The sequence below is a fragment of the Stenotrophomonas maltophilia genome (assembly GCF_013464915.1).
GTDB lineage: Bacteria > Pseudomonadota > Gammaproteobacteria > Xanthomonadales > Xanthomonadaceae > Stenotrophomonas > Stenotrophomonas maltophilia_AT.
In genome coordinates this window covers 1-56,039 of the sequence record NZ_RAVT01000043.1, presented here as the reverse complement: position 1 = coordinate 56,039, position 56,039 = coordinate 1, and the positions used below count along the sequence as shown (strand labels likewise).

Sequence of the window (56,039 nt, the reverse complement as noted above, 5' to 3'; positions counted from 1 at the left end):
GTGGAAGGCATCGGCGAGGACTTCCTGCCGTCGATCTCCGACTTCAGCCGCGTCAAGAAGGCCTATGCCATCAGCGACGCCGAGAGCTTCCATACCGCGCGCGAACTGCTGGGCAAGGAAGGCATCCTCGGTGGCTCGTCCACCGGCACCCTGCTGGCCGCCGGCCTGAAGTACTGCAAGGAGCAGACCACCCCGAAGAAAGTGCTGGTGCTGGTGCCGGATACCGGCAACAAGTACCTGTCGAAGATGTACAACGACTACTGGATGCTGGACAACGGCTTCCTGCAGCGCCCGCAGCACGGCGACCTGCGCGACCTGATCCTGCGTCCGTACGGCCAGCGCGACACTGTCGTGATCGGACCGAACGACCTGCTGACCACCGCCTACCAGCGCATGAAGCTGTACGACGTGTCGCAGCTGCCGGTGATGGACGGTGACCAGCTGGTCGGCATCGTCGACGAAAGCGACGTGCTGCTGCATGTCTATGGCGATGAAGCGCGCTTCCGCGACACCGTCGCCACCGCGATGGTCAGCAAGCTGGACCGGCTGGACGTGAAGTCGCCGATCGAGGCGCTGCTACCGGTGTTCGACCGTGGCCAGGTGGCGATCGTGATGGACGGCAATGCCTTCCTTGGCCTGATCACCCGTATCGACCTGCTGAACTACCTGCGCCGTCGCGTGCAGTAAGCCGCCGATCACAGACGTTCGCTGCTGAATCCTGGTTTATCCGCGTCAAAGGTCGTTAAGGCCGCGCTGATAGACTTCCGCACCTTCGACGGCGCCGAGCTTCGGCGCCCCTCAGGAAAGAACATGTCCAACGCTACTTCCCAGGATCGCGCCCTGGCCCTGGCCACGCTGGCCATCCACGGCGGCCAGTCGCCCGACCCGAGCACCGGTGCGGTGATGCCGCCGATCTACGCCACCTCGACCTATGCACAGTCCAGCCCGGGCGAGCACCAGGGCTTCGAGTACTCGCGTACCCACAACCCGACCCGCTTCGCCTACGAGCGCTGCGTGGCGTCGCTGGAAGGCGGTACCCGCGGCTTTGCCTTCGCCTCGGGCATGGCGGCCAGCTCGACCGTGATCGAGCTGCTGGACGCCGGCAGCCACGTGGTGGCGATGGATGACATCTACGGCGGCAGCTTCCGCCTGTTCGAGCGCGTGCGTCGCCGCACCGCCGGGCTGGACTTCAGCTTCGTCGACCTGACCGATCTGGCCGCCTTCGAAGCGGCCATCACGCCGAAGACGAAGATGGTGTGGATCGAGACCCCGACCAACCCGATGCTGAAGATCGTGGATATCGCCGCGGTCACCGCCATCGCCAAGCGCCATGGCCTGATCGTGGTGGTCGACAACACCTTCGCCTCGCCGATGCTGCAGCGCCCGCTGGAACTGGGCGCCGACCTGGTCCTGCATTCGGCCACCAAGTACCTCAATGGCCACTCGGACATGGTCGGTGGCATGGTGGTGGTTGGCGACAACGCCGAACTGGCCGAGCAGATGGCTTTCCTGCAGAACTCGGTGGGTGGCGTGCAGGGCCCGTTCGACAGCTTCCTGGCCTTGCGTGGCCTGAAGACCCTGCCGCTGCGCATGAAGGCCCACTGCGCCAACGCGCTGGCCCTGGCCCAGTGGCTGGAAAAGCACCCGGCGGTGGAGAAGGTGATCTACCCGGGCCTGCCGTCGCACCCGCAGCACGAACTGGCCGGCAGGCAGATGGCCGGGTACGGCGGCATCGTCTCGATCGTGCTCAAGGGCGGGTTCGAGGCGGCCAAGCGCTTCTGCGAGAAGACCGAGCTGTTCACCTTGGCCGAGTCGCTGGGCGGCGTGGAAAGCCTGGTCAACCACCCGGCAGTGATGACCCATGCCTCGATTCCGGTCGCGCGCCGCGAGCAGCTGGGCATCAGCGATGCGCTGGTACGCCTGAGCGTGGGCGTCGAGGATCTGGGTGACCTGCAGGTGGACCTGGAAAAGGCGCTGGGTTGATGCACGATATCTCTTTGACTATGCAGATCGGGTGCCGCTGATGAGTGGGCGTATTGGAAAGCTGCTGCATACGCTTGTGCTGGGTCCGTGGGCCCAGCTGTGGCGGAACAAGACGTTCACCCTTTCGCTGGTAAGGCGCGAAATTGAAGGGCGTTACCGCGGGGCCTATGGTGGCCTGCTGTGGTACATCATCAATAACCTGATGTTGCTGACCATCTACAGCTTCGTGTTCGGGACGATCTTCAAGGCACGCTGGAACATTCCCGGTGCGGAGGGCAATTTCTCGGTGCCGCTGTTCCTGGGCATGATCATGTTCAACGTATTTGCCGAGTGCATTTCGCGGGCGCCGATCTCGATCACCGGCAATGCGAACTATGTAAAGCGGGTGGTGTTCCCGCTGGAAGTGCTGCCGGTCGTCAACATGGGGGCCGCGCTGTTCAACTTCATGGTGGGTGTGGTGGTACTGGCGTGCCTTGCGTTCGTGCTCGGCGCACACATCCATTGGCAGATCGTCTGGCTTCCCGTCCTGCTGATTCCGGTAGTGCTGCTGGTACTGGGGCTGTCCTGGTTCCTGGCGGCCATTGGCGTGTATGTGCGTGACGTAACCCATATCGTCGGCTTCGTGGTCATCAGCACGATGTTCATGTCGCCGATCTTCTTCCCGGGCAGCGCTTTCCCGGAGAAGTTCAAGTCGTGGATGCTGGCCAATCCGATGACCTTCCCGATCGAGGCGGGCCGGGCAGCCGCGCTGCAAGGGCAGACTCCCGACCTGTTGATCCTGGGCATCATGAGCCTGGTCGGGCTGGTCGTGGCGCATCTGGGATACACCTTGTTCCAGGCCACCAGAAAGGGGTTTGCCGATGTCCTTTGACAGCGTCTTCGAGCACGATCCCGCGCACGAGATCAAGCGCATCATCCCGCCGGAAGAGGTGGTCATTGCCGCGCACGATCTGGGCAAGGCCTACGCGATGTACGCCAAGCCCTCGGATCGCCTGAAGGAAATGTTCATGCCGCCGCTCAGGCGCGTGCTGGGCATGAATGAGGTGGCTTATCACCGCGAGTTCTGGGCGCTGCGTGGCCTTTCCTTCGAGGTCGGCAAGGGCGAGACCGTCGGCATCATCGGCCGTAATGGTTCGGGCAAGTCGACCCTGCTCCAGCTCATCTGCGGCACTCTGCAGCCCACCGAGGGCTCGGTGCGGACCAAGGGGCGGGTTGCCGCGCTGCTGGAGCTGGGCGCGGGTTTCAATCCCGAGTTCACCGGGCGCGAGAATCTGTTGCTGAATGGGCAGGTGCTGGGTTTGACCCGGAGTGAGATCGACCAGCGATTCGACGAGATCGTCGGCTTCGCCGACATCGGGGAGTTCCTTGACCAGCCGGTCAAGACGTACTCCAGCGGCATGTACGTCCGCCTGGGCTTCTCGGTTGCCATCCATACCAGCCCTGAGCTGTTGATCATCGACGAAGCACTTGCCGTGGGTGATGCGAAGTTCAATGCCAAGTGCATGGCACGCATCAAGAAACTCCGCGAGTCCGGTCTTTCGATCCTGTTCGTCTCCCACGATGTTGGCGCGGTGCGCTCGCTGTGTGATCGCAGCATCTGGCTGGACAAGGGGCGCCCGCGCATGTCCGGTTCGGTGTTCGCGGTCACCGCGCAGTACATGCAGAACCTGTTCGAGGAGGATTCGGCACGCCTGGAACACGAGCGCGAAGAGGCGGTGGCCAACGCGACCCAGGAAATCGCTGATGACAAGGCGCAGGAACAGCTGCGCGCGCGCAAGCCGGTCAACCACTGGGGCAGCCATGTCGGCTCCATCCTTGCGGTGGAAACCGAAGCGGCCGATGGCCAGCGTCGCAACATGTTCTTCACCGGTGAGAAGCTGTGCATCCGCATCAAGGCCAGGATTCCGCCATCGGCGAATCGGGAGTGCCTCAGCATGGCGTTCTCGCTGAAGGACATGGCCGGCAGCGACCTGGTGGTGGGTACCACATGGGATTCGCCGCGGCTGCGTCTCGATGCGCAGGGCGATACCGTGGAAGTTGCATTCACGCTTGACTGCAACCTGCGCGAAGGTGACTACGTGCTGGTTGCAGCGCTGGAAGACCGTTCCTCCGACAGCATCCAGTACTTCGAGTACATCGAAGGTGCGCAGTATTTGAAGATATTCATGAAGGAGTTCCGCTACGGTACCTTCATTGTGCCCATCGAGAAGAAGGTGCTTTGATTTCATGAAGATCACGGGAAATCCGCTATGACGAGCATCGACATCAACGGGCAGGACTACTGGGAGTCGCGTTTCCAGCAGGACTGGATCCAGAACGAAGGCCAGAAGCAGAGCCAGTTCTTCGGGATGGTTGCTTGCCGCCTGTTGCCGGCCTGGTTCGTGAATGACGTGAAGCGCAATGGCCTGGGTCTGTGCGACTGGGGCTGTGCGATGGGTGACGGCACGCAGGTGATCAAGTCCGAGTTGGGACTTGATCAGGTGGCCGGCCTGGATTTCTCAGCGTCCGCCATCGAGCAGGCACGCCGCAACTATCCGCAGATCGCGTTCGCCACTGACGATCTCCTGGCGGACGGGGTGGACCTCGACTACGACGTGATCTTTTCCTCCAATACGCTCGAGCATTTCCACGAACCGTGGGACGCGGCAGCCAAGCTGACCGCTCATGCCCGCGAGTATTTCGTCATGCTGGTTCCGTTCCAGGAGTCGCTTGAAGAGCGCCACGAGGAACACTTCTACAGTTTCCACTGGCACAACCTGCAGCGCGATCTTCCCAATGGCTTCCGCCTGGTCCACGTGGGCGTCATCGATGTCGGGCTGCTGCCGGATCCGCAGTACAGTGGCAAACAGCTGCTGGCGATCTATGCATCCGAATCGGCGGCGCAGCGTGTCATGCCTGGGCTGGTGGAGCAGGGGCTGGATCTGCTGGGGCGCTATGGCCATGTGCATGATCGTCTTGCGTCTGTTGCGATGGAGCTGGAGGCCACCATCCGGCAGCGCAACGAGTTGGGCGCGAAGCTGGATGATGCGCTGCGGCAAGGTGACGCGATCCGGGCGGATGTGGAGCGCCTCGCGGCCGAGCAGGCGCGCCAGCTGAACCTCATCGCGGGCCTGGAGCAGGGGCGCAGTGAACTGCGCGATCGGGTGCTGGAGGTGGAGACGCAGCTGAGCAACGCACAGACCGCGGAGCATCAGGCCACATTGCGCGCGGAGGCGGGTGAACGCCGGCATTCCGAGGCTGAGCGCCGGCATTCCGAGGCTGAGCGCCGGCACACCGAGGCAGAGAAGGCACTGCAGAACCTGCAGAAGGAGAACGAGGAGATTGCTCGTCGCCTGGAGCAGGTGTATGCCTCACACTCCTGGCGCCTTACCGCACCCTTCCGTTCAATCCGTCGCCTTTTCTGACGTCGATAAGCAGTAAATCAAAGGAATTTCAGTAGATGGCCAAGAAGCGCCAATTGACCATAGTCTCGCCGTATCCCGCGAATGATCGTTACATGGACGGCTGGATGAGCCGTATCAAGACCATTGACGGCGTGTTCGAAGACTATCCGCGCACCTACATTGACTTCCAGGAATGGTACCCGGCTGCGCAGGAGCCGGAAGTGGTGTACGCGGACGAGCTGATCAAGGCGTATCGCGTCAATCCCCATTCCAAGGCCCATTCCGATTTCGTGGCACGCATCTTCGATGCGGCGGATTTCGTCTACATCCACACGATGCATCAGTGCGAGTACATGCTTCCGCACTTTGACGCGTCCAAGATGTACGTGGACATCCACGGCGTGGTTCCGGAGGAAGAACTGATGCTCGGTTCACCCGAGCGCTCGCGGATCTTCGCCGAGGTCGAACGGCAGATCATCTCCAAGCTCAAGCATGCTTCGGTTGTGACGCTGGCCATGAAGGAGCACTTCCTGGCCAAGTACCCGGACGCTGCAAACGTCGATTTCATCCACGTTCCGGTCTTCGACTTCGGCTCGCTTGGCCAGTCGGTGCAGCGCGTGGCTGCGTCGCGCATCGCGCGGCGGCAGAACGCGCGGCCGACCGCTGTCTATGCCGGTGGTGCCCAGGTCTGGCAGCGGGTGGACGAGATGGCCGACATCATGGCCGCCGCACCGTTCTGCAATTACGAGATCTACTCCCACGATGTGGAAGCATTTGCCCCGAAGCTCTCCAGTCGCGGCATCCCGGTGGAGGTCTTCAAGGGCTACGCGAGCAAGGAAAAGCTGGAGCAGGTCTATCGGTATTCGAACTTTGGATTCGCCCTGCGTGAAGCCTGTACGGTGAATCGGGTGGCGTCGCCGACAAAGCTGTGTGACTACTTCGCACATGGCGTGCTTCCGGTGGTTGATTTCCACCTGATCGGCGATTTCGACGCCTATGGTTACGCCTATGTCGATCATGCCGATTTCCGGGAGGGCTACATTCCCGACCTGCAGACGCAGGACTGGATGATCGACAGGAACCTTGGATGCCTGGAGACGATGTATTCAGATTTCAAGAAGGGAATCACGGCAGTCAAGGATCTGGTGGAAACGGTATGAATCCAATCATCGGCAACAATCAGGCAGCGCATCTGATCGACATTTCTGCAATGCTCGATGCCGTGTTCGGCTGGGCGTCCGACAAGCTGGGCGGCCCGGTTGAGGGCTACAGCACGGAACTGCTTGGCAGTGACCTGACCCGCCTGGCTGCGCATTCGGCGCGCCGTATCGGTTGGGCCCCTTCCCGTGAGCCGGGTCGCCTGGATATCGCGCTGATCGACGGTACCGAGCCGGGGGCCTCGCAGGACAACGGTGCAACGCCTGCTGCCGAAAACCGCCTGCATGTGTTCTTTGCCTTCCCGGGCATGTCCGGCCACAAGTCGGACGAGCTGCTGGCTGGCTACTCGCAGTTGTTCAAGGCCGAGATGGTTGCGGCGACCTGCCTGGAGGCACCTGAAAGTGCCGCGATGGTGCTGGCAGTGATCACCTCGTCGCGTGCGGTGCCGTCCGCGGAATCCTGGTGGGAGTTCGCAGACGCACTCAACACCTTCGGCTCGTTCAAGCTTTCCGACATGTCGCGCAAGCTGCAGTCGGCCTCGGCCGGCCTGAAACACGCCGCCCTGCTTGCCGATGAAATGGTCAACGAAATCTCGACGTTGGCAGTCGAGCGCACCCGCGACCGGCATTCGCTGTGGCGCATCGCCCGCAATCTGCGCCAGGAAGTGCTGGAGCATCGATTCCGCAAGCTGGAACGACCGGTGGTTACGCCGCGCGAGGGTTACTTCCGCAGTGCTGCCGGCCGCCTGCTCAAGAATGCAGGCATGATCCAGACCAACGCGCATGCCGACAGCAGCGTGCTGCAGTCGCTGGCGGTAAGCGCGGTGCGCACCCGATGCGCATTGCTTGTTGCCGAGGACCATACCTTCGGTGGGCTTGAGCAATGGGTCTGTGATTTCGCACGGCACCTGCGTACCAAGAATTTCGTGCCTTACCTGATCGTGCTGGGATCGCCTTCGCTCAACAGCCGCATCGCGCAGCAGTTCCCCGGCGAACTGGTGTACCTGGATGGGCAGTCGGCGTTGCTGGGCGAGACGGTCGCGCGCGGGCGCTTCGAGTCGCTGGTGGTCAGCCATGCCTATGATGGCCTGCACACGATCGAACCCGGTTGCAAGGTCGTCGAGGTGCTGCACAACATCTATTTCTGGCAGCTGCAGGATCCGGCGCTTGAGCGCGAGCGTGCTCGCGTCGACGAGTACATTGCCGTTTCGAGCGAAGTGGCCGACTACGCGTGCGTGTACCAGAAGCTGGCGCGTTCGAAGGTGACAACCGTGCCGCACGGCCTGAACATCGTTGACCTGTATCGTCCGCCGGCGGACTACCTGCGCAGGGCGCGCGGGAAGCGCGATGCGTTCAGGATCCTGTTCGTGGGCAATCTCTACCCGCAGAAGAACGTGATTTGCCTGTTGGAGGCATTTGCCAGGCTCAGGCAGGAGGCGCCGCAGGCGACGCTGCGCATCGCAGGTGCGCTGGCTGAATCGGGGAACGCCGCCAAGGTGGAAGAGACCATCCGCCGGCTGGGCCTTGCCGGTTCGGTTGAACTGCTGGGCTCGCTCAAGCGCCGCGAACTGAGCCGTGAGTATTCCCATGCACACCTGTTCGTGCTCCCCTCCCTGTTCGAAGGCTATGGGTTGGTGAACCTGGAGGCAGCCCACTTCGGCCTGCCGATGGTACTGTCCAATACCGGCTGCGCAGCCGAACTGTCTGCGGGAACGCCGGCTTGCCGGGTTGCCCCCATCGCGGTCACGCACGACAAGCTCAGCCACAAGGAAGTCGCGGAACGCAGCCGTGCGCCGGCCGAGAAGGATGTGGCGGCGCTGTACGGTGAGTTGTCGCATGTCATGCGGAACTATCCGGAGCTGATGGAAGCGGGATTGGCGATGATCGAAGCGCCTCCCTTCAGCACGCTGCAGCAGGCGGGTGATGCGATGCTGGATGTCGTTACGCGGGCGTCCTGAGCGGGTTACGGGTTGGAGCAGGAACAAGGGCTGCGATCGCATGGGTAGCGTCGGTCAAACCGTGACGAACGGTGGCATGCAGGCCATGCGCATCCTGATCTGCGCGCATGACTTCCAGCCCAACCCGTCACCGCAATCAATGCGGGTGACCCAGCTGGCCAGCGGGCTGGCTAGTCTTGGTCATGATGTCCATGTCCTGACCCGGACACGTGGTGCCGGCATGCGACAAATGGAGGACCCGGCCGGTCTGAAGGTGCATCGGACCTCGCCGCAGGGCGTCGAGGCCCTGATTGATGCGACGTCGCACATGCTGGCCCACCTGCGCCGTCTGCGGCGCCGGGCCCCGGCTGCGGGAACACGCCCGCTCCCACAGGTGGCTTCACCGACCGCGCCGTCAACAGGGACGGGGGCGTTGAACCGGAAGGGGCGCGCGATCGCATGGCTGCGCTCGTTCCTGGATGCGCGGGTTTTCCCGGATGGCCGCTCGCGTTGGATCGGTGGTGCCCTGCGTCATGGCCGGCAACTGATCAGCCAGTGGTCGCCGCAGGTGATCATCGGATCACATGAGCCTGCGGCAGGACTGCTGTTGGCGTCTGCGCTCTCGCGCGAGTCCGGCATTCCTTTCGTTGCCGAGCTTGGTGATCCCGTGCTGACGTCCTACACCCCCGAACGCTGGAGGGCGGCGTCGCTCGAGCTTGAACGGCGGGTTTGCCACGAGGCTGGCGCCATTGTCGTTACCTCCGAGGCCACCGCGGCCCTGATGCAGGAGCGGCATGGTCCCGGGATCGCGCCGCTCAGCGTGATTCCGCAGGGATTCGCCAGGGTGGAACCGCCGCTGCCCGAGGTTGCCAGGTCGGCCGGCGGATTGCAGCTGGTCTACACGGGGCGCTTCTATCCGTTCCGCGACCCCATGCCGCTGGTCCGCGCGGTGCTGGCATCGCCCGGCTGCACGCTCACCATCGCAGGCCCGGGCCTGCCACCAGAACTGGCGAAAGCGTGCGCGGAGCATCCGCAGGTCCTGCGATTTGCCGGAAGCCTGGATCATTCCCAGGCCATCGAACTGCAGCGCGGTGCGGATGTCCTGGTCAACATCGGCAACGCAGGCATGACCCAGATCCCGGGCAAGCTGCTGGAATACCTGGGTTCGGGCCGGCCGGTACTGCATCTGCAGCCGGATGCCGCCGATCCGGCGGCCGCCATCATCGGCAGGGAGCGTTGCGGGTTTCTGGCCGCCAATGAGGTTGCTGCGATCAGCGCGCTTCTGCACGAACTGCTGCGGCGCAAGCAGCAAGGGCGGCTGGATGAAGGCCTGCGCCTGGGGCCGGATGCTTTCGCCGAGTATCGTTGGGATCGCCTGGCTGAGCGCCTGGCCGCGGTCTGTCGTGATGCGGCGATGGCGGGGCAACGACAAGCCTAGCTTGCCGTTGCCCGCGCATCGGGTCAGGCCGGCATCGCCTCGCCCTGGATCAAGGCAGCAATGCGTGCAGCGGCCTTGCCATCACCGTACGGATTATGGGCATGTGCCATTGACTGGTAGGCGGCTTCGTCGTCGAGCAGGCGGGTGGCCTCAGCCACGATCCTGCCAGCATCGGTGCCAACCAGCAGTACGGTGCCTGCGTCCACCGCTTCAGGGCGCTCGGTGGTATCGCGCATCACCAGCACCGGCTTGCCCAGCGACGGGGCTTCCTCCTGCACGCCACCGGAGTCGGTGATGATCAGCGTCGACTGGGTCATCAGGTACACGAACGGCAGGTAATCCTGCGGCTCGATCAGGACCACGCCCGGGGCATCGGCGAGGATCCGGTTGACCGGTCCCTGCACGTTGGGATTGAGGTGGACCGGATAGACGATCTGCGTATCGCCGCGTGCGGCCAGCGCCTTCAGTGCTTCGCAGATGCTTTCGAAGCCGCTGCCGAAGTTTTCGCGGCGATGCCCGGTCACCAGCACCAGCCGCTTGGAGGCGTCGAGGAACGGGAAGCGGGCCCGCATCGATTCAATCAGCGCAGTGTCGTGCTTCAGCTTGTCGGCGACGGTGAGCAGGGCATCGATCACGGTGTTGCCGGTCACGTGGACATCGCTGCTCGACGTGCCTTCGGCCAGCAGGTTGTCACGCGAGCGGGTGGTCGGTGCAAAATGCAGGCGGGTCAGCGGCCCGGTCAGGCGGCGATTGGCCTCTTCGGGCCACGGTGCATAGATGTCGCCGGTGCGCAGCCCTGCTTCCACATGGCCCACGGCCACGCGGTTGTAGAAGGCCGCCAGCGCGCTGGCCAGCGTGGTGCTGGTATCGCCATGCACGAGCACCAGGTCCGGCTTGTGCTCGGCGATCACCGCCGTCATGCCGGTCAGGATCTTGGCGAACAGGCCCGCCAGGGTCTGGCCAGGCTCCATCACGTTGAGGTCGACGTCCGGCGTGATGCCGAACAGGTCCATGACCTGATCGAGCATCTGCCGATGCTGCGCAGTAACCGCAACGATCGTCTCGATCTCAGGCCGGGCCTTCAGCGCTTCCACCACCGGGGCCATCTTGATGGCTTCCGGGCGGGTGCCGAAGACCACCATTACCTTCTTGTAGGGAGTACTCACGATTACCTGCTTGGATTCAGAGGGACAGTGCCGCTGGCCGGAGCCAGCGGCAGGTGCACGTCAAAGTGCCTTTTCCAGCTCCGGCAGGATCGCGAACAGATCTCCCACCAGGCCGATGTCGGCGATCTCGAAGATCGGCGCGTCGCCGTCCTTGTTGATCGCGACGATGGTGCCGGCATCCTTGATGCCAGTCAGATGCTGGATTGCGCCACTGATGCCGACCGCCACATACAGCTCCGGCGCGATGATCTTGCCGGTCTGGCCGACCTGCAGGTCACTGGGCACGTAACCGGCATCGACTGCGGCGCGCGAAGCACCCACAGCGGCGCCGAGCTTGTCGGCCAGCTGGAAGATGACCTTGAAGTTTTCTTCCGAGCCGACGCCACGGCCGCCGGAGACCACGCGCTTGGCGCTCTGCAGGTCCGGGCGGTCGCTGGCACCGGCGGCCAGGCCGACGAAGCGGGTGTGGCCTGGCAGCGCGACATCGACATTGGCGGCTTCAATCGCGGCACTGCCGCCCTGGCCGGCTTCCGGCCACGACGCGGCACGCACGGTGGCGACCACGATCTGGTCGGCGGGCGCTTCCACGGTGATGATCGCGTTGCCGGCGTAGATCGGACGCTTGAAGGTGTGGCTGCCTTCGACGCTCATCAGGTCGGAGACCTGGTTGACGCCGAGCAGGGCGGCCACGCACGGCATCAGGTCCTTGCCGAAGGTGGTGGACGGGCCGAACACGTGGGTGTAGCCCTTGGCCAGCTGGGCGATCTGCGGCGCCAACACCTGGGCGATGGCCTGGGCGTTGGCCGCGTTGGCCACGCTCAGGACCTTGGCAACGCCACTGATCTTCGCCGCTTCGGCGGCGACGGTGGCCGGATCGGCGGCCAGTACCAGCACGTCGATGCTGGCACCGCTGATGGCGGCGGCGGCGCTGACGGTCTTGGCGGTGGCGGCGTTGAGCTTGCCGTCGTGGTGCTCGGCGATGACGAGAATCTTGCTCATTACAGCAGCCCCTTCTGCTTGAGTGCGGCAACCAGTTCGGCCGCGTCCTTGACCATCACGCCCTTGCTGCGCTTGGACGGCGCGGCGTAGTGGGTGGTCTTGAAGGTGTCGGCGGCTTCAACGCCGAGGTCGGCCAGCTGCAGGGTTTCCAGCGGCTTGGCCTTGGCCTTCATGATGTCCGGCAGCTTGATGAAGCGCGGCTCGTTCAGGCGCAGGTCGGTGGTGACCACGGCCGGCAGGTCCACTTCCAGCGTTTCCAGGCCGGCGTCGACTTCGCGGGTCACCGTGGCCTTGCCGTCGGCGATCTCGAGCTTGCTGGCGAAGGTCGCCTGCGGTCGGCCCCACAGCGTGGCCAGCATCTGGCCCGTCTGGTTGGCGTCGTCGTCGATGGCCTGCTTGCCGAGGATCACCAGGTCCGGCTGTTCCTTCTCGATCAGCTTGAGCAGGGTGCGCGAGGCGGTCAGCGGCTGGATGGCCTGGTCGGTGACGACGTGGATGGCACGGTTGGCGCCCATGGCCAGGCCGTTGCGCAGATGTGCCTGGGCGTCGGCCGGGGCGATGGTGGCAACCACCACTTCGCTGGCGATGCCCTTGTCGCGCAGGCGCAGGGCTTCTTCCAGGGCGATTTCATCGAAGGGATTGGGCGACAGCTTGACGCCATCGGTGACCACGCCGGAACCGTCCGGCTTGACCTGAATGCGGACGTTGTAGTCCACCACGCGCTTGTACGCGACGAGGATTTTCATCTGGTACGGGGTCCTTCACTAAACAGGGAGAACATCCGGTCCTGGAACAGCAACCGGTTCGGGGGTGGGACCCCGATTCTAGCTGGCTTGGGGTGACCATGCGAATGCGTATGGTGGCGCCCGCCCGGCAGGTGTTCGATTCGATCAGCGCCAGGGTTCCATGTACCTGGCGCCGGTCGTCCAGACCGCTGTCTATCTGCAGAGCTTGGAGAAGCCGATCCAGTCGCCGATCTGCTGCGGACCTTCACATGCCGTGTTGTCCATTCCGGAGACCTGATACTCGACATCCTTGATGCCGAGGACGTGCTGCGTGTGATAAAGGGTGGAGAAACCAAAGAACTGCGGAGCCGCGACAATCACGTGCTCGCCCTGCTGGTATTGCGCACTGATGGCCCGGTTGGCCTGCATTGCGGGACGAAGGGCGAAATCACGGGTGTACTGCGCCACGCCGGCAAAGACCAGGACGGCGTTGACCAGCATCACCAGGCTGGCAAGCGAAGATGCAACGCGGACTCCCCTGATCGTAGATCCTGAACAGACGAGCAGTACAAGTATCAGGGCGAGGTACAGGAACGGGACATAGCGAGCCCACCAGGGCGCTGCATGCGCGATGGCCATGACCACCAGATACGCTACGGCAGCCAGCAGGTACCAGTGATTGATACCCTGGCGGCGATTGCGCCGTTCCAGCACCAGTGCAAGAGCAATTGCCACTGCGGCAATCACCAGCGCAAGTGAGAACAAGGGGCCGAATCCGGCGAATCGCGGATCCGGTGCACCCGATTGTTTGATCTCGTCCATGGCGAAGGTGCCTGGAATCTTCATGCCCGGGAACGTAGCGGCGTTCGACGTGTGGGCGAGCAGTGATTCTGCAAGTGTCCGGATCCGCGGCTTCTCAAGCACCGATGCCTCGGCCTGTCCACGCAGAACGATATCCGTACCGGTAACCGGGTAGCCGATATCCAGGTCCGAGGCGATGTGGTTGAGGTAGGGGTGGGACAGGGCAATCGCTCCCAGCAGGGACCAGGTCGCAATCTCTTTCAGACCAGGGCGGCGTACCACCAGGAATGGAAGCGCAAGCATCGCTGCGTACCGGGCACCGGTGAACTTCACGAGCACTTCCACCTGCCAGCGGTTCGGCAGGTACTGCCTGAAGAAAATGCGCGCATAGACGAACGGGGCGATTGCAAGAAGCAGGTTCAGTGCCTTGCCGGACTCCCATCCAAATCCGTAGTCCATCAAGGCTGCACTGAACAGCCAGGACAGGTTCGGGTAGTGGCTGACCCACAGGGCGTTCTGATTGCCGTCCCATACGCTGGGCGAATAGTAGATCTCGTTTCGCGTAGCGGCCCAGTCGGAAAAATCCGGGAAAAGCCACGGATTCCAGCCATCGTGCAGCGCGACAATGGCGACCTTGTGGTACATGTTGCCGTTCCATGTCGAGTCCGGCACGATGTTCAACAGCAGTGCGGACAGGGAAAGGACCAGCACTGCCTTGACCGCAGGGGCGGCCCAGGCCACGCCGATGCGGGGTGCAAGAACAAGGAACGTCAGGATGGGCAGTATGCAGAACGCTGCCTTTACGCCGCTGTAGGCGGCGAGCGCTTTCGAAATGGCAAGCAGGACAACCAGTCCAAGACGCTCATGGCCACCCCGTTAACAGCGGTAGTTTTCTGATTCTGCATGTTTACTGTGCTCTCTGGCACGTTGGCGCGGCATCACCCGCGATCGGTAGAGCGGCGACCTGTCGTGGGCGAGCCGTTCTGTGCACCCTGTCCGTGGAATGCCGGGCGGGAATCACCAATGCAGTGGTTCCAGCAGGCGCAGAATCAGCTCTTGGTCACAAGGAAAACGCCGAGACAGATCAGTCCGACGCCCGCGATTTTCATGGCGCTGATCGGCTCGCGAAAGAAAAAGTACGCTGCGGCGACAACAATGACGTAGCCTACGCTGTTGAATGGATAGGCGAAGCTGACCTGTACCTTGGACAGGACGTACATCCAGAGCACGAGACTCGCCGCAAAGCACGACAGCCCTGAGAATACCCAGGGGTTGAACACGATCCTGATTCCGCTCACCGCCAGAGGAAGCAGTCCGTCGCCGGTAACCAGCGCCACCTTGGGCATGCCTTGGCGAAGTAGGATCTGCGCCGTTGCATTGAGTGCAACTGAAAGCAGGATGGCGGGAATATAGGCCAGGTACATGCTTCGTGTCCGGTGGGAGCTGAATTGAAGATCGGGCGTGCCAGACGACTTTCGATTACCGGGCGATCGTTGCACCGGCGACGATGAGGATCGAAAGCAGCGCGACGATCAGGCTGACGCGATCCCTGGCAGCGAACACGATTGGGTCGTCATGCATGCCGCCGCGGTGCGCGATGATCCAGACCCGGCTGATCCAGTACAGCAAGACCGGACAGAGAAGCCATAGGACACGTGGGTTGCGGTACAGCTCCAGGCTGTCAGGACTGTTTATGTAGAGGGCAAACACCAGGATGCCGATGTAGCCAGCGGCAGCTCCAAGAGACTGGATCAACGGTAGATCCGATACGTCGTAGCCCCGCCCAGCGACCTTCTGCTTCCCCGAGCCGGACATCACGGCCAGCTCGGTATAGCGCTTGACCAACGCGAGGCTGAGGAAAATAAACATGGAGAAGGCCAGCAGCCAGAACGACAGCTCTGCGCCGATGGCGACCGCACCGCCAATGATGCGAATGGTATAGAGCGCGGCAAGCATGACCACGTCGATCATTACGATTCGTTTGAGAACAAACGAATACATCAGGGTCATCACGTAGTAGACCAGCAATACCAGGGCGAATGCCGGGCTGTTCCACAACGCCAACGCGAATCCGGCCAGGGTCAACAGCGGAGCCGCCAGCAGGCCATGCAGCAGAGGCAGATCGCCGGCTGCGAAGGGGCGCTTGCGCTTGCGTGCGTGCTTTCGATCCGGGGTGAGGTCGAGCAGGTCGTTGAGCAGGTAAACACCTGATGCGCACAGTCCGAACGCGAAGAAGGCAACCGCTGCCTCAAGAAGTGAGGTCGGGTCGAAGAAGCGATGTGCAGTCAGCAGCGGGACGAGTACAAGAAGATTCTTCGCCCACTGGTAGATCCGCAGCGCCTTGATCCAGGAGCGGAGGCCACCGCCACGGGCCGGCCAATGGGCATGCACGGCCGTCTGCCGGGCCGCGCTGGCGGCGAGCCCGGCGCCAGCGTTGACCACGTAGGCGCCTCCAGCATGCTTCCAGACCTGCAGGTCCACGCTGGCATTGCCCATGTAGTCGTAGTGGCTCGCGCCGAAGCGCGCATTGAGCGCGTCGGCCTTGTGATGGCCTGCAAGGTTGCGCTGGCCATCGCTGGCCATGACTTCATCGAATACGCCCAGATGGGCAGCGATGGCGTTGACCAGGCCGCTGTCCGACGCAGAGCAGAGCACGCGCGGCCTCTGTTCTGTCGTTTTCAGCAGCTCCAGCACGCGTTCGTCGTAGGGCAGGAATTCAACCGGCAGCGTGACCCGCGAGGCAATCTCCCGCTTCAGTGCGGCCTTGCCGCGCAGCAGCCACAGCGGCAGCAGGAAGACGTACAAGGGATTGCTGGCCAGCAGGGTCAGCAGGGATTCGTACAGCAGATCCGATCGCAACAGGGTGCCATCCAGATCTACGCAAAGCGCGTGATCAGTTCGTTGCATTCGAAATCCGCCGGATTCCCTGTATGCTTCAGGCTCGGGAGTGCCTGAACTCGGGCCGAAGTATAGCTGCTGGTTCCGCAGCCAACACGGCAGGGCCTGCTGCCTGGTGGCCCGCCCCCGATACTGCCGCCCATGCGGCGCCAGCCCAGCTTTCGTATGCCACAGATCCTCCGTCCATCTTTATCCGCCAGCCTGGTGCTGCTGTGTGTCGCAGGCGTTCTCCTGCGCGTGGCGTTTCTGGTGGTTATCCCGGTTGTGCCGATTTCGGATTTTGCCCGGTATCTGGAGGTGGCAACCAATGTCGCGAACGGGAGCGGGCTCTCGGTATCGGGTTCCCCCTTCATCTCGCAGCCACCGCTGTATCCCGGACTCCTGGGCGCATGGCTGTCGCTGTTCGGCGTGCATGTCATCGCGGCCAAGGCATTGAATCTGCTCTTGTCGTCGTCAACCCTGGCCCTCTGGGCCTGGGCCTGCCCCAGGACGGGCATGCGTCCGGGGTGGCAATTGGCCAGCCTGGCCGTTCTGACTTTCCATCCAGCGCTGGTGGCCTATACGGGGTTGCTGGGTACCGAAACGCTTGCTGTATTCCTGGCCGTCCTCGCCTTTGCGCTGACGACACTGCCGATGCGTGCGGCCATGCCTGCGCTGCTTGGCATTGTCCTTGCCCTGGTCGCGTTGAATCGCCCGCAGCTGCTGCCGTTGCCGGTCGGGCTGGTGATCGGTGTCCTGGCGGGCCGGGGCGGCTTGAGCCGGATACGGAGCTGCCTGGTGATCCTGGTGGCGTTCCTTGCCGTACTTTTGCCCTGGATCATGCGCAACGAGCTGCTGTTCGATCGTGTCGTACCCGTAAGTGCCAACAGCGGGTACGTGCTGATGGTCAACAACAATGCACTCAATCGGTCCGGGAACTGGATGCCGCTGAGCCAGGTCCCCTTGTCCGAACATCAACTGCAGCGCTTCCAGGGCGAAGCCGCAGTTCCCATGTCCTTCTTCGACGAGGGCGATGAGGATGCCAAGATCCTGCAGTGGACGCCTGCTGCAGACGGCGTGGCACGTTCCGTGGCGTTGGACTGGATGCGCCAGAATCCTGTCCAGGTGCTGCACCTGGCTATGTTGCGACTGGAGAGCAGCCTTGATCCGGCGACGCTGATGTACTGGCCCTTGGTCGATCTTGGGGGCGCGCCTCGCTGGCTGGTATGGGGTGTTGGGGGGCTGAACCTGATGCTGGTGCTTCTCGCAGCGATTGGGACGTTCCGCTTGCTACCACAGGCACGGCAGCTCACGTTGACCCAACTGATGGCGCTGGGGACGGTGGCCCTGGGTGTGCTGTCCATCGCCATGTTCGAGGGTCAGGGGCGCTACCTGATTCCGCTCGTTCCGGCGATGTTGATCCTGGCAGGTGGACGATCCAGTGGCAGCGGAACTACGGTCTGGGCAGGGCCCGGTCACGCAGGAGCCGGCTTCGGGAAGGTATCCTCTACGTCCTGAGAGCGCTGCCGGGTCCGGACGCGCGCGTCCCCTGAACTGGAGAGTGGATGGTGCCTACCTGGCTCGTCACCGGCGGTGCCGGTTTCATCGGCGGCAATTTCGTCCTTGAGGCGGTTGCCCGAGGCGTGAAGATCGTCAACCTCGATATCCTGTCCTACGCCGGCAACCTGAAGACCCTGTCCAGCCTGGACGGTGATCCCGGCCATGTATTCGTGCAGGGGGATATCGGTGACCGCGCGCTGGTCGCCCGGCTGCTGGCCGAGCACCAGCCGGACGCCGTGCTGAACTTCGCTGCGGAGAGCCATGTCGACCGTTCCATCGACGGTCCGGGCGCCTTCATCCAGACCAACGTAGTCGGCACGCTGGGCCTGCTGGAAGCGGTGCGCGACCACTGGAAGGCGCTGCCACCCGCGCAGGCAGCGGCGTTCCGCTTCCTGCACGTGTCCACCGATGAGGTGTATGGCAGCCTGGGTGAGAGCGGCTCGTTCAGCGAAACCACCCAGTACGCCCCGAATTCGCCGTACTCGGCGTCGAAGGCAGCTTCGGACCACCTGGTCCGCGCCTTCCACCACACCTACGGGCTGCCGGTGCTGACCACCCATTGCTCCAACAACTATGGCCCGTACCATTTCCCCGAGAAGCTGATCCCGCTGGTGATCGCCAAGGCGCTGGCCGGTGAACCGTTGCCGGTGTACGGCGATGGCAGGCAGGTGCGCGACTGGCTGTTCGTGTCCGATCACTGCGAAGCGATCCGCACCGTGCTGGCCAGCGGCAAGGTCGGCGAAAACTACAACGTGGGCGGCAATTCGGAGAAGCAGAACATCGAGGTGGTGCACGCGATCTGCGCGCTGCTGGACCAGCGCCGCCCGCGTGCGGACGGCCAGCCGCGCAGCAGCCAGATCACCCATGTGGCCGACCGCCCCGGACATGACCGCCGCTATGCGATCGATGCCTCCAAGCTGAAGAACGAACTGGGCTGGGAGCCGGCCTATACCTTCGAGCAGGGCATCAGCCGCACCGTGGACTGGTACCTGGACAACCAGGCGTGGGTCAACAGCGTGCTCGATGGCAGCTATCGCCTGCAGCGCATCGGCACCGCCGCCTGAGGCCAGGAGACGACATGACCCAGCGCAAGGGCATCATCCTCGCCGGTGGCTCCGGCACCCGGCTGTATCCGATCACCCAGGGTGTCAGCAAGCAGCTGCTGCCGGTGTATGACAAGCCGATGATCTACTACCCGCTCAGCGTGCTGATGCTGGCGGGCATCCGCGAGGTGCTGATCATCAACACCCCGCACGAACAGGCGCTGTTCCGGCAGCTGCTGGGCGACGGTTCGCAGTGGGGCATGGACATCCAGTACGCCGTGCAGCCCAGCCCCGATGGCCTGGCCCAGGCTTATCTGATCGGTCGCGATTTCGTTGCCGGCAAGCCGAGCTGCCTGGTGCTGGGGGACAACATCTTCCACGGCCATGGGCTGAGCGAAATGCTGCGCCGCGCCGACGCGCGTGACCAGGGAGCCACGGTGTTTGGCTACTGGGTCAACGACCCCGAGCGCTATGGCGTGGCCGAGTTCGACGCCAGTGGCAAGGTGGTCGGCCTCGTCGAGAAGCCGCTCAACCCACGCTCGAACTACGCGGTGACCGGCCTGTACTTCTACGATGCGCATGCCTGTGACTACGCCGCCGAGCTGAAGCCCTCGGCCCGCGGCGAGCTGGAGATCACCGATCTCAACCGCAGGTACCTGGAGCAGGGCCTGCTGCACCTGGAGCCACTGGGCCGCGGTTATGCCTGGCTCGATACCGGCACCCACCAGTCACTGCTGGAGGCCTCCAACTTCATCGAAACCATCCAGACCCGGCAGGGCCTGCAGGTGTGCTGCCCGGAGGAAATCGCCTTCGGCAAGGGCTGGATCGACGCTGCGCAGCTGGAAGCGTTGGCGGCACCGCTGATCAAGAACGGCTATGGCCAGTACCTGCACAAGCTCGCCCTGCGTGGAGTGGTTCCGTGAAAGTGATTGAAACCGATCTGCCCGGCTGCGTGGTGATCGAGCCGGCGGTGTTCGGCGATGCCCGTGGCTGCTTCTTCGAGACCTGGAATGCCGAGCGCTTCGCCGCGCAGGGCCTGCCGGACCGCTTCGTGCAGAGCAATGTATCGACCTCGGCACAGGGCGTGCTGCGCGGCCTGCATTACCAGTGGCCGCGTCCGCAGGGCAAGCTGGTGAGCGTGCTCGAGGGCGAGGTATATGACGTCGCCGTGGACATCCGCCGCGGCTCGCCCACCTTCGGGCGCTGGGAGGCGGTGGTGCTGAGCGCGGAGAACCGGCGGCAGTTCTGGATTCCGGAAGGCTTTGCGCATGGCTTCGCCGTGTTGTCCGAACGCGCGGTGTTCAGCTACCTGTGCACCGAGGTGTACCTGAAGGACTTCGATGCCGGCGTGCGCTGGAATGACGCCGACATCGGCGTGGACTGGCCACTGGGCAAGCCGACCCTGTCGGCCAAGGACGAGCATGCTCCGTTCCTGGGCGAGATCGCCGAAGACCGCCTGCCGGTCCACCTGCCATGAGCATTCTGCTGTTCGGCGGCAACGGCCAGCTCGGCCAGGAGTTGTTGCGCGCGCTGGCCCCGCTGGGCGGCGTGGTCGCGACCACCCGCAGTGGCGTTCTGCCCGACGGCCGTGCCTGTGAAGCCGCTGATTTCACCCAGCCCGGCAGCCTTGCTGCGGTGCTCGAGCGCGTGCAGCCCTCGATCGTGGTCAACGCCGCCGCCTACACGGCAGTGGACCGTGCCGAACAGGAGAGCGACACGGCCTTTGCCGTCAACGCGCAGGCGCCGGGCGTGATCGCGCGCTGGTGCGCGGCGAAGGGCGTGCCGTTGGTGCATTACTCCACCGATTACGTGTTCGATGGCCACGCCACCGCGCCCTATCGTGAGGACGCGCCGACCGCCCCGCTGGGCGTCTACGGCACCAGCAAGCGCGATGGCGAGGACGCGGTGCGTGCCGCGGGAGGCCGCCACCTGATCTTCCGTACGGCGTGGGTGTATGCCGCGCACGGCACGAATTTCCTGCGCACCATGCTGCGCGTCGGCGCCGAACGGGATCAGCTGCGGGTGGTGGCCGACCAGATCGGGACGCCCACGCCGGCGGCACTGATCGCCGACGTCACTGCGCGGGCGTTGCAGCACCCCGGTCGCTTGTCGGGGACCTGGCACCTGACCGCCAGCGGCCAGACCAGCTGGCATGGCTTCGCCGAGGCGATCTTCGCCGAAGCGCTTGCCACCGGCGTGCTGCGCAAGGCGCCGATCGTCGAGGCGATTCCCGCGTCGGCGTATCCGACACCGGCCCGCCGCCCGGCCTGGTCGGTACTGGACAACCACAAGCTGCAGCTGGATTTCGGCATCGTGCTGCCAGCATGGCAGGACGGCTTGCGGCGGGTGATGGCCGAGATGGCATGACCTGGTAGGCGAAGTGCCGACCAACGGTCGGCACCCACCCCGAGCAGTAGTTGGCACCCACCCCGAACAGTAGTTGGTACCCACCCCGAGCAGGAGTCGGTACCCACCCCGAGCAGGAGTTGGCACCCACCCCGAGCAGGAGTTGGCACCCACCCCGAGCAGGAGTCGGTACCCACCCGCGGGGGGCTCAGCTCCGCCCGTAGGTGTCTTCGAAACGCACGATGTCATCCTCGCCCAGATAACTGCCTGACTGCACTTCGATCAGTTCCAGCGGCAGCTTGCCCGGGTTGCGCAGGCGGTGGGTCACGCCAAGCGGGATGTAGGTGCTCTGGTTCTCGCTGAGCAGGATCACCTCGCTGCCGCGGGTCACCTCCGCGGTGCCGCTGACCACGATCCAGTGCTCGGCGCGGTGATGGTGCATCTGCAGGCTGAGCGTGCCGCCGGGCTTGACCGTGATCCGCTTGACCTGGAAGCGCTCGCCGTTGTCGATCGAATCGTAGGCGCCCCAGGGGCGATACACCTTGCGGTGCCAGGTCGCCTCGCTGCGGCCTTCGGCCTTCAGCTTGGCCACCACGGTCTTGACCTCCTGCATGCGGTCGGCATTGCCCACCAGCACCGCATCGTCGGTCTCGACCACGATCACGTCATCGAGGCCGACCATGGCCACCAGGCGCTGGGCATAGGCATAGGTGTTGCGGCAGTCGATGGCGATCACATCGCCCTGGTGGGCGTTGCCGTCGCCATCCTGCTGCGAGACATCGCGCAGTGCGGTCCACGAACCGACGTCGTTCCAGCCGGCATCGAGCGGGATCACGACTGCATCGGCAGTCCTTTCCATCACCGCGTAGTCGATCGAGTCCGACGGCACCGCCGTGAAGGCATCCTTGTCCAGGCGGGTGAAGTCGGTATCGCGGCGCGCCTGCTGCCAGGCCTGGCGGCTGCGAGCCAGCATTTCCGGCTGGAAGCGCTCCAGCTCCTGCAGGTAACGCGAAGCCTTGAACAGGAACATGCCGCTGTTCCAGTAGTACTGGCCGCTGCTGACGTAGCCGGTGGCGGTCTCCAGGTCGGGCTTTTCGACGAAGCGTTCGACGGCACGCAGGCCCTGGCCGTTGGCAGCCTTGATATAGCCGTAGCCGGTTTCCGGGCCGGTCGGCACGATGCCGAACGTGACCAGCTTGCCGGCTTCAGCGGCACTGACGGCGGCCTGCACCGCGTTGCGGAAGGCCGCCTCGTCGGTGATCACATGATCGGAGGGCAGCACCAGCAGCAGCGCGTCGGCGCCGTCCCGGGTGGCTTCCAGTGCAGCCACGGCAATCGCCGGTGCAGTGTTGCGGCCCACCGGTTCCAGAATGATCGCGGCCGGCTCGGCCCCGACCTGCTGCAACTGCTCGGCAGCGACGAAACGGTGCTCTTCGTTGGCGATCACCAGCGGGCCACGCGCCGCAAGCGGGGCGACGCGCTGCCAGGTGGCCTGCAGCATCGTCAGCTCGCCGGCCAGTGGCAGGAACTGCTTCGGGTAGGCCTCGCGCGAAAGCGGCCACAGGCGGGTACCGGATCCGCCGGACAGGATGACGGGCTGGATGCTGCTCATGCGGGCCTCGGTTACTGCTGGATCAGACGGGAAATTTCGTCGGTGCGCGCCTGCATCAACGCAGCGTCACCGCGCGCTTCGACGTTCAAGCGCAGCAGCGGTTCGGTGTTGGAGCTGCGCAGGTTGAAGCGCCAATTGCCGAAGTCCGCACTGATGCCATCGGTGTGGTCCAGCCTGGGCGATTGCGCCGCGAAGTGCTCCATCACGCGCGCAACGGCGGCCTTGGCGTCGGCGACCTTGAAGTTGATCTCGCCACTGCACGGATAGGCAGCCATTCGGTCTTCAACCCAGTCGGCCAGCGAACGGCCGCTCTCTGAAACCAGCTGGGCGATCAGCAGCCACGGAATCATGCCCGAGTCGGCATAGGCGAACTCGCGGAAATAGTGGTGTGCGCTCATCTCGCCGCCGTATACCGCGTCTTCGGCACGCATCTTTTCCTTGATGAAGGCATGGCCGCTCTTGCACTGCACCGCGACACCGCCGGCTTGCTCGACCATGTCCACAGTGTTCCAGACCAGGCGCGGGTCATGCACGATCTTGCCGCCGGGATGGCGCGCCAGGATCGCCTTGGCCAGCAGGCCGACCAGGTAGTAGCCCTCGATGAAGCGGCCGCTGTGGTCGAAGAAGAAGCAACGGTCGAAGTCACCGTCCCAGGCGATGCCGAAGTCGGCACCGTGTTCGCGCACCGCGTCGGCGGTGGCGGCGCGGTTCTCCGGCAGCAGCGGGTTGGGAATGCCGTTGGGGAAGCTGCCGTTCGGCTCGTGGCAGATGCGGATGAACTCGAACGGCAGGTGCGGTGCCAGCAGGTCGACGATGGCGCCGGCGCCGCCATTGCCCGCATTGACCACCAGCTTCAGCGGCTTCAGTTTGCTGGCATCGACGTAGCTCAGCAGATGCTGGATGTAGGCGTGCTTGTCATGCTGGGCGGTCTGCCCGGCACGCGGCGGCTGGGCCTCGGAGGTATCGGCGGCGACCGCGTCGGAAATCGCGAACAGGCCGGTATCCGAACTGATCGGCCGCGCGTTCTCCTTCACCAGCTTCATGCCGTTGTAGTCCATCGGGTTGTGGCTGGCGGTCACCATCACGCCGCCGGCCGCGCCGAGGTGGTCGGTCTGGAAGTAGACCTCTTCGGTGCCGCACAGGCCGATGTCGATCACCTCACGGCCGGTCCCACGCAGGCCTGCGGCCAGCGCATCCTGCAGTGCCGGACTGGTCAGGCGCACATCATGGCCGAGGACCACCGGGCCTGGAGCGAGCTGTGCGGCCAGGGCGACGCCGATGCGACGGGCCAGGTCCTCGTTCAGTTCTTCCGGCACACGGCCGCGGATATCGTAGGCCTTGAAAGCGGGCAGGGGCATCGAAGCAGTCCATCCGGATAGAGAAGCCTGATTATAGCGGGAGGGTCTGCAAACGGCCGGTGAGCCAGGGGCGCCCGGCCAGCAGCGTTGACTTGGGAGGGGGCAGGCCGATTCCCCGTCGATGGGCCATGGCCAGCGGGCAGTTCGCATACAATTGCGCGCTGACGACCGAGGACATGGCCCGCGTGGCCATCGCCAATTGGCCTGCTGTTCCAGAAGGATCGAGGTTTGCTTTGAAATTCACTCACGATCAGAAACGCGTGCTGGTGACCGGAGGCGCGGGCTTCCTTGGGTCGCATCTGTGCGATCGGCTCATCGCGGGCGGCCATGACGTCCTCTGCGTGGACAACTTCTACACCGGCAGCAAGGCGAACGTGGATGGGCTGCTGGGCCACCCACGGTTCGAGCTCATGCGCCATGACGTGACGTTCCCGCTCTATGTGGAAGTGGACCGGATCTTCAACCTGGCCTGCCCAGCGTCACCGATCCACTACCAGCAGGACCCGGTGCAGACCACCAAGACCAGCGTGCATGGCGCGATCAACATGCTCGGCCTGGCCAAGCGCCTGCGCGCGCGCATCCTGCAGGCCAGCACCAGCGAGGTGTACGGCGATCCGGAAATCCACCCGCAGGTGGAAGGCTACTGGGGCCGGGTCAACCCGATCGGCATCCGCAGCTGCTATGACGAGGGCAAGCGTTGCGCCGAAACGCTGTTCTTCGACTACTGGCGCCAGCACCAGTTGGAGATCAAGGTCATGCGCATCTTCAACACGTATGGTCCGCGCATGCATCCCAATGACGGCCGGGTGGTCAGCAACTTCATCGTGCAGGCGCTGAAGGGCGAGCCGATTACCATTTATGGCGATGGCAGCCAGACGCGCAGCTTCTGCTATGTCGATGACCTGATCGAAGGCATGCTGCGGCTGATGGACTCACCGGCTGATCTCACCGGTCCGATCAATATCGGCAATCCGTCCGAGTACACCATGTTGGAACTGGCCGAGACCGTGCTCCGCCTGGTCGGCGGCGCGTCGAAGATCGAGTACCGCCCGCTGCCGTCGGATGATCCGCGCCAGCGCCAGCCGGACATCAGCCTGGCCAAGGCCGATCTGGGCTGGGAGCCGAAGGTCGGCCTGGAGGATGGCCTGAAGGAGACCATCGCCTATTTCCGCCATCGCTTGCAGGCCTGAGGTGGCGACGATGCGCAAGATCGTGGTGATGCCGGTCTACGAGGACCTGGAAGCCTCCTCGAAGCTGTTCGTCGAGCTCGCCCGCACCCAGGGTCCGGACACCTATGTGGTGGCCGTGGACGACGGCTCGGTGCGGCAGCCATTGCCGATCAGCGCCATTGAGGCTTCGGGGCTGGAGGGCGTGGTGATCCGCCTGCGTCGCAATGTCGGGCATCAGCGTGCGATCGCCATCGGCCTGGGCTATGTGGCCGAGCACTTCGATGGCAATGACATTGTCGTGGTGATGGATTCCGATGGCGAGGATATGCCGGAGAGCATCACCGAGCTGGTGGCGGGCCTGGATTCGGCCGATGTCGACGTGGTGGTGGCCAGCCGTCGCAGCCGCGTCGAATCGCTGAAGTTCAAGTCGTTCTACATCGTCTACAAGCTGCTGTTCTCGCTGCTCAGCGGGCGCCAGATCAGCTTCGGCAATTTCATGGCGGCGAAGATGCCGGCGGTGCGCCGGTTGGCATCGATGCAGGAGCTGTGGATCCACGTTGCAGCCTGCGTACTGGGCTCGAAGCTGCGCGTGCAGACCTGCGCGCTGGATCGTGGCCCGCGCTACGCCGGTCGCAGCAAGATGAACTTCGTTGGCCTGGCCCTGCACGGATTCCGTGCCCTGATGGTGTTTGCCGAGGACGTGCTGGTGCGCGTGGGCATCGCCTGCACCATGGTGGCAGCACTGTCGATCATCGGTGGCATCGTCGCTACCGGGCTGAAGATGCTGGGGTTTGCCTCGCAGGGCTGGTTCTCGCTGGCGTTCGGCATCCTGGTGCTGGTGTTCCTGCAGACCGCGGCGCTGACGCTGATCATCCTGATGCTGTCGGGAATGATGCGCGGTGGCGGCGTGATGAGCGTCGGCAGCTACCGTGAGTTCGTCGACGAGGTCCTGCATGCCGGCCGCCGCAATGGCTAAGGATGCGCTCGGCGGGCAGGCCGTCCGTTACGTGATCAACGGTCTGGCCGCCACTGCCGTGCACTATGGCGTGCTGCGCTTCAACATCGAAGTGCTGCATATCCCGCTGGCGGCAGCGGCCAATGCGCTGGCCGCCGTGTTCGGCATCACCGCCTCGTTCCTGGGCAGCCGCTACTTCGTGTTCCGTGGCCGCCAGGGCAGCCTGGCGCGGCAGGGCTCGTTGTTCCTGCTGGTGTATGCCTCGATCGCCGTGCTGCACGCGCTGGTGATGTACCTCTGGGCCGATCGGCTGGGTCTGGATTACCGCATCGGCTTCGTGCTCGCCACCGGGATGCAGATGGCCATCAGCTTCATTGCCAACCGATTGGTGGTGTTCAAGTGAACAAGTACTTCCGTGCCGCACTGGCAACCCTTGTCTTCATCGTGGTGCTGCTGCTGGTCTACTACGTACACATGCGCCAGTTCCGGGTGAACGTGGTGCTGTACGCCAGCATCCTCGATGCGGTGATCGCGCTGGTGGTGGTGTTTGCCGGCCTGTACGCGCTGAAGTGGTTCAGGGATTTCAGCCGCCTCGAGCTGATCCAGCTGGCTGCCATCTGGTTGCTGGGGGGCTATGTGTTCGCGATCTCGATCCCGACCGTCATCGATCGCTCGCTGTCCTTCTACATCCTGGAGAAGCTGCAGCAGCGCGGCGGCGGTATCCGCGAAGATGCGTTCCGCCAGGTGTTCACCGAAGAGTACGTGCGCGAGCATCACCTGGTGGAAGTGCGCCTGACCGAGCAGCTGCAGTCCGGAACGGTGCAGATCCATGATGGCTGCGTCCGCTTGACCGCACGCGGCGAGCGCCTGGCATCGTTCGGCCGCTTCTACCGGCAGAACATGCTGCCGACCCACCGCCTGCTGATGGGTCAGTACACCGATGCACTCACTGATCCCTTCCGCGACAGCCAGATGCCGTCCGACTACCGTTGCCGCTAGCTCCATCGCTGTATTGCATTGATTCCCGCTGCCCGCTTCTTGAACGTTTCATGGAAGACATGACCTCTACTCCTACCTCCTCCCTGCCACGCCTTGCGGGCTGGGATCTGGCGATTGCCGGCATCCTTGCGCTGCTATGGGGTGTCATGCTCGTTTCGGTCGCCAAGCGATCGGAGTTTCAGGCGTCGTTGCTGCGCCAGGCGCTGGCGGACGATGCCGGCTTCAGCGCGGCGGTACCGCGCGAAGTGGTCGATGCGCGCGACCTGCTGCGGGCGCAGCCGGGCGATCTCTCGCCACTGTCGCTGGGGCAAGGGCTGAAGGACGATCCGCTGATCCAGCAGCGCATGTGGGAGGCACTCTATCCGGTGCGCTTCAGCGACACCGACGTGGCACACCGCCTGCTGAAGTCCAACGATCCGCTGCTGGGGCAGTGCCAGGTGCTGGGGAGGCGTGGCGATGTCGTCCTTGCCAACTGCGGTTGAATGGGGGCGCCGCGCGGCGCTGGCCATGCTGGCCTTTGCCCTGCTGGGCTATGGCCTGGCGGCCATCGGGCTGGTCGGCTGGCCGGTCCTGGTGGTGTTCGCGGCATTCGTGCTCAGTGCGCTGCTTGCGCTGCCGGCGCTGCGTGACCTGCGCACCGCACCGCTGGTGCTGATGGTGCTGGTGCTGGTGCTGATCGCACTGGGCAGCCCCAGCGATGGCTGGGACCCGCGTTCGATCTGGTTGTTCCATGCCAAGCGGATCTTCCTGGAAGGCACGCTGTACGCGCAGCTGGATGATTACGCGCCGTGGAGCCACAACGACTATCCCGCGCTGGTGCCCTGGCTGATGGCCTCCGCCGCAGGCCTGGCCGGGCACTGGAACGAGCTGCTGCCGAAGGCGGTGGCACCGTTGCTGCTGCTGCCGGCGCTGCTGCTGATCGCCCCGAGTTTCCGTTGGCGCTGGTGGGGCGTGCTGTTCGCACTGCTGCTGATGCGCCTGGGCCGCGACATGCTGATCAACGGCTACATGGATGCGCTGGTGGCCCTCTACGCGGTCGCTGCCGTGGCGACCGCCATGCGCTACCGCGTGTGCGGGAACGCGGGTGAGCGCCGTGAGCTGGTCGCATTCACCTTGCTGATCGCCGTGCTGTCGATGCTGAAGAACGAAGGTGCCGTGCTCGCGTCCTTGTTGACCGCCGTGGTCCTGGGCGAAGGCCTGCTGCGCGAGCGTCGCCTGGGCTGGCGCATCCTGCTGGCCGCGGTTGTGGCGCTGCTGCCGCTGCTGGCATGGAAGCTGGCTATCGGGCAGGCAGGGGTTGGCAATGACCTGGCCGGAAGCGACATGAAGACGCAGCTGCTGGCGCGCCTTGGCCGCGATGGCGGAACCCTGGCGATCGTCCAACGCCTGCTGCTGGATGCCTGGGTGCTGGTGCCGCTGCTGGTACTGGCCGTGCTCTGGCGCCCTGTGCTGCGGGTTCCGGCGGCATCGGCGGCGGTGCTGGCGGCGCTGGCGTACGCGGCCGTCCTGTTCCTGGTCTACCTGGGCACACCGCATGACCTGGACTGGCACCTGCGCACCAGCGTCGACCGTGTCCGCATGCCGGTGACACTGCTGCTGGGGTTTGCGGTGCTGCTGGCGCTGGAACATCGCGCCACCGCGAAGATCCCGCGCACACGCTGAGCCGCAACGCGCCGTGGCGTCATGCTGCGGCGCATCCCAGCCGTATGCGGGTGTAGCGCTAGAATGCGCTCATTCTTCCCGTGTGGGGCTGTAGAAATGGAACACGTGACTTCCACCGGCAAGCGCGGCAAGCGCTTCGCCACCGCAGCGCAGGCGCTGGAGGGCGTGGTCGCCGATGGCCAGACCCTGGCTGTCGGCGGCTTCGGCCTGTGCGGCATTCCCGAGGCGCTGATCGCCGCGCTGCGTGACAGCGGTGCCAAGGGCTTGACCGTGATCTCCAACAACGCGGGGGTCGATGGCTTCGGTCTGGGCCAGCTGCTGGAAACACGCCAGATCAGCAAGATGATTTCGTCCTACGTGGGCGAGAACAAGGAGTTCGAGCGGCAGTTCCTGGCCGGCGAACTGGAACTCGAATTCAACCCGCAGGGCACCCTGGCCGAACGACTGCGTGCTGGCGGTGCTGGCATTCCTGCGTTCTTCACCGCCACCGGCTATGGCACGGTGGTGGCCGAAGGCAAGGAAACCCGCGAGTTCGACGGCAAGCACTACGTGATGGAAACCGCGCTGCGCGCCGACGTGGCGCTGGTCAAGGCGTGGAAGGCCGACGAAGCCGGCAACCTGGTGTTCCGCAAGACCGCGCGCAACTTCAACCCGGCCTGTGCGATGGCCGGCAAGGTCTGCATCGCGGAGGTCGAGGAGGTCGTGCCGGTGGGCGCCATCGATCCGGACCAGGTGCACCTGCCGGGCATCTACGTGCACCGCATCGTGCACAACGCGCATCCTGAAAAACGCATCGAACAGCGCACCATCCGCGCGGAGGGCAACTGACATGGCGTGGACCCGCGATGAAATGGCGGCGCGCGCCGCCCGCGAACTGACCGATGGTGCCTACGTGAACCTGGGTATCGGCCTGCCGACCCTGGTCGCCAACCACATTCCCGAAGGCGTGGACGTGTGGCTGCAGTCGGAGAACGGCCTGCTCGGCATCGGCCCGTTCCCGACCGAGGATGAAGTCGACGCGGACCTGATCAATGCCGGCAAGCAGACCGTCACCGCGCGTGCCGGCGCCAGTTACTTCGGCAGCCACGACAGCTTCGCGATGATCCGCGGCGGCCACATCAACCTGGCCATCCTCGGTGCCATGCAGGTGACCGACAAGGGCGATCTGGCGAACTGGATGGTGCCCGGCAAGATGGTCAAGGGCATGGGCGGCGCGATGGACCTGGTGGCCGGCGTGCAGCGCGTGGTGGTGCTGATGGAGCACACCGCCAAGAACGGCGAGCACAAGATCCTGGCCGAATGCACGCTGCCGCTGACCGGCGTGGGCGTGGTCGACCGCATCATCACCGACCTGGCTGTGTTCGACGTGACCGATGCCGGTCTGGTCCTGGTGGAAGCGGCGCCGGGTGTGGGCGACGAGGAGCTGAAGGAGAAGACCGGCGTGGCGTTCGCCCGAGGTTGAATCGGCGTTCGCGCCGGAGTGATCAGGCGCGCAGCAGTGCTTCCAGACTCCTGCGCGCCGCATCGCTGGAGAAGTGCTCGCGGATGTTGTGGTAGCCCTGTTCGGAGATGTGGGACCACAACGGCTCATCCGAGTACAGGCGCAGGATGGCGCTGCTGAACGCCTCGGTGCCCGAGGCGACCAGGGCGTTCTGCCCGTCGATCAGGAACATGCCTTCGGCGGCGATCGGCGTGGCCACCACCGGGATGCCGTGGCTCATCGCTTCATTGACCTTGCCTTTCACTCCCGCGCCGGAGAGCAGCGGGGCGAGCGCGATCCTGCAGCGCGACAGGAAGGGCTGCAGTGATGCCACGTGGCCGTGGACGATGACACCGTTGCCGGCGTAGCGCGCCGCCACGTCCTCCGGAATCTCTCCGATCAGGTGCAGGACGATCTCCGGGCGCTGTGCGCGGATGCGGGGATGGATCTCGTCGACCAGCCATTCCAGCGCTTCCTGGTTGGGCTGATGGGCATAGCCCCCCACGAAGTACAGGTCAGCGGTGTCCTCGAAGCGGCGTGTGCCGCCCTGCACGTCATGGATGTTGGAGAGCAGCCGGATGTCGCTGCCGGGCAGTTGCGCCTGCAGCATCTCCAGCTCGGTCTGGCTGACCACCAGCGTCGTGTCGCTGGCGTTGATCAGGGCGAACTCGCTTTGCCGCGTGCGTGCAGCCTGCCGCTGCAGGTCCGGGTCCTGGCGCAGGTCCGCAGCGCGCTGCTCACGCACATGGTGCAGGTCCACGGTGTCGAAGATCACCTTGCCCACGCCGTAATCGCGGATCAGCCCGATGTGGGCTGCCGCCACATGGTGGCGGCTGAGCAGGGTCGCACGCAGCTGCTGGCCGTGCACGTGCAGCCACTGGTCGAGGCGGGGGCGGCCTGCGATGCCGATCAGGCCCACGCCCAGCGCGTGGAGGAAGCCGCGACTGTCGGCACTGATGACACCATTGTCCGGCATGAACACCGGTTGCCATCCCAGCTCGCGGATCGACTGGAGGATCTTGCACATCCGGACCGAGCCGGAATCGCGGGTCGGATCGGGCGCACTGGCATCCAGCACCAGCACGTATCCGGCACCGGCAGGGGCCGTGCTGCGTGCTTCGCCGGAAGAACGCGCCGGTTGATCGGGCACCGATGCCACGGCCGGCGGATGTGGGCGAAGCACCGCCTTGACCTTGCGCAGCGTAGCGGCCGGGCCCACCTGGCGCAGGTTGTGAACCACCGAGGCCAGCCGCCGCGAGGCCTGGCGAATCCGCCATTTGAGGCTGTACCAGGAGTGCTTCATCGTCATCATCGTCAGGCTGCGCGCAGGAATGCGGGCGACCATCATAGTCGCTGGCCGCGGAGGGGGTGTGCTAGCGTGCTGGCATGCATTTCCCATTGGACGACGCCGACATCCACTGGCATCGGGGCTGGCTGGCCGCAGACCAGGCGGACCTGATGCAGCAGCAGCTGGAGCACCACATCCCCTGGCAGGTGCACCGCATCCGCATGTTCGGCCGTATCGTCGATTCACCCCGCCTGAGCTGCTGGATGGGGGATGCCGAGGCGCGCTATCGCTATTCGGGTACCGATTTCCTGCCCGAGCCGTGGCAGCCGGCGCTGCTGCCGCTCCGTGAACGGCTGCAGGCATTCTGCGGGCATGCCTTCAACAGCGTACTGCTGAACCGCTATCGCAGCGGCGGCGATTACATGGGCTGGCACAGCGACGACGAGCCCGAACTGGGCCCGCAACCGGTGATCGCTTCGCTGAGCCTGGGCGCGGCGCGGCGCTTCCTGCTGCGCCGGCGTGACGACCCGACGCGGAAGGCCGAGTACCTGCTCGGCCACGGAGACCTGCTGGTGATGGCAGGGCAGACCCAACGCTTCTACCAGCACGCGCTGCCGAAGATGGCGCGCGTGCAGGGCGAGCGGATCAACCTGACGTTCCGCTGGATCACGCCACGTTGATGACGATGGGGGCAGAGCCCTTTCGCAGCGCGAAAGCGATCCGACCCCATCGGCCTATCAGCGCTTGGCCGCAGCGGTGTCGTTCTGCCCGCTCACCAGCGTCCAGCCCACCATGTCCTGGGCCAGCTGCTGCAGGCCGCGCTCGAACGCGGCGGTCACGGCCGGCACGTCGGTGCTGCCGACCGGCTGTGCCTGGCGGAAGGTGCGGTCGGCCACCACGCGCTGGTCGGCGACGTGGATCAGCTTGGCGTTGACCTCGATCACCACCGTCGGCGTGGCCTGGCCCTGGTAGTCCGATTCGAAGCGGCGTACGTCGGTGGACAGCTTGTAGTCGGCGCGGATGCCGGCGGTGCTGCGGGCCACGCCGCGGATGCGGCCGGAGTCCTCGAAGCCACGCAGCAGGGTGTCCTCGATCATGTCGGTGGCCGGCTGTGCCCAGCTGGCGCCCTTGTAGATCTCCAGCTGCGACGGGGTCGGCCGCACGTTGATGCGCGGGCTGTCGACCATGCGTGCGGCGCTGGGCTTGGCCAGTACCAGCTGCCAGCTGGCCTGCGGCCACGCCGGATCGGCCTTCACCTGCACGGCGGGCGAGTACAGCGTCACTGCGGTTTTCTCGCTGCTGCCAAGGATGGAGCAGCCGCCCAGCAGGCTGACCATCGAAGCGGCCAGCAGCAGGCGCGGAAGGGGGGGCGGGCTCATTTGGGTTCGAACTCCTTCGGTGCGTCGCGGCCCAGCAGATAGCGCGCGGGGTTGTTCTCGAGACGGTCGCTGACCCGGCGCAGGTCACGGATCAACCCGCGCAGTTCGGTCAGCGTCGGGCCCAGCTGGCCGAGGCCATCGTTGGCGAAACTGTTGATCGCGGCGCGGTTCTCGCCAAGGATCGAATCTGCATTGCCGGCGGCCGAATCAAGCTTGGCCAGGGTGCCGTCCAGCTTGTCGATGATGCCCGGCAGCTGCTGTACCAGGTTCTTGTCCAGGCGCTCGATGGTGCCGTTGGTGGTCTTCAGCGTGGTGTCCAGGCTGCGCGCGGCATCGCGCGCGCTGAGCAGCAGCGCCTGGGTACCCTGGTCGCGGTCGGCCAGGCCGCCGCTGATGGTCTCCAGGTTGGCCAGCGTCGCATTGATCGAGGCCACGTTGCGGTCGCTGAGGATCTGGTCCATGCGCTCGACGATGCGGTTGGCAACGTCGGTGATGTTCTGCAGCGCCGATGGTGTGGTCGGGATGATCGGGGCCGGGTCCTTGTTGACCGTGGTCAGCGCCGGCGACTGCGGCGTGCCGCCGCTGAGCTGGATGATCGATGGGCCGGTCAGGCTGGTGATCGCCAGCTTGGCACGGGTATCGGTCTTGACCGGGGTGGTCGAGTTCAGGCGGATGCGTGCGACCACCTGGCGCGGGTCGTCCGGCACCAGGTTCAGTTCGATGATCGAACCGACCGCGATGCCGTTGTACTGCACCGGGCTGCCCACCGACAGGCCGGTCACCGCCTCGCGGAACACCACGCGGTATTCCTGCCAGGTGCGGTCGGAGGAGTACTTGGCCGCCCACAGGCCGAAGGCCAGAAGGGCCAGGCCGGTGATCAGGGTGAACGCGCCGATCAGCACGTAGTTGGCTTTGGTTTCCATGGCTCAGGCACTCTCGATCTGTTCGCCGCGCGCGGCACGCGCACGCGGTCCGTGGAAGTATTCCTGGATCCACGGATGATCCAGTTTCTCGATGTCCGGCAGCGGCGCGTTGGCCACCACCTTGCGGTCGGCGATCACCGCCACCCGGTCGCAGATCGCGTACAGCGTGTCCAGGTCGTGGGTGATCAGGAACACGGTCAGCCCGAGGGCTTCCTGCAGGGTCTTGATCAGGCGGTCAAATGCCGCCGCGCCGATCGGGTCGAGGCCGGCGGTGGGTTCATCCAGGAACAGCAGCGGCGGGTCCAGCGCCAGCGCCCGGGCCAGGCCCGCACGCTTGCGCATGCCGCCGGACAACTGCGACGGCAGCTTGTTGATCGCATCGGCGGGAAGGCCGGCCAGCTTCACCTTCAGCAGCGCGAGCTCGTAGTGCCAGCGCTCGGGCAATTCGCGGTGGTGTTCCTTCAAGGGCACCTGCACGTTCTCGCCCACGGTCAGCGAAGAGAACAGGGCGCCGTCCTGGAACAGCACGCCGGTGTTGCGCTCGATGTGCAGGCGGCTCTCGGCATCGTCGGCACGCGCATCGCGGCCGAGCACCTCGATCTGGCCGGCGTCGGGCGTGCGCAGGCCGAGGATCGACCGCATCAGCACCGACTTGCCGGTGCCCGAGCCACCGACCACGCCCAGGATCTCGCCGCGGCGCACGTCCAGGTCCAGGACTTCATGCACGGTCTGGCTGCCGAAGCGGTTGACCAGCCCGCGCACGCGGATGGCCAGTTCGTGGCCCTGGTCGTCGCGCATATCGATGGGTTCGGGGAGGGCGGATGTGCTCATGTCACCAGTCCATGTGCATGAACCACAACGCCGCGAAGGCGTCGATGATGATCACCAGCGAGATGGTCTGCACCACGCTGGAGGTGGTGCGTTCACCGACCGACTGCGCCGTGCCCTCCACCTTCAGGCCTTCCAGGCAGCCGATCAGGCCGATCACCAGCGCGAACACCGGCGCCTTGGACAGGCCGACCAGCATGTGCCGCACTTCCATGGTCTCGTGCATGCGCGCGATGTACATCTGCGGCGGGATGTCGAGGTCGAACGCGCCGACAGTGATGCCGCCGGCCAGGCCAGCGACCATCGCGATGAAGGTCAGCAGGGGCAGGGTGACCAGCAGCGCCATCAACCGCGGCAGCACCAGCAGGTCGATCGGGTCCAGGCCCAGCGTGCGCATCGCATCGATTTCCTCACGCGCCTTCATCGCGCCGATCTGCGCGGTGAACGCACTGGCGGTGCGGCCGGCCAGCACGATCGCGGTCAGCAGCACGGCGAACTCGCGCAGGAAGGCGATGTTGACCAGCTCGACCACGTAGATCTCGGCGCCGAAGTCGCGCAGGATGGTCGAGCCGAGGAAGGCGATCACCGCGCCGACCAGGTACGACAGCAGCGCCACCAGCGGTACTGCATCCAGCCCGACCTGCTCCATCTGGTGCACGGTGGCGGTCAGGCGGAAGCGACGGGGTTCCTTGACCAGCCGGGCTGCCTTGACCAGGTTTTCGCCGAGGAAACTGCACAGCGCCTTGATGTTGTGGCCGGTGGTGTGGACGCTGACGCCCAGTCGTTCCAGCGCGGCCAGCACGCCGAAATCGCGCTTGGGCCTGGGCCGGTCGTCGGCCACCTCCTCGATGGTGCAGACCAGCGCCTGGTGGTCCGGGCGGAACTGCAGTGCGTCCTCGCCGAGGTCGGCGCGATGCGCCACGCGCAGTACCTGCAGCACGCCGGCCGAATCCATCTTCTCGATGCCGGTGGCATCGATGCCGGTCAGCGTGTCGGGAATGCCGCGCAGGACTTCGGCCGCGGCCAGCGCGGTCTTCAGGGTCCAGGTGCCGGACAGGCGGATCAGGCCCGGGTCATGGGCGTCCTGTTCGAGCTGGGGGGCGTGGTTCGGGGTCACTTGGGCCATTCGGGTCGCAGCATAACCGTTCTGTCTGGGGCATCGCGTCGAACCCGGATGAATTTATCCAGTGCGGCCCGGCAGTAGGTAATACTACGGCGCATGTCCGCAGACGCTCACACGATCCCCACGCCCCAGGCCACCTACGCGCAGCGCGTGGCCTTCGTTTCCGAGATCGCCGGACGCCTGCACAGCTACGGCACCACGGCCCAGCGCCTGGAAACGGCCGTAGTGGCACTGGCCCGCCAGCTCGATCTGGATTGTGAACCGTGGTCGAATCCCACCGGTATCATCCTCAGTTTCAGCGACCCGGCACAGGCGATCGGCTCCAGCGACATCACCCGCGTGATCCGCCTGGCACCCGGTGAGAATGACCTGCACAAGCTCAGCGTCGCCGACCATATCGCCGAGGAAGTGGCCAACGGGCGGATGAGCATTGCCCAGGGCCACACCGCGCTGCGCCAGTTGGACAAGGATCCGGGCCGGCGCGGCAAGTTGCGCACCATTCTTTCGTTCACCCTCGGCGCGGCCGGCGTGGCCGGCATGTGGAAGCTGCCGTGGCTGGACATCGCCACCGCCGGTGTCATCGGCCTGATGATCGGCCTGCTCGGCATGGTCACCGACCGTCGCCCGGCCACCCGCGAAGCGGCCGAGGCGCTGGCGGCACTGCTGGCCGGCATGGTCGCAACCCTGGTCGCGTCCTTTGTCGGCGCACTCAACCTCAACACGGTGATCATCGCCTCGCTGGTGGTGCTGCTGCCCGGCATGTCGCTGACCAATGCGGTCAATGAACTCGCCAGCCAGCATTGGGTCTCCGGTACCGCGCGTTTCGCCGGCGCGTTGACCACCATCATGAAGCTCAGCGTGGGCGCGATGATCGCGGTGACCCTGGCCGATGTACTCGGCCTGGACCCGGTGATCCGTGCCACGCGGCCGCAGGGGCCGTGGGTGGAGTGGGGCTCGCTGCTGACCGCGGCGTTCGCCTTCGCGATGCTGTTCAAGGCCAACCGCCGCGACTATCCCTGGGTGATCGCCGCCTCGGTGGCCGGTTATGCGATCTCCAAGTTTGGTGGCCACGCCTGGGGTGCGCCGGCCGGCATCTTCCTGTCGGCGATGCTGCTGACCGCCGGCGGCAACCTGTTCGGTCGCCTGGTCGGACGCCCGGGCGCGATCATCCGCCTGCCCGGCATCATCATGATGGTGCCCGGCAGCACCAGCCTGCGCGGCGTGCTGACCCTGGTCCAGCAGCAGGATGTCGGCGCTGGCCAGAGCGTGTTCCTCACCGTACTGAACGTGGTGATGGCGCTGGTGGCCGGCCTGCTGTTCGGCAACCTGCTGATGCCGGCGCGCAAGACCCTGTAGGTGTGGACCGCTGGTCCACACACCCTTCCGGGGAATGAAAAAACGCCGGCTTTCGCCGGCGTTTTTCATTGCAGCCCGATCCGGCCTCAGGCCTTCTTGATCAGGAAATCTTCCGGCTTCTTGTTGCCCTTGGCGGTCAGCTCGGCCATCCAGCGCGGCTGCTTGCCACGGCCGGTCCAGGTTTCCTTCGGGTTGGCCGGGTTGCGGTACTTCGGCGCAACCTTGCCCAGCTTGCGGCCGGCGGTCTTGGACGGTGCCTTGGCTGCCGGGGCGGCCTTGCGCGCGCGCGGGGCCGGGGCGCCGCCGAACAGTTCTTCGATGGTGTAACCCTCGGTCTTGGCCAGCTTGGTCAGCTGGGCCCGGACCTTGGTGATCGGCCGGCGCTTGGCGACGATGGTCTGCTGCTTCTTGGCGGTGCGGATCAGGGCGCCCAGTTCGCGTGCCGACAGGCCGGTCAGGTCAATGCTCATTTACGGTTACTCCGGAAACTAATGTGTGGACGGGACGAGCCAGTCCATGGCGTCGCAGCACAGAATAGAGATGAATTATTCCAAGCACAAATGCAGGCGGGACAGGGCTTGGCGGCGTACCGGCTGCATCGGGTCGATTTTGACCGGATTATGTCCGCTGCAATATCGGTGACGTGGCGGAAACGCAAAAAAAAGACCGGGGCATGCCCCGGTCTTTCTGCGATCAACCCTGCAGTCGCTGCAGCAGGGTGGCCTTGTCCAGGCTTTCCGCTTCGCTGGCGCGGCGCGAGCGGTACTCGTAGGTACCGGCGGCCAGGCCGCGCTCGCTCACCACCACGCGGTGCGGAATGCCGATCAGTTCCATGTCGGCGAACATCGCACCCGGGCGCAGGCCACGGTCGTCCAGCGCGGCATCGAGGCCGGCGTCGCGAAGTTCCTGCAGCAGGCTGGACGCTGCATCGGCGACGGCAGCGTCGCCCTTCGGGTTGATCACGCACACCACCACCTGCCACGGTGCCATCGCGTCCGGCCAGATGATGCCGGCATCGTCATGGTTCTGTTCGATCGCGGCAGCCACCACGCGCGAGATGCCGATGCCGTAGCAGCCCATCGCCATCACCGCAGCCTTGCCGTTCTCGTCCAGCACGGTGGCATCCAGCGCTTCGGCGTACTTGCGGCCGAGCTGGAAGACGTGGCCGACTTCAATGCCGCGGGCGATCTTCAGTTCGCCGCCGTCCAGCGCGCGGTCACCTGCACGCACGTTGCGGATGTCGGCCACTTCCGGTTCCGGCAGGTCACGGCCCCAGTTGACGCCGGCCAGATGGAAACCGGCCTCGTTGGCGCCGACGACGAAGTCGGACATCGCCGCCACTTCGCGGTCGGCGACCACGCGGATGGTCCTGGCCGGCGCGACCGGGCCGAGGAAGCCCGGCACGCTGCCCAGGTGATCGGCGATTTCCGCCTCGCTGGCGAAGCGCTGCTCGTCCAGGCCGGCGACCTTGGCCAGCTTGATCTCGTTGACCTCGTGGTCGCCGCGCACCAGCACCAGCACGAACTGCTGTGCTTCGCCTTCACCGGCGATCAGCGCCACCGACTTCACCGTGCGCTGCAGGTCGATGCCGAGCAGGGCGGCGACGTCCTCGCAGGTCTTCTGGGTGGGCGTGTCGACCTTGCGCATCGCTTCGCCGGCGGCCGCACGCGGCGCCGGATCGGCGGCAATCGCCGCTTCCATGTTCGCTGCGTAATCCGAACCGGTGGAGAACACCAGCGCGTCTTCGCCGGAATCGGCGATCACGTGGAATTCCTGCGAGGCATCGCCGCCGATCGCACCGGAGTCCGCCTGCACCATGCGGAAGTCCAGGCCGAGGCGGGTGAAGATGCGGCTGTAGGCCGACTTCATGTTCTCGTACTCGCGCACCAGGCACTCATCGTGCAGGTGGAACGAATAGGCGTCCTTCATCAGGAACTCGCGCGAACGCATCACACCGAAGCGCGGGCGGATCTCGTCGCGGAACTTGGTCTGCACCTGGTAGAAGTTCACCGGCAGCTGCTTGTAGCTGGACAGCTCGCTGCGCGCGAAGTCGCAGGCCGCTTCTTCGGCGGTCGGGCTGTAGCAGAACACCTGGTCCTTGCGGTCCTTGATCTTCAGCAGCTGCGGGCCGAACTTCTGCCAGCGACCGGTCTGCTCCCACAGTTCCTTCGGCTGGATGGTCGGGATCTGGAATTCCACGGCACCGGCACGGTCCATTTCCTCGCGCACGATGCGCTCGACCTTGCGCAGCACGCGCAGGCCCAGCGGCGACCAGGTGTACAGGCCCGATGCCAGCTTGCGGATCATGCCCGCACGCAGCATCAGCCGGTGGCTGGTGAGCTCGGCGTCGCTGGGGGTTTCCTTGGTGGTGTGCAGGTGGAACTGGGAGAGGCGCATCGTCGGCTTCGGATAACGGCAGAGACGCCTATTCTGCCAGCCCGGCCGGGGTGGGGGTACTGGCAGGGCTGCGCCCTGCACCCGCCTCATGCAACGTCAACAGCAACAGCAACAGCAACAGCGGGCTTCCTGTGGGATGGCGGGGTGGGTCCGGTTGCGGGAGACGCCGTAAACCCGTCCATGGGGGCTTGGCCGCGGCATCCATGCCGCGGACACTCCCGCAACCGGACCCACCCCGCCTTCGACAGTTTCCCGCGATCTGTTGGGCATGCCATCGAGGTCAGATCCGTTTTMCGCAGKAAAACGGATCTGACCCCGGATTCAATTCGATATCTGACAGATTTCATCCACGCATGGCGTGGATCTACCGGCCACCGGCCAACTGTCGAAGGCGGGGCACTGTGGGTTTGCGGGGTGTCCGCGGCATGGATGCCGCGGCCAAGCCCCCATGGACGGGTTTACGGCGTCCCCGCAAACCCACAGTGCCCCGCCATCCCACGGAATGCCGCATTTGACGTTGATGTTGCTTCGGCGGGTGCAGGGCGCAGCCCTGCCGATACCCTCACTCCGCCGGGCAGTACGCCTTGATGGCGGCTTCAGCCAATCCCCTCTGCGCGCTGCGCTGTTCCGCGGTCAATGCGGTATCGGCCTTGCCGTCGCCATTGGTGTCCTGCATCACCTGGCCGGAGCCTTCCAGCAGGGCCAGGTTGGCACGGGCGGTGCTGCACTGCTCCGGCACCGGCGCGGCCGGAGTCTCGGCGCTGGCCGCGGCCTGCGGGCTGCGGGCCTGCTCGCGGGTCTCGAACTTCTTGCCGGCCGGCGGGGTCTCCGAGTACTGGGTCACGCCATTGGCGTCCTTCCATTTATAGACCGGGCCGGCCACGGCGTTGGCACTGGCCAACAGCAGCAGGCATCCAAGGCAGGACAGGGCACGCATGGCAAACTCCATGGAATGGGCGTAGAACGCCGATTGCAGCATTGGCGCCGAGCACTGGCAAGTCGATTAAACTGGGTTCCATGGACCCGATCACACCGCCGCCGCGTTCGCGCACGATTTACCTGCTGCCCAACCTGTTCACCACCGCTGGCCTGTTCGCCGGCTTCTACGCGATCATCGCCGCGGCTAACGGGGATTTCGTCAACGCCAGCATCGCCGTGTTCGTGGCGGCGGTGATGGACGGCCTGGACGGGCGCGTGGCGCGCCTGACCGGTACCAGCAGCGAGTTCGGCGTCCAGTACGACTCGCTGGCCGACCTGGTCAGCTTCGGCATGGCCCCGGCGCTGGTGATGTACCACTGGTCGCTGTCGTGGCTGAAGTTCGACGACCCGTTGCTCGGGCGGGTCGGCTGGGCGGTGGCGTTCCTGTATGCCGCCTGCGCGGCACTGCGCCTGGCCCGTTTCAACACCCAGGTGGCGGTGGTCGACAAGCGCTGGTTCGTCGGCCTGGCCAGCCCGGCTGCCGCAGGCCTGATGATGTCCTTCGTGTGGGCCTTCGCCGATGGCAACCTGGGCTGGGACGGCAACCAGCTGCGCTACGTGGCGCTGGCGGTGACGATCGTCGCGGCGCTGCTGATGGTCAGCCGCATCCGCTTCTGGAGCTTCAAGGGCGGTGCCGCCAAGGGTACCCGTTCCGACCGTGTGCCATTCCTGGTGCTGGCCCTGGTGCCGGTGGCGATCGCCATCGCAGTCATTGATCTGCCGCGCGTGCTGTTCGCTGTGGGCATCCTGTACGCCTTGTCCGGCCCGGTGATGTGGGCCGTGCAGCGCCTGCGCAAGAAGCCCGAGGCCGCGTGAGCCAGGACCTGCCCGTGCTGTGGTCACCGGCCCAGCAGGCCTGGCTGCAGGCCATGGGCTACACCGTGTATCACGACGGCCAGCTGGCCGCCGAACTGGACGCCGCGCTGCAGTTGAGCGTGGCCGAAGCCGATGCGGCCGCAGCGGCTTCGGCCGAGCCGGTGCGGGCGGGTTCCGCCACCGCGCGGGACCGCCCTGCCGAAGCCGCACCCGCTCCTCACCAGGAACGCCCGGCACCGCCGCGTCGCGAGACCCCCGTCACCGCACCGGATACCGCGCCGGCACCGGTCCGTCCGCTGCCGGGTGGCAATGCACGGCAACCGGTGGTGCGGCTCCCGGATCGCCTGCAGATCGCACTGCTGCGTGCCTCCGGCTGCAATCCCAACGATCCCGCCACGCAGGCGCTGATGGACAGTTGGCCGCTGGACCAGCTGCGCCAGGATCCGGCTGCCAAGCGCGCGTTGTGGCCGCAGTTGCGTGCCCTGCGCAAGCGGGGCAGTGCATGAGCGCGGTCAGCCAGCCCGGCCCGGTCAGCCTGCGCGCATTGCGCGAGAGCGACCTCAATGCGGTGATGGCGATCGAAGTGCGTGGGTATCCGTTCCCATGGACCCGCGGCATTTTCGTTGATTGCCTGCGTGCCGGTTATCCCGGCCTGGCGATGGAGCGCGATGGCCAGCTGATCGGCTACGGCGTGCTCAGCATCGCCGCCGACGAGGCGCATGTACTGAACATCTGCATCGATCCGCTGGCGCAGTCGCGTGGGCTGGGTCGTCAACTGCTGCGCGCACTGGTGCAGCTGGCGGGCAACCGGGGTGCGCACCGCGTGTTCCTGGAAGTGCGGCCCTCCAACACGCCTGCACTGGCGCTGTACCACAGCGAAGGCTTCAACGAGATCGGCCGTCGTCCACGTTACTACCCGGCGGCACAGGGCCGCGAGGATGCGGTGGTGATGGCGATCGAGCTGGTCGACGGCGACCTGCAGGCGATGCCGCCGTTGTAACCGAGCAGGGTTCCCGGCCAGCGGCCGGCACTACCGTTACGCCAGCCGCAGGGCCAATACGCCGCAGACGATGAGCGCCGCCGCCATCCAGCGCGCACGCGGGATCCGCTCGCGCAGCACGACTACCGAGATCAGCAGCGCGAACAGGATCGATGATTCGCGCAGCGCCGAGACCATCGCCACCGGCGCCTGGGTCATCGCCCACAACGCCATCGCATAGGACGCCGTTGTGCCGACACCGCCCGCCAGGCCCTGGGGCCAGTGCCGGCGGGCATAGGCCAACACCGCGCCGCGCCGGGTGTACAGCGCCCACAGGGGCAGTGGAATGCCGGACAGCAGGAACAGCCACAGCGTGTAACCGAGCGCGCTGCCGGACTGGCGCGCACCCTGCGCATCGACCAGGGTGTAGGTGGCGATCATTGCCGCGGTCAGCAGTGGCAGGCGCAGCTGGCCGCCACGTGCACCCAATGCCATGCACAGGATGCCGGTGCTCACCAGCACCACGCCCAGCCACGCGGCAGGTGGCAGTTGCTCGCCCAGCAGGGTGCCGGCCAGCGCAACCAGGATCGGCGCGCTGCCACGCATCAGCGGATAGGCCAGGCTCATGTCGACCTGCTGGTAGCAGCGTGCCACCAGGCCGTAGTAGGTCACCTGCAGCAGCACGGATGCAGCCAGCCAGGGCCAGCTGTGCGCGGCCGGGAACGGCAGGAAGGGCAGCGCGGCCGCCGACAGCAGCGCGGCGCTGCCGGTAACCAGCACGGTGCCGAGGAACTTGTCCGGCCCGCGTTTGACGATCGCATTCCAGCTGGCGTGCAGGGCCGCAGCCGCGAGGACCAGCAGGAAGATGGAAAGAGGCATCGGGCGATGATGCCATGCGGGGAAATGGAAACGCCGGGCATTGCCCGGCGTTTCCGATTCCGCTTCGGTGGGGGCCAACGTTTTCCGCCGTGGTAGGTGCCAACCTGGGTTGGCACGCACCAGGGCGCGGCGTTACAGCTTCGCGCGCTGCTCGCGCAGGCCGGCCAGCTGGGTGTTCCAGTCGGCCAGTCGCACGCGTTCCTGCTCGACCACCGCCGGCGGCACCTTGTCGGTGAACTTGGCCAGCTTGGCCTCGCTCTTTTCCTTCTCCGCTTCGACGCGGGCGATTTCCTTGTCCAGGCGCACGCGCTCGGCGTCGAGATCGACAAGGCCTTCCAGCGGCACCAGCAGCTTCAGTTCACCAACGATTGCGGCGGCGGCCGGCGGCGCGCTTTCGCCTTCGGCCAGCCACTGGATGCTGTCCAGCTTCAGCAGGAACGACAGCGAGGCACTGAAGCGTTCGATGCGCACGCGGTCCTGCTCCAGCCCGGCCTGCAGGCGCAGTGGCACCAGCTTGGACGGGGCGACGTTCAGTTCGCTGCGCACGCGGCGCACCGCGCTGATCACCGCCTTCAGCCATTCCACGTCGGCCTCGGCCTGGGCGAAATCGCCTTCGAACTCGGCCGCGGTCGGGTACGGGCGCAGCGACAGCGTGGATTCGGCCAGGCCCAGGCGTGGGGCCAGCTGCTGCCACAGCTGTTCGGTGATGAACGGGGTCAGCGGGTGCAGCAGGCGCAGCAGCGCTTCCAGCACGTACAGCAGGGTGTGGCGGGTGCTTTCGGCGTCGGCGGCGTCGGCACCGTTCAGCGCCGGCTTGCTCAGTTCCAGGAACCAGTCGCAGAACGCGTTCCATGCGAACTCGTACAGGCACTGCGCCAGCAGGTCGAAGCGGTAGGCAGCGAAATGGCCCTGCGCTTCGGCGGTGGTGGCGGCCAGGCGCGAGAGGATCCAGCGCTCGGCATCGGTACGCGGCTTGGGCACGCCGCTGAACGCCGCGCCCTCGGTGTTCATCAGCGCGAAGCGGCTGGCATTCCACAGCTTGTTGCAGAAGTTCTTGTAGCCCTCGGCGCGGTTCATGTCGAACTTGATGTCGCGGCCGTGGGTGGCCAGCGCAGCGATGGTGAAGCGCAGCGCGTCGGCACCGTGGGCGGCGATGCCGTCCGGGAATTCCTTGCGGGTGGCCTTCTCGATCTTCTCCACCATCTTCGGCTGCATCAGGCCGCCGGTGCGCTTGGCGACCAGGTCGTCGATGGTGATGCCGTCGATGATGTCCAGCGGGTCGAGCACGTTGCCCTTGCTCTTGGACATCTTCTGGCCCTGGCCGTCGCGGATCAGGCCGGTGAAGTAGACGTCCTTGAACGGGATCTTCCCGACCAGGTTGTCGGTGGCCATGATCATGCGCGCCACCCAGAAGAAGATGATGTCGAAGCCGGTGATCAGCACCGACGACGGCAGGTAGCGATCAAAGCCACGCTCGGCCATCGCCTGCTCGTTCGGCCAGCCCAGGGTGGAGAACGGCCACAGCTGCGAGGAGAACCAGGTCTCCAGCACGTCGCTTTCCTGGTTCAGTACCACCTCGCTGCCGAGGTTGTTCTTGGCGCGCACTTCCTCTTCGCTGCGACCGACGTAGCAGCTGCCAGTGGCTTCGTCGAACCACGCCGGGATGCGGTGGCCCCACCACAGCTGGCGGCTGATGCACCAGTCCTGGATGTTGTTCATCCAGTGGCGGTAGGTGTTGATCCAGTTCGGCGGAACGAAGGCGATGGTTCCGTCTTCGACCAGTTCCAGGCCACGCTTGGCCAGGTTGTCCATCTTCACGAACCACTGGTCGGTCAGGTACGGCTCGATCACCTGGCCGGTGCGGTCGCCGCGCGGCACCTGCAGCTTGTGCGCCTTGGTCTCGACCAGGATGCCCAGGTCTTCCAGCTCGGCCAGCACCGCCTTGCGCGCGGCGTAGCGGTCCAGGCCCTGGAAGCGCTCCGGCGCGTTCTCGTTCAGCGCCGCCACCGGGGTGAACAGGTTGATCATCGGCAGGCTGTGGCGCACGCCCACTTCATAGTCGTTGAAATCGTGCGCCGGGGTGACCTTGACCACGCCGGTGCCGAACGCACGGTCCACGTAGTCATCGGCGATCACCGGCACGCGGCGGCCGGTCAATGGCAGCACCACGCTCTTGCCGATCAGGTGGGCGTAGCGCTCGTCTTCCGGGTGCACCATCACCGCGGTATCGCCCAGCAGGGTTTCCGGGCGGGTGGTGGCGACCACCAGGTAGTCGCGGGTTTCGCGCAGGGTTTCCACGCCGTCGGCATCGCGCTCGACGTGCTCGTAGCTGAGGCCTTCATCCAGGGTGTAGGCGATCGACCACAGGAAGCCGTCTTCCTCGGCGCTCTCCACTTCCAGGTCGGAAATGGCGGTCTTCAGCACCGGGTCCCAGTTGACCAGGCGCTGGCCGCGGTAGATCAGGCCCTGCTCGTACCAGCGCACGAAGGCTTCGTTGACCGCCGCCGACGGCTGCGGATCCATGGTGAAGGTGCTGCGCGACCAGTCGGCGGAGGTGCCGAGGCGGCGCATCTGGCGCTCGATGGTGTCACCGGACTGCTGCTTCCACTCCCAGACCTTGCCGATGAAGCCCTCGCGGCCCAGCGAATCGCGGGTCTCGCCCTTGCCTTCCAGCGCCAGGTTGCGGCTGACCACCATTTCGGTGGCGATGCCGGCGTGGTCGGTACCCACCTGCCACAGCGTGTCGTAGCCGCGCATGCGGTGGTAACGCACCAGCGCATCCATCAGCGTCTGCTGGAAGGCATGGCCCATGTGCAGGGTGCCGGTCACGTTCGGCGGCGGCAGCAGGATGGTGTACGGCTCGCCCGTGCCGGACGGCTTGAAGTGGCCGGCCTTCTCCCAGGCCTCGTAGAGGTCGGTCTCGAAGGACTTCGGGTCGTAGCTGGAGGCGAGTTGGGTCATGCGGGGGAACCGGTAATCAAGGCGGAAGGGAGATCAGCGCGACCCGAGGGCGCGCCGGATCTTCTGGTCGGTGTGGTACTGGCTGACCGCGTAGGCGGCCCAGATGGCGGCGGGCAGCCAGCCGATCAGGGTGATCTGCAGGATCAGGCAGACGATGCCGGCCAGCGGTCGGCCGATGGTGAAGAAGGACAGCCAGGGAAGAATCAGGGCGATCAGCAGGCGCATCAAGGGGTCCTCGCTGGGCTTACATGTCGTGCTTGTTCAGGTCGTACCCGGCGGCCTTGTACTGGCGCCAGCGCTCGCGCAGCGGTTCGCGCGCTTCCGGATCGGCCGGAACCACTTCCAGCACGCGCTCGCACTGGCCCAGCCAGGGCTCGTCGCGCAGGTTGATCACCAGTGGGCGCGCCGGTGCCTCGGTGCCGGGCACGGCGATCAGCACCAGGGCCTCTTCCTCGTCCATGTCTTCCCCGGCGATCTGGTGCGGGATGTAGGCATCGTTGTCGAACGCCCACAGCAGCTCGTCCAGTTCCTCGGCCTGGGCCTGGTCACGGGCCAGCACCAGGGTGAACAGCCCGGCGTCGTTGGCCTTGCGCGCCAGTTCGCAGACCAGGCGCAACGGCTCGGTCAGGAAGCGGGGCTTGGCGATCAGGTAGAAGTCGGCGCGGGGCATGGCAGGGTCCGGGTCAGGCAGGGGCCCGGCAGCGCCGGGCGAGGCCCTGGCCGGCGGAGGCCGGCCAGGGTCGGGTACGGCATCAGGCGCGGGCGACCTGGTCCAGCAGCCACTGGCTCAGCAGGCCGACCGGGCGGCCCGTGGCCATGCCACGCTTGCCTTCATCGCTGGCTACGCCGGCGATGTCCAGGTGCGCCCAGCGCTGGCCTTCGGCGAAGCGCGACAGGAAGCAGCCGGCGGTGATCGCGCCGGCCCAGCGGCCGCCGATGTTGTAGACGTCGGCGAAGCTCGAATCCAGCATCGGCTGGTATTCGTCCCACAGCGGCAGGCGCCAGGCGCGGTCGAACACGTGCTCGCCGGCGGCCAGCAGCTCGTTGGCCAGGTCGTCGTGCTTGCTCATGAGGCCGGCGGTCTGGTGGCCGAGGGCGACCATGCAGGCACCGGTCAGGGTGGCGACGTCGACCAGCGCGGCCGGCTCGAAGCGCTGCGCGTAGGTCAGCGCATCGCACAGGATCAGGCGGCCTTCGGCGTCGGTGTTGCCGACTTCGATGGTCTTGCCCGACATCGAGGTGATCACGTCGGACGGACGGTAGGCGTTGCCGTCGATGGCGTTCTCCACCGCGGGCACCACCACCACCAGGTTCAGCGGCAGCCTGGCCGTGACCGCAGCGACGAAGGTGCCGATGACGTTGGCGCCACCGCACATGTCGTACTTCATCTCTTCGATGCCGCCTTGGGTCTTCAGGTTGACGCCACCGGTATCGAAGGTGATGCCCTTGCCGACCAGCACGTACGGCTTGGCGTCGCCGCCACCGGACCACTTCAGCACCACCAGGCGCGGGCGGTTGGCCGAACCGCGGGCCACGGCCAGCAGCGAGCCCATGCCCAGCGCTTCCATCTGGTGCTCGTCGAGGATCTCGGCCTCGGCACCGTCGTGCTCACCGGCGAACTTCACGCCCACCTCGGCCAGGTAGGCCGGGGTGCAGTAGTTCGGCGGCAGGTTGCCCAGCTCGCGGGCGAACTCGACACCGGCGGCGATGGCCTGGCCCTGGGCCAGGGCCTGGGCGTCGTCACCGGCGATGGCCAGCTGGGCCAGGCCGGCGTCGTCGGCCTTCTTCTTGCCCAGCGTGGCGGTGTAGCGGTAGGCGGCGTGATCGGCGGCGATCACCGCCTGGCGGATCGCCCAGGCCGCGTCGCGGTCCTTGATGGCCACTTCGGACAGGGTGAACAGTGCGCTGCGGGTCGCGCCGGCCTTCAGCGCGCGCACGGCGTCGCCAACGGCCTTCAGGTACTGCGGCACACCGAAGCGGGCGGCGTCGCCGAGGCCGACCACCAGCACGCGCGGGGCGGACACGCCCGGCAGGTCGTGCAGCAGGGTGGTGGCGCCGGTCTTGCCGGACAGGTCGCCGCGCTGGGCCAGCGAGGCCAGGCGGCCGCCGCTGGCAGCATCCAGGGCCTGTGCGGCCGGGGTCAGGGTATGGTCGGCATACGCGCCGACCACCAGGCAATCAACGGTGGCGGCGGCCGGAGCAACGTGGTTCAGGGTGAATTCGAGGGCCATTGAGCAGATTCCATTGGCAAGTCCGTACAATCGCGGACCGTTTACGCCCAGACAGTAGACTGGGCGGCACCGCGAACGAACCCCAGAGTTTAAACCACCGCCCCATGTTGAAGCTCGACCGATACCTGCTGGGCGATTTCGTCCAGAGTTTCCTGGCTACCCTGATCGTCCTGCTGGTGGTCAGCGTGGGCGGCGTGCTGGTGGACATCCTCGGCAACATCGCCGACGGGCGCCTGCCGGCCAAGCTGCTGTTCTCCCAGCTGGGCCTGCAGTTCATCGCCTACCTGCCGCTGATCCTGCCGCTGGCGCTGATGCTGGGCCTGCTGCTGGCGGTGGCCCGCCTCTACCGCGACTCGGAAATGGCCGTCATCACGGCCATTGGCGTGGGCCCCAGGCGCCTGCTGCGGCCGCTGCTGATGCTGGTGGTGCCGGTGGTGCTGCTGGTCGGTGCCTGCTCGCTGTGGCTGGGCCCGTGGGCCGGCCGGGTGGCCGAGCAGATGATCATCGAGGCCAACCGCAGCGTGCTGATGGCGGGCCTGGAGCCGGGCCGGTTCACCCAGCTGCCCAATGGCGGCGTGGTCTACCTGTCCTCGATCTCGCCCGATGGTACCCAGCTGGGCCGGGTCTTCCTGCAGCGGCAGAAGGACGACCGCCTGGAAGTGGTGTCCGCCGCGGGGGGGCGCATGTTCTTCGAAGGCGCCCGCCAGCGCTTCCTGGAACTGGATGATGGCCACCAGGTGGAAGGACCGGTGGCCGGGGGGCTGGATTACCGTCTGGCCACCTTCGCCCGCAACGATGTGGCCCTGCCCGACGGTGCGCAGACCCGTACCGGGGATGATCCGGAACTGATGCCGACCACGCAGCTGTTCGGCGATGACCGCCCCGAGGCACAGGCACAGCTGCATCGCCGCCTTGCCCCGCCGTTGATCGCACTGGCGTTTGCGCTGCTGACCGTGCCGCTGGGCCGCAGTTCGCCGCGCCAGCAGCGCTACGGGCGGATGATGCTGGCGCTGATGGCCTACATGGTGGGCACCAACCTGATGTTCATCGGCAGTGGCTGGATCGCCAACGGCAAGATTCCGCCTGCGCTCGGCCTCTGGTGGCTGACCCTGCCGCTGCTGGCGCTGGCGATCTGGATGTATGCACGTGATGGCCGCCTGGGCCGCCCGAAGGGAGCCCGCGCATGAGGCTGCGCCCGATGCGTTTCGACCTGTATCTTGGCCAGTCGGTGTTCACCACGGTGCTGCTGACCTGGGCCGTGCTGGTGGGCCTGGACGTGGTGATGGCGTTCTCCGGCGAGTTCAAGGACATCGGCAAGAACGGCTACACCCTGGGGCATGCTGCCGCCTGGGTGCTGTACACGGTGCCACGCCGTGCCTACACCATGTTCCCCACCGCTGCGGTGATCGGTGCGCTGATGGGCCTGGGCCAGCTGGCCGCGACCTCCGAGCTGACCGCACTGCGTGCGCTGGGCCTGTCGCGCAAGCGCCTGAGCGTATCGGTGGCCATCGCGCTGTCGCTGCTGACTGCCGTGATGGTGCTCAGTGCCGAGACGCTGGGCCCCTGGGGCCAGGACCGGGCCGACGCGCTGAAGTCCAGTGCCAAATGGGGCCGCGACATCTCCACCACCCGTTATTCCGGCCTGTGGGCGCGCGAGGGCGATACCTTCCTCAGCGCCGCCGGTGGCGAGGAGCAGCTGGTGGGCGACAAGGGCACGCGGCTGATCCTGCGTGACGTGCGCCTGTATCGCATCGCCGAGGATGGTCGGATCGCCTCGCTGACCCATGCGGACACGGCCGAGCATGACCGTGACGGCTGGGTGCTGACCGGCGTGCGCCGCGATACCTTCGGGGAACGTTCGGCCACGCGCGAGGAAGTGGCGCGCGAGCCATGGAACTCCAAGCTGGACGCCGGCGCGCTGGCCACCGGCATCGCCAAGCCGCGCAACCTCAGCGTGGCCGAACTGCGCACCAGCATCGAGTACCGCGAGCGCAACGGTCTGGATGCGCGCGACTACGAAGATGTGTACTGGAGCCGCTGGTTCTACCCGGTGAACGTGCTGGCGCTGTGCCTGGCGGCGGTGCCGTTCGCGTTCGGCTCGCTGCGCAGTGGTGGCATGGGCAAGCGCCTGTTCCTGGGCATCCTGTTCGCGCTGGGCTTCTGGCTGCTGCAGCTGTTCTTCGGCCGCATGGCCGGCGCGCTGAAGTTCGATTACCGCATTGCCTACGCGTTGCCGCCGATCGTGATGCTGGCGGTATCGGGATTGCTGTTCCGGCGGAAATCGGGCTGATTCTGGTTGCTGTAGAGCCGAGCCTGTGCTCGGCTACAGACAGTGCTTCACCGCTTCGGCATCCGCACCAGGCGGGTGCCGCTGGCGCGATCGTGCCAGGTCAGCCGCTGGCGGTCGATCCACGCCCACCAGAATCCCAGGCCGCCCAGCAGCAGCGACAGCGTGCCCACCGCGAAACGCAGCCAAAGCTGTGCGCGGCGCAGGGGCGCGCCATCGCTCGATTCCAGCTTCAGCCGCCACGGCCGCATGCCCAGCGTCTGCCCGCCGCGCCGCCAGCTGGCCGTGGCATACCACCCCGTGATCAGCCAGCACACTGCCCACAGCAGCCACTGCCAGGCGCTGAACGGTGCGATGTTCTCGCGCTGGGCGTGGCCGCTGAAGGTGTAGGCAAGGGTGAACAGGGCGCCGGCCAGCATCCACAGCGCCAGCACCGGCAGCGCGTCGTAGACCATCGCCAGCACGCGCCACAGCAGCAATGCGCGGGGGCGGGGCAGCTCGGTCGCGGCCGCAGGGGCCGTATCAATGGCGGGGCGGGACATGCGCCGAGCATACGCAATGCTGGCCGCATCCGCAGTGGCCCTCGTATCCTGCACGCATGGCCTCTGTTTCCACCCCCGCCGAACGCCGCCAGCTGGTGCAGCAACTGCCGGAACTGCGCGCCGATGACAGTGTGCGCATCCAGCGTTTCCTCGATGCGATCTGGGCCGAGAACGGTCTGGCCCGCGCCACCCTCGACAGCTACCGGCGTGACCTGGAAGGGTTGGCACGCTGGATGGACGGGCGCGACGGTGGCCTGGCCGGCATCGAACGTCCGGGATTGTTCGACTACCTGGCCTGGCGCACCCGCCATGGCTGGTCGCCGCGCAGCAATGCCCGCCTGTTGTCGGCGTTGCGCGCGTTCTTCGCCGATGGCGTGCGCCGGGGCGACCGCAGCGAAGACCCCAGTGCGCTGCTTGACCCCCCCAAGCTGCCTCGGCTGCTGCCCAAGGCACTGGCCGAGAGCCAGATCGACGCGCTGCTGGCGGCACCGGATGTCGACAGCCCGCTGGGCCTGCGCGATCGCGCCATGCTGGAGCTGATGTATGCCGCCGGCCTGCGCGTGAGCGAACTGGTGCTGCTGCCCGCCACTGCCGTCAACCTGCGCCAGGGCGTGCTGCGGGTCACCGGCAAGGGCAGCAAGGAACGGCTGGTGCCGCTGGGGGAGGAATCGCAGCACTGGCTGGAGCGCTACCTGCAGCAGTCGCGGCCGCAGCTGGTCGGCAAGGGCAGGGTGCAGGCATTGGCGGATGGGCAGACGCCCCTGTTTGTCGAGCCCACGCTGCATGCGCTGACCCGCCAGGCGTTCTGGCACCTGGTCAAGCGCCATGCGCAGGTGGCAGGCATCGACCCGGCGCGGATCAGCCCGCATGGCCTGCGCCACAGCTTCGCGACTCACCTGCTCAATCGTGGCGCCGATCTGCGCGCGCTGCAGATGCTGCTTGGCCACAGCTCGTTGTCGACCACCCAGATCTACACCCTGGTAGCGCGCGAGCACCTGCAGAAACTCCACGCCCGGCATCATCCGCGCGGCTGAGCCATGGCCTGAACCCTGGCCCCGGGCGGTGCGCGGCGTCGCGGCCCGGTGCCGGTGGCTGTGTCAGAATCCGGGGTCTTCTTCTGTCGCGGACTGCTCCATGCTCCGATTTGCCATCGCCGCCGTGTTCGGTGCGCTCAGCCTGACCGCCTGCGCGCAGCCGGCCCCGCCAGCCGCCAAGGCGCCTGCTGCTGCCGCTGCTGCCAAGGCCGGCCCGGCCGCCAACGCGCCTGCCGACCAGGCCGTGCGCGCCGCGTTGATTGCCCTGAACCCCGGTTTCAAGGTGGACTACATCGGTGCCGCGCCGTTCCCCGGCTTCCGCGAGGTGGTGGTGTCCGGCCAGCTGCTGTACGTCTCCGACGACGGCCGCTACCTGTTCCAGTCGCAGCCGTACGACACCCGCGCCAAGGGCCCGGCCAACAGCGAAGGCCTGCTTGGCTACCGCCGTGATCTGCTGGCCAAGGCCAACCATGGCGACCGCATCGTGTTCGCCGCGCCGAACGCCAAGTACACCATCAGCGTGTTCACCGATATCGAGTGCGGTTACTGCCGCAAGCTGCACCAGGACATCGCCGAACTGAACCGCAACGGCATCTCCGTCGAGTACCTGGCGTTCCCTCGCATGGGCCTGGGCAGCAAGGACTACACCGACATGATCTCGGTCTGGTGTGCGGCCGATCGTCGCCAGGCGCTGACCAACGCCAAGCGCGGTGGCAGCGTGCCGGCCAAGAACTGCACCAACCCGGTGGCGATGCAGTACGCACTGGGCCAGCAGCTGGGCGTGAACGGCACGCCGGCGATCTTCGCCCCCGATGGCACCCAGCTGGGCGGCTACCTGCCGCCGGCGCAGCTGCGTGCGGCGCTGGACAAGTTGTCCGAGAAGCGTTGATCCGAACGCCGCCGGGCATGGCCCGGCGGATGCATCATTGCGAACGAGGCCGGGGGCGCGCAGTGCACCCCCGGCCTTTCTGCTTATTTCAGGCCATCACTGACCGCCTTGGTCAGCGTGCCCTGTGCATCGTCACCGCTGAACTCCCAGACGAACGCGCCGCCCAGGCCCTGGGTCTTCACGTAACCCATCTTGCGGGTGATGTTGGCCGGGGTGTCGAAGCTCCACAGCGTGCTGCCGTTGTAGATCCAGGTGGCTCCGGCGGTGTTGTCGGTGTAGCCCGGCCACGCCAGGTTCTTCAGCACCTTCCAGTCCTCGATGCCGGCTTCATACGTGCCCGGAGCGGCGCCACTGGCGGTCTGGTACAGGCCGTTGTTGGCGTTGGCCACGCCGGTCCAGCCACGCCCGTAGTAGCCGATGCCCAGGTTGAGCTTGGCGGCAGGCACACCGCGGCTGATGAAGGCCTCGATGGCGTCGTTGCTGTTGTACAGCTTCTGGTCGCCGGTGGACGGATCATTCGGCGAATCGAACAGCGCCGACTGGTGATTGGTCTTCGCATCCCACGCGCCGTGGAAGTCGTAGGTCATCACGTTGATGTAGTCCAGGTACGGGTGGTACGCGGCCGGGTCGGTGACGCGGATCTTGTCGATGCCGGCACCCACCGCCACCGTCAGCAACAGGCCCGGACGCACCGCATCGAGCTGGCGGCGGAACTCGGCCATCAGCGCGGTGAAGTTGGCGTTGTCTTCCGGCTTGCCGCATTCGATGCCGCAGGCCACCGGGTACTCCCAGTCGATGTCGATGCCGTCGAACACGCCCAGTGCGGCACCGGCGCCACCGGCACCGTCGGTCACCGGCAGGTTGCCCTTGATGTAGGCGTCGATGCACGAGGCGACGAAGGCCTGGCGGTTTTCCGGGCGCGCCGCGCTGGAGAAACCACGCGACCAGGTCCAGCCACCCAGCGAGATCAGCACCTTCATGCCCGGGTACTTGGCCTTGAGCTGCTTGAGCTGGTTCCAGTTGCCGCGCAGCGGCTGGTCCCAGGTATCGGCGCTGCCGCTGACACTCTCGGCGGCACTGAAGGCCTTGGTGTAATCGGCGAAGGCGTCGCCGCCGGCACCGCTGTTCGGATCCGATGGCTGGGTGATGCCCACTTCGCAACGGTTGTTGCGCACGTTGCCGAAGGCGTAGTTGATGTGGGTCAGGCGCGCGGCCGAGCCACTGCTGTCGATGTTCTTGACCCGGTAGTTGCGGCCGTAGATGCCCCACTGGGTGAAGTAGCCGATGACCCGCTTGCCGGTGGTGCCGCCGTCGCCGGCCAGCGTGGTGGCGCTGATCTCGGTGCCCTGGGCCGACGCGTTGCCGGCGTTGTCGCGGGCACGCACGCGGTAGCGATAGGTGGTGGAGGCAGTCAGCCCGCCATCGACGTAGCTGGCGCTGGACGGCGAACCGACCAGGCTGCCGTTGCGGTACACGTCGTAGCCGGCCACGCCGCTGCCACCGGTGTTGTCGGTGGACGGGCTCCAGCTGAGCGCGATGCTGTTGGCGGTACGCGTTCCCACTGCCAGCCCACCGGGCACGCTCGGTGCGGTGGTGTCGCCACCGGCGGCGTTGACGGTGATGGTGATGGTGGCCGTGCTGCTGGTGGCGTTGTTGTTGTCGGTGGCCACCGCGCGCAGGGTGTGGCTGCCGGCGCTGGCATTGGCCCAGCTGGCGGCGTACGGCGCACTGGTGGCCACGCCCAGCGTGCTGCCGTCGCGGAAGAACTCGACCTTGGCGACGCTGCCGTCCGGGTCGCTGGCGTTGGCGGTCACGTTGACCGTGCTGCCGGCGCTGAAGGTGGCGCCGTTGGCCGGCGAGGTCAGGCTGACCACCGGCGGCTGGTTGCTGCCGCTGCCATCGCAGGCACCGAGGTTGGTGTAGTAGGGCGCACCGGCCGGATGGTCCGGCGGCGCGTTCCAGATGTCCTGGTTCGCCCGATAGAGGACGCCTCCTTTCTGCAGGGTATCGCCGGCCCGGTAGATCTTGGCCTGGTCCCACTGGGCCACCCCGGCACAGCTGGCGGCCTGCGCCAGGCCGGGCAGGGCGGCGGTACCGGCGGCCAGGGCAAGCAGCCAGGCCAGGCGGCGGGGACGACAGCTTCGGGTCGCACGTTCGGCACTGCGCACAATCGGGTCGTACATGGGTAAGTCTCCGATCAAAGGGCGCGCGGGCCCCGATGGCGCCGCGCGTGACGCAGGTCCGGGCGTCGCCCGGGAAGGCGACGGAGGGGGCGGACGGAGGTACCTGGGAGGCCGGGGAGAGAGTCCGGCGCCAGGTGGGGACAACGTTGTCATCAATCGCGTGGTCAATCCGTGAGCAAGCGCATGGTTCGGGGATTCGGGCGGAAGGCGGCGCTGCGCGCGGTCGGCGGCCATCGGCGGAGCCCCTCGTGGCTGGGGTGGGTCGCTGAAAGCGGGTTTCTGAGGGTTGGCCGGGTGGGTGGGGTMAGGCGGGGGC

General features: G+C 66.0%; 53 protein-coding genes (1 of these 53 running past the window's edge). 30 read left to right on the top strand and 23 right to left on the bottom strand.

Annotated elements, in window-relative coordinates:
- The 8 genes from D7T59_RS15135 to D7T59_RS15100 form a co-directional block, all read left to right on the top strand.
- On the top strand, positions 1–687 hold the 3' portion of the coding sequence (locus tag D7T59_RS15135; protein ID WP_180851348.1) for a pyridoxal-phosphate dependent enzyme. It extends 684 nt beyond the left edge of the window; only the last 687 of its 1,371 coding nucleotides appear in the window; its start codon lies off the left edge, out of view; the stop codon is at positions 685–687.
- Positions 688–810: 123 nt separating this feature from the next.
- The gene (locus tag D7T59_RS15130; RefSeq protein WP_180851349.1) at positions 811–1,983 is read left to right on the top strand and encodes a cystathionine gamma-synthase; all 1,173 of its coding nucleotides are present in this window, start codon (positions 811–813) and stop codon (positions 1,981–1,983) included.
- Positions 1,984–2,023: 40 nt separating this feature from the next.
- Positions 2,024–2,854, top strand: a complete 831-nt coding sequence (locus D7T59_RS15125) for an ABC transporter permease (protein WP_146268062.1) — start codon at positions 2,024–2,026, stop codon at positions 2,852–2,854.
- Entirely contained in the window at positions 2,844–4,205 is a 1,362-nt protein-coding gene (locus tag D7T59_RS15120; protein WP_180851351.1) for an ABC transporter ATP-binding protein, read from the top strand. The genes D7T59_RS15125 and D7T59_RS15120 overlap by 11 nt, the downstream gene beginning before the upstream one ends.
- 27 nt (positions 4,206–4,232) lie before the next feature.
- Complete coding sequence (locus D7T59_RS15115) at positions 4,233–5,387, top strand: class I SAM-dependent methyltransferase (RefSeq protein WP_180851352.1); 1,155 nt, start codon at positions 4,233–4,235, stop codon at positions 5,385–5,387.
- A 35-nt stretch (positions 5,388–5,422) separates the two neighbouring features.
- Positions 5,423–6,526 carry a glycosyltransferase family protein gene (locus tag D7T59_RS15110; protein WP_146268060.1) on the top strand — a complete coding sequence of 368 codons (1,104 nt, stop codon included), beginning with the start codon at positions 5,423–5,425 and terminating at the stop codon, positions 6,524–6,526.
- Positions 6,523–8,481, top strand: a complete 1,959-nt coding sequence (locus D7T59_RS15105) for a glycosyltransferase family 4 protein (protein ID WP_180851353.1) — start codon at positions 6,523–6,525, stop codon at positions 8,479–8,481. Before D7T59_RS15110 ends, D7T59_RS15105 begins: the two co-directional genes overlap by 4 nt.
- An 85-nt stretch (positions 8,482–8,566) precedes the next feature.
- A complete protein-coding gene (locus tag D7T59_RS15100; protein ID WP_180851354.1) occupies positions 8,567–9,898 on the top strand; it encodes a glycosyltransferase in 1,332 nt (443 codons plus the stop codon).
- A 23-nt stretch (positions 9,899–9,921) separates the two neighbouring features.
- On the opposite strand, the gene wecB is transcribed toward D7T59_RS15100, so the two are convergent.
- The 6 genes from wecB to D7T59_RS15070 form a co-directional block, all read right to left on the bottom strand.
- Complete coding sequence (gene wecB / locus D7T59_RS15095; protein ID WP_343203082.1) at positions 9,922–11,064, bottom strand: non-hydrolyzing UDP-N-acetylglucosamine 2-epimerase; 1,143 nt, start codon at positions 11,062–11,064, stop codon at positions 9,922–9,924.
- Positions 11,065–11,124: 60 nt separating this feature from the next.
- Positions 11,125–12,063 carry an electron transfer flavoprotein subunit alpha/FixB family protein gene (locus D7T59_RS15090; RefSeq protein ID WP_180851355.1) on the bottom strand — a complete coding sequence of 313 codons (939 nt, stop codon included), beginning with the start codon at positions 12,061–12,063 and terminating at the stop codon, positions 11,125–11,127.
- Positions 12,063–12,809: an electron transfer flavoprotein subunit beta/FixA family protein gene (locus tag D7T59_RS15085; RefSeq protein WP_057496707.1), complete on the bottom strand. Its 747-nt coding sequence runs from the start codon at positions 12,807–12,809 to the stop codon at positions 12,063–12,065. The genes D7T59_RS15090 and D7T59_RS15085 overlap by 1 nt, the downstream gene beginning before the upstream one ends.
- A 192-nt stretch (positions 12,810–13,001) precedes the next feature.
- Positions 13,002–14,330, bottom strand: coding sequence for a hypothetical protein (locus tag D7T59_RS15080; RefSeq protein WP_180851356.1), 1,329 nt, complete (start codon positions 14,328–14,330; stop codon positions 13,002–13,004).
- A gap of 308 nt (positions 14,331–14,638) precedes the next feature.
- Complete coding sequence (locus tag D7T59_RS15075; protein ID WP_180851357.1) at positions 14,639–15,013, bottom strand: SMR family transporter; 375 nt, start codon at positions 15,011–15,013, stop codon at positions 14,639–14,641.
- Positions 15,014–15,068: 55 nt separating this feature from the next.
- Positions 15,069–16,496 (bottom strand): UbiA family prenyltransferase, encoded by a 1,428-nt coding sequence (locus D7T59_RS15070; RefSeq protein WP_180851358.1) that lies wholly within the window; start codon positions 16,494–16,496, stop codon positions 15,069–15,071.
- Positions 16,497–16,652: 156 nt separating this feature from the next.
- Between D7T59_RS15070 and D7T59_RS15065 the strand changes: the two genes are divergently transcribed.
- From D7T59_RS15065 to rfbD, 5 genes are read left to right on the top strand one after another with little or no spacing between them, the layout of a single operon-like run.
- The gene (locus tag D7T59_RS15065; protein ID WP_180851359.1) at positions 16,653–17,984 is read left to right on the top strand and encodes a hypothetical protein; all 1,332 of its coding nucleotides are present in this window, start codon (positions 16,653–16,655) and stop codon (positions 17,982–17,984) included.
- 50 nt (positions 17,985–18,034) lie between these two features.
- Entirely contained in the window at positions 18,035–19,090 is a 1,056-nt protein-coding gene (gene rfbB / locus D7T59_RS15060) for a dTDP-glucose 4,6-dehydratase (RefSeq protein ID WP_180851360.1), read from the top strand.
- Between the two features lie 14 nt (positions 19,091–19,104).
- Positions 19,105–19,992 carry a glucose-1-phosphate thymidylyltransferase RfbA gene (gene rfbA / locus D7T59_RS15055; RefSeq protein WP_180851361.1) on the top strand — a complete coding sequence of 296 codons (888 nt, stop codon included), beginning with the start codon at positions 19,105–19,107 and terminating at the stop codon, positions 19,990–19,992.
- Positions 19,989–20,546 carry a dTDP-4-dehydrorhamnose 3,5-epimerase gene (gene rfbC, locus D7T59_RS15050; protein WP_180851362.1) on the top strand — a complete coding sequence of 186 codons (558 nt, stop codon included), beginning with the start codon at positions 19,989–19,991 and terminating at the stop codon, positions 20,544–20,546. Before rfbA ends, rfbC begins: the two co-directional genes overlap by 4 nt.
- Positions 20,543–21,436, top strand: coding sequence for a dTDP-4-dehydrorhamnose reductase (gene rfbD / locus D7T59_RS15045; RefSeq protein WP_180851363.1), 894 nt, complete (start codon positions 20,543–20,545; stop codon positions 21,434–21,436). Before rfbC ends, rfbD begins: the two co-directional genes overlap by 4 nt.
- Positions 21,437–21,623: 187 nt before the next feature.
- On the opposite strand, the gene D7T59_RS15040 is transcribed toward rfbD, so the two are convergent.
- Together D7T59_RS15040 and D7T59_RS15035 are read right to left on the bottom strand one after the other, a co-directional pair.
- Positions 21,624–23,027, bottom strand: coding sequence for a mannose-1-phosphate guanylyltransferase/mannose-6-phosphate isomerase (locus D7T59_RS15040; RefSeq protein WP_180851364.1), 1,404 nt, complete (start codon positions 23,025–23,027; stop codon positions 21,624–21,626).
- 11 nt (positions 23,028–23,038) lie between these two features.
- Entirely contained in the window at positions 23,039–24,385 is a 1,347-nt protein-coding gene (locus D7T59_RS15035; RefSeq protein ID WP_180851365.1) for a phosphohexomutase domain-containing protein, read from the bottom strand.
- 233 nt (positions 24,386–24,618) lie between these two features.
- Here D7T59_RS15035 and D7T59_RS15030 point away from each other — a divergent pair, with 233 nt between their 5' ends.
- The 8 genes from D7T59_RS15030 to D7T59_RS14995 all read left to right on the top strand — a co-directional run bounded on the left by D7T59_RS15030 (position 24,619) and on the right by D7T59_RS14995 (position 30,632).
- Positions 24,619–25,575 carry a UDP-glucuronic acid decarboxylase family protein gene (locus D7T59_RS15030; protein WP_099527084.1) on the top strand — a complete coding sequence of 319 codons (957 nt, stop codon included), beginning with the start codon at positions 24,619–24,621 and terminating at the stop codon, positions 25,573–25,575.
- Positions 25,576–25,585: 10 nt separating this feature from the next.
- On the top strand, positions 25,586–26,530 hold the full coding sequence (locus D7T59_RS15025; RefSeq protein ID WP_180851366.1) for a glycosyltransferase: 945 nt from the start codon (positions 25,586–25,588) through the stop codon (positions 26,528–26,530).
- On the top strand, positions 26,508–26,912 hold the full coding sequence (locus tag D7T59_RS15020) for a GtrA family protein (protein ID WP_164137435.1): 405 nt from the start codon (positions 26,508–26,510) through the stop codon (positions 26,910–26,912). The genes D7T59_RS15025 and D7T59_RS15020 overlap by 23 nt, the downstream gene beginning before the upstream one ends.
- Complete coding sequence (locus D7T59_RS15015) at positions 26,909–27,508, top strand: hypothetical protein (protein WP_180851367.1); 600 nt, start codon at positions 26,909–26,911, stop codon at positions 27,506–27,508. Before D7T59_RS15020 ends, D7T59_RS15015 begins: the two co-directional genes overlap by 4 nt.
- A gap of 59 nt (positions 27,509–27,567) precedes the next feature.
- The gene (locus D7T59_RS15010) at positions 27,568–27,990 is read left to right on the top strand and encodes a hypothetical protein (protein WP_258012964.1); all 423 of its coding nucleotides are present in this window, start codon (positions 27,568–27,570) and stop codon (positions 27,988–27,990) included.
- Positions 27,965–29,170 (top strand): hypothetical protein, encoded by a 1,206-nt coding sequence (locus D7T59_RS15005; protein ID WP_180851369.1) that lies wholly within the window; start codon positions 27,965–27,967, stop codon positions 29,168–29,170. The genes D7T59_RS15010 and D7T59_RS15005 overlap by 26 nt, the downstream gene beginning before the upstream one ends.
- 96 nt (positions 29,171–29,266) lie before the next feature.
- Complete coding sequence (locus D7T59_RS15000) at positions 29,267–29,998, top strand: CoA transferase subunit A (protein WP_164137431.1); 732 nt, start codon at positions 29,267–29,269, stop codon at positions 29,996–29,998.
- A gap of 1 nt (position 29,999) precedes the next feature.
- Complete coding sequence (locus D7T59_RS14995; RefSeq protein WP_180851370.1) at positions 30,000–30,632, top strand: CoA transferase subunit B; 633 nt, start codon at positions 30,000–30,002, stop codon at positions 30,630–30,632.
- A 22-nt stretch (positions 30,633–30,654) separates the two neighbouring features.
- Here D7T59_RS14995 and D7T59_RS14990 read toward each other — a convergent pair whose 3' ends face one another.
- The gene (locus D7T59_RS14990; protein WP_180851371.1) at positions 30,655–31,953 is read right to left on the bottom strand and encodes a glycosyltransferase; all 1,299 of its coding nucleotides are present in this window, start codon (positions 31,951–31,953) and stop codon (positions 30,655–30,657) included.
- An 83-nt stretch (positions 31,954–32,036) separates the two neighbouring features.
- On the opposite strand from D7T59_RS14990, the gene D7T59_RS14985 reads away from it, so the two are divergent.
- The gene (locus D7T59_RS14985; RefSeq protein ID WP_180851372.1) at positions 32,037–32,618 is read left to right on the top strand and encodes an alpha-ketoglutarate-dependent dioxygenase AlkB family protein; all 582 of its coding nucleotides are present in this window, start codon (positions 32,037–32,039) and stop codon (positions 32,616–32,618) included.
- Between the two features lie 57 nt (positions 32,619–32,675).
- On the opposite strand, the gene D7T59_RS14980 is transcribed toward D7T59_RS14985, so the two are convergent.
- From D7T59_RS14980 to D7T59_RS14965, 4 genes are read right to left on the bottom strand one after another with little or no spacing between them, the layout of a single operon-like run.
- Positions 32,676–33,317 (bottom strand): ABC-type transport auxiliary lipoprotein family protein, encoded by a 642-nt coding sequence (locus D7T59_RS14980; RefSeq protein WP_180851373.1) that lies wholly within the window; start codon positions 33,315–33,317, stop codon positions 32,676–32,678.
- The gene (locus D7T59_RS14975) at positions 33,314–34,240 is read right to left on the bottom strand and encodes an MlaD family protein (RefSeq protein WP_033835489.1); all 927 of its coding nucleotides are present in this window, start codon (positions 34,238–34,240) and stop codon (positions 33,314–33,316) included. Before D7T59_RS14975 ends, D7T59_RS14980 begins: the two co-directional genes overlap by 4 nt.
- 3 nt (positions 34,241–34,243) lie before the next feature.
- A complete protein-coding gene (locus tag D7T59_RS14970; RefSeq protein WP_180851374.1) occupies positions 34,244–35,071 on the bottom strand; it encodes an ABC transporter ATP-binding protein in 828 nt (275 codons plus the stop codon).
- 1 nt (position 35,072) lies between these two features.
- Positions 35,073–36,194, bottom strand: a complete 1,122-nt coding sequence (locus D7T59_RS14965) for an ABC transporter permease (RefSeq protein ID WP_164137424.1) — start codon at positions 36,192–36,194, stop codon at positions 35,073–35,075.
- A gap of 93 nt (positions 36,195–36,287) precedes the next feature.
- Between D7T59_RS14965 and D7T59_RS14960 the strand changes: the two genes are divergently transcribed.
- Positions 36,288–37,547 (top strand): threonine/serine exporter family protein, encoded by a 1,260-nt coding sequence (locus tag D7T59_RS14960; RefSeq protein WP_005408003.1) that lies wholly within the window; start codon positions 36,288–36,290, stop codon positions 37,545–37,547.
- An 86-nt stretch (positions 37,548–37,633) separates the two neighbouring features.
- Here the strand turns inward: D7T59_RS14960 and D7T59_RS14955 are convergent, their stop codons facing one another.
- The 3 genes from D7T59_RS14955 to D7T59_RS14945 form a co-directional block, all read right to left on the bottom strand.
- Positions 37,634–38,017 carry an H-NS histone family protein gene (locus tag D7T59_RS14955; protein ID WP_005408004.1) on the bottom strand — a complete coding sequence of 128 codons (384 nt, stop codon included), beginning with the start codon at positions 38,015–38,017 and terminating at the stop codon, positions 37,634–37,636.
- 223 nt (positions 38,018–38,240) lie between these two features.
- Positions 38,241–39,944, bottom strand: a complete 1,704-nt coding sequence (locus D7T59_RS14950; RefSeq protein ID WP_164137422.1) for a proline--tRNA ligase — start codon at positions 39,942–39,944, stop codon at positions 38,241–38,243.
- A gap of 562 nt (positions 39,945–40,506) precedes the next feature.
- Positions 40,507–40,881: a DUF4124 domain-containing protein gene (locus tag D7T59_RS14945; protein ID WP_180851375.1), complete on the bottom strand. Its 375-nt coding sequence runs from the start codon at positions 40,879–40,881 to the stop codon at positions 40,507–40,509.
- Between the two features lie 80 nt (positions 40,882–40,961).
- Between D7T59_RS14945 and pssA the strand changes: the two genes are divergently transcribed.
- The 3 genes from pssA to rimI are packed head-to-tail and all read left to right on the top strand — an operon-like array spanning position 40,962 to position 42,738.
- Positions 40,962–41,738: a CDP-diacylglycerol--serine O-phosphatidyltransferase gene (gene pssA / locus D7T59_RS14940; protein WP_088024094.1), complete on the top strand. Its 777-nt coding sequence runs from the start codon at positions 40,962–40,964 to the stop codon at positions 41,736–41,738.
- A complete protein-coding gene (locus tag D7T59_RS14935) occupies positions 41,735–42,244 on the top strand; it encodes a hypothetical protein (protein WP_164137420.1) in 510 nt (169 codons plus the stop codon). The genes pssA and D7T59_RS14935 overlap by 4 nt, the downstream gene beginning before the upstream one ends.
- Entirely contained in the window at positions 42,241–42,738 is a 498-nt protein-coding gene (rimI, locus tag D7T59_RS14930; RefSeq protein WP_099551394.1) for a ribosomal protein S18-alanine N-acetyltransferase, read from the top strand. The genes D7T59_RS14935 and rimI overlap by 4 nt, the downstream gene beginning before the upstream one ends.
- Before the next feature lie 36 nt (positions 42,739–42,774).
- On the opposite strand, the gene D7T59_RS14925 is transcribed toward rimI, so the two are convergent.
- The 5 genes from D7T59_RS14925 to D7T59_RS14905 form a co-directional block, all read right to left on the bottom strand.
- The gene (locus D7T59_RS14925) at positions 42,775–43,596 is read right to left on the bottom strand and encodes an EamA family transporter (RefSeq protein ID WP_180851376.1); all 822 of its coding nucleotides are present in this window, start codon (positions 43,594–43,596) and stop codon (positions 42,775–42,777) included.
- Between the two features lie 132 nt (positions 43,597–43,728).
- A complete protein-coding gene (locus D7T59_RS14920) occupies positions 43,729–46,557 on the bottom strand; it encodes a valine--tRNA ligase (protein WP_180851377.1) in 2,829 nt (942 codons plus the stop codon).
- Positions 46,558–46,590: 33 nt separating this feature from the next.
- The gene (locus D7T59_RS14915; RefSeq protein ID WP_014035920.1) at positions 46,591–46,782 is read right to left on the bottom strand and encodes a YqaE/Pmp3 family membrane protein; all 192 of its coding nucleotides are present in this window, start codon (positions 46,780–46,782) and stop codon (positions 46,591–46,593) included.
- A gap of 19 nt (positions 46,783–46,801) precedes the next feature.
- The gene (locus D7T59_RS14910) at positions 46,802–47,227 is read right to left on the bottom strand and encodes a DNA polymerase III subunit chi (RefSeq protein WP_005415211.1); all 426 of its coding nucleotides are present in this window, start codon (positions 47,225–47,227) and stop codon (positions 46,802–46,804) included.
- Between the two features lie 82 nt (positions 47,228–47,309).
- Positions 47,310–48,788, bottom strand: coding sequence for a leucyl aminopeptidase (locus D7T59_RS14905; RefSeq protein WP_180851378.1), 1,479 nt, complete (start codon positions 48,786–48,788; stop codon positions 47,310–47,312).
- Between the two features lie 104 nt (positions 48,789–48,892).
- Here D7T59_RS14905 and lptF point away from each other — a divergent pair, with 104 nt between their 5' ends.
- Positions 48,893–49,975 carry an LPS export ABC transporter permease LptF gene (lptF, locus tag D7T59_RS14900; RefSeq protein WP_099551390.1) on the top strand — a complete coding sequence of 361 codons (1,083 nt, stop codon included), beginning with the start codon at positions 48,893–48,895 and terminating at the stop codon, positions 49,973–49,975.
- Positions 49,972–51,078, top strand: a complete 1,107-nt coding sequence (gene lptG / locus D7T59_RS14895; RefSeq protein ID WP_099551389.1) for an LPS export ABC transporter permease LptG — start codon at positions 49,972–49,974, stop codon at positions 51,076–51,078. Before lptF ends, lptG begins: the two co-directional genes overlap by 4 nt.
- Positions 51,079–51,125: 47 nt before the next feature.
- Here lptG and D7T59_RS14890 read toward each other — a convergent pair whose 3' ends face one another.
- Positions 51,126–51,617 (bottom strand): RDD family protein, encoded by a 492-nt coding sequence (locus tag D7T59_RS14890; RefSeq protein ID WP_180851379.1) that lies wholly within the window; start codon positions 51,615–51,617, stop codon positions 51,126–51,128.
- Between the two features lie 56 nt (positions 51,618–51,673).
- On the opposite strand from D7T59_RS14890, the gene xerD reads away from it, so the two are divergent.
- Both xerD and D7T59_RS14880 read left to right on the top strand, forming a co-directional pair.
- Positions 51,674–52,651: a site-specific tyrosine recombinase XerD gene (xerD, locus tag D7T59_RS14885; protein ID WP_164137413.1), complete on the top strand. Its 978-nt coding sequence runs from the start codon at positions 51,674–51,676 to the stop codon at positions 52,649–52,651.
- A gap of 100 nt (positions 52,652–52,751) precedes the next feature.
- Positions 52,752–53,540 (top strand): DsbC family protein, encoded by a 789-nt coding sequence (locus tag D7T59_RS14880; RefSeq protein WP_180851382.1) that lies wholly within the window; start codon positions 52,752–52,754, stop codon positions 53,538–53,540.
- Between the two features lie 83 nt (positions 53,541–53,623).
- On the opposite strand, the gene D7T59_RS14875 is transcribed toward D7T59_RS14880, so the two are convergent.
- Positions 53,624–55,723, bottom strand: coding sequence for a glycosyl hydrolase family 18 protein (locus tag D7T59_RS14875; RefSeq protein ID WP_164137411.1), 2,100 nt, complete (start codon positions 55,721–55,723; stop codon positions 53,624–53,626).
- Between the last annotated feature and the right edge of the window lie 316 nt (positions 55,724–56,039).

Bases quoted from the DNA above. Each gene is read 5' to 3' on its own strand.
- D7T59_RS15105 (WP_180851353.1), top strand. From the start codon at position 6,523: ATGAATCCAATCATCGGCAACAATCAGGCAGCGCATCTGATCGACATT.
- D7T59_RS15125 (WP_146268062.1), top strand. From the start codon at position 2,024: ATGAGTGGGCGTATTGGAAAGCTGCTGCATACGCTTGTGCTGGGTCCG.
- D7T59_RS14910 (WP_005415211.1), bottom strand. From the start codon at position 47,227: ATGCCCCGCGCCGACTTCTACCTGATCGCCAAGCCCCGCTTCCTGACC.
- D7T59_RS15020 (WP_164137435.1), top strand. From the start codon at position 26,508: ATGCCGGCCGCCGCAATGGCTAAGGATGCGCTCGGCGGGCAGGCCGTC.
- D7T59_RS14975 (WP_033835489.1), bottom strand. From the start codon at position 34,240: ATGGAAACCAAAGCCAACTACGTGCTGATCGGCGCGTTCACCCTGATC.
- D7T59_RS14970 (WP_180851374.1), bottom strand. From the start codon at position 35,071: ATGAGCACATCCGCCCTCCCCGAACCCATCGATATGCGCGACGACCAG.
- D7T59_RS14995 (WP_180851370.1), top strand. From the start codon at position 30,000: ATGGCGTGGACCCGCGATGAAATGGCGGCGCGCGCCGCCCGCGAACTG.
- D7T59_RS15075 (WP_180851357.1), bottom strand. From the start codon at position 15,013: ATGTACCTGGCCTATATTCCCGCCATCCTGCTTTCAGTTGCACTCAAT.
- D7T59_RS15110 (WP_146268060.1), top strand. From the start codon at position 5,423: ATGGCCAAGAAGCGCCAATTGACCATAGTCTCGCCGTATCCCGCGAAT.
- D7T59_RS14915 (WP_014035920.1), bottom strand. From the start codon at position 46,782: ATGCGCCTGCTGATCGCCCTGATTCTTCCCTGGCTGTCCTTCTTCACC.
- lptF (WP_099551390.1), top strand. From the start codon at position 48,893: ATGTTGAAGCTCGACCGATACCTGCTGGGCGATTTCGTCCAGAGTTTC.
- D7T59_RS14980 (WP_180851373.1), bottom strand. From the start codon at position 33,317: ATGAGCCCGCCCCCCCTTCCGCGCCTGCTGCTGGCCGCTTCGATGGTC.
- D7T59_RS15100 (WP_180851354.1), top strand. From the start codon at position 8,567: ATGCGCATCCTGATCTGCGCGCATGACTTCCAGCCCAACCCGTCACCG.
- D7T59_RS15005 (WP_180851369.1), top strand. From the start codon at position 27,965: ATGTCGTCCTTGCCAACTGCGGTTGAATGGGGGCGCCGCGCGGCGCTG.
- D7T59_RS15090 (WP_180851355.1), bottom strand. From the start codon at position 12,063: ATGAGCAAGATTCTCGTCATCGCCGAGCACCACGACGGCAAGCTCAAC.
- D7T59_RS15025 (WP_180851366.1), top strand. From the start codon at position 25,586: ATGCGCAAGATCGTGGTGATGCCGGTCTACGAGGACCTGGAAGCCTCC.
- lptG (WP_099551389.1), top strand. From the start codon at position 49,972: ATGAGGCTGCGCCCGATGCGTTTCGACCTGTATCTTGGCCAGTCGGTG.
- D7T59_RS15120 (WP_180851351.1), top strand. From the start codon at position 2,844: ATGTCCTTTGACAGCGTCTTCGAGCACGATCCCGCGCACGAGATCAAG.
- D7T59_RS15000 (WP_164137431.1), top strand. From the start codon at position 29,267: ATGGAACACGTGACTTCCACCGGCAAGCGCGGCAAGCGCTTCGCCACC.
- D7T59_RS14955 (WP_005408004.1), bottom strand. From the start codon at position 38,017: ATGAGCATTGACCTGACCGGCCTGTCGGCACGCGAACTGGGCGCCCTG.
- D7T59_RS15085 (WP_057496707.1), bottom strand. From the start codon at position 12,809: ATGAAAATCCTCGTCGCGTACAAGCGCGTGGTGGACTACAACGTCCGC.
- D7T59_RS15035 (WP_180851365.1), bottom strand. From the start codon at position 24,385: ATGCCCCTGCCCGCTTTCAAGGCCTACGATATCCGCGGCCGTGTGCCG.
- D7T59_RS14880 (WP_180851382.1), top strand. From the start codon at position 52,752: ATGCTCCGATTTGCCATCGCCGCCGTGTTCGGTGCGCTCAGCCTGACC.
- D7T59_RS14990 (WP_180851371.1), bottom strand. From the start codon at position 31,953: ATGAAGCACTCCTGGTACAGCCTCAAATGGCGGATTCGCCAGGCCTCG.
- D7T59_RS14965 (WP_164137424.1), bottom strand. From the start codon at position 36,194: ATGGCCCAAGTGACCCCGAACCACGCCCCCCAGCTCGAACAGGACGCC.
- D7T59_RS14960 (WP_005408003.1), top strand. From the start codon at position 36,288: ATGTCCGCAGACGCTCACACGATCCCCACGCCCCAGGCCACCTACGCG.
- D7T59_RS15130 (WP_180851349.1), top strand. From the start codon at position 811: ATGTCCAACGCTACTTCCCAGGATCGCGCCCTGGCCCTGGCCACGCTG.
- D7T59_RS14875 (WP_164137411.1), bottom strand. From the start codon at position 55,723: ATGTACGACCCGATTGTGCGCAGTGCCGAACGTGCGACCCGAAGCTGT.
- rfbA (WP_180851361.1), top strand. From the start codon at position 19,105: ATGACCCAGCGCAAGGGCATCATCCTCGCCGGTGGCTCCGGCACCCGG.
- rimI (WP_099551394.1), top strand. From the start codon at position 42,241: ATGAGCGCGGTCAGCCAGCCCGGCCCGGTCAGCCTGCGCGCATTGCGC.
- D7T59_RS15010 (WP_258012964.1), top strand. From the start codon at position 27,568: ATGACCTCTACTCCTACCTCCTCCCTGCCACGCCTTGCGGGCTGGGAT.
- D7T59_RS14945 (WP_180851375.1), bottom strand. From the start codon at position 40,881: ATGCGTGCCCTGTCCTGCCTTGGATGCCTGCTGCTGTTGGCCAGTGCC.
- xerD (WP_164137413.1), top strand. From the start codon at position 51,674: ATGGCCTCTGTTTCCACCCCCGCCGAACGCCGCCAGCTGGTGCAGCAA.
- D7T59_RS15065 (WP_180851359.1), top strand. From the start codon at position 16,653: ATGCCACAGATCCTCCGTCCATCTTTATCCGCCAGCCTGGTGCTGCTG.
- D7T59_RS14905 (WP_180851378.1), bottom strand. From the start codon at position 48,788: ATGGCCCTCGAATTCACCCTGAACCACGTTGCTCCGGCCGCCGCCACC.
- D7T59_RS14950 (WP_164137422.1), bottom strand. From the start codon at position 39,944: ATGCGCCTCTCCCAGTTCCACCTGCACACCACCAAGGAAACCCCCAGC.
- D7T59_RS15115 (WP_180851352.1), top strand. From the start codon at position 4,233: ATGACGAGCATCGACATCAACGGGCAGGACTACTGGGAGTCGCGTTTC.
- pssA (WP_088024094.1), top strand. From the start codon at position 40,962: ATGGACCCGATCACACCGCCGCCGCGTTCGCGCACGATTTACCTGCTG.
- D7T59_RS14925 (WP_180851376.1), bottom strand. From the start codon at position 43,596: ATGCCTCTTTCCATCTTCCTGCTGGTCCTCGCGGCTGCGGCCCTGCAC.
- D7T59_RS14985 (WP_180851372.1), top strand. From the start codon at position 32,037: ATGCATTTCCCATTGGACGACGCCGACATCCACTGGCATCGGGGCTGG.
- rfbD (WP_180851363.1), top strand. From the start codon at position 20,543: ATGAGCATTCTGCTGTTCGGCGGCAACGGCCAGCTCGGCCAGGAGTTG.
- D7T59_RS15040 (WP_180851364.1), bottom strand. From the start codon at position 23,027: ATGAGCAGCATCCAGCCCGTCATCCTGTCCGGCGGATCCGGTACCCGC.
- D7T59_RS14920 (WP_180851377.1), bottom strand. From the start codon at position 46,557: ATGACCCAACTCGCCTCCAGCTACGACCCGAAGTCCTTCGAGACCGAC.
- D7T59_RS14890 (WP_180851379.1), bottom strand. From the start codon at position 51,617: ATGTCCCGCCCCGCCATTGATACGGCCCCTGCGGCCGCGACCGAGCTG.
- D7T59_RS15070 (WP_180851358.1), bottom strand. From the start codon at position 16,496: ATGCAACGAACTGATCACGCGCTTTGCGTAGATCTGGATGGCACCCTG.